Source organism: Gammaproteobacteria bacterium (assembly GCA_035279405.1).
Taxonomy (GTDB): domain Bacteria; phylum Pseudomonadota; class Gammaproteobacteria; order Natronospirales; family REEB76; genus REEB76.
On the sequence record DATEHU010000022.1, the window covers coordinates 1 to 56,566 of the forward strand.

Annotated in this window: 54 protein-coding genes and 1 tRNA gene; 23 read left to right on the plus strand and 32 right to left on the minus strand. The window is 62.4% G+C overall.

Annotation, left to right across the window (positions count from 1 at the left end; translation table 11 throughout):
- Positions 1-711, plus strand: a 711-nt coding sequence (locus VJR90_03175) for a TonB-dependent receptor (protein HKV96478.1), incomplete at its 5' end; no start/stop codon positions are given.
- A 122-nt stretch (positions 712-833) separates the two neighbouring features.
- Here VJR90_03175 and VJR90_03180 read toward each other — a convergent pair.
- The 12 genes from VJR90_03180 to VJR90_03235 all read right to left on the minus strand — a co-directional run bounded on the left by VJR90_03180 (position 834) and on the right by VJR90_03235 (position 13,884).
- A complete protein-coding gene (locus VJR90_03180) occupies positions 834-1,034 on the minus strand; it encodes a DUF1289 domain-containing protein (protein HKV96479.1) in 201 nt (66 codons plus the stop codon).
- A gap of 48 nt (positions 1,035-1,082) precedes the next feature.
- On the minus strand, positions 1,083-2,309 hold the full coding sequence (locus VJR90_03185; GenBank protein ID HKV96480.1) for an HD-GYP domain-containing protein: 1,227 nt from the start codon (positions 2,307-2,309) through the stop codon (positions 1,083-1,085).
- A gap of 130 nt (positions 2,310-2,439) precedes the next feature.
- Positions 2,440-3,456: a sodium:calcium antiporter gene (locus VJR90_03190; protein HKV96481.1), complete on the minus strand. Its 1,017-nt coding sequence runs from the start codon at positions 3,454-3,456 to the stop codon at positions 2,440-2,442.
- Between the two features lie 114 nt (positions 3,457-3,570).
- The gene (locus VJR90_03195) at positions 3,571-4,209 is read right to left on the minus strand and encodes a DsbA family oxidoreductase (GenBank protein HKV96482.1); all 639 of its coding nucleotides are present in this window, start codon (positions 4,207-4,209) and stop codon (positions 3,571-3,573) included.
- Positions 4,209-4,430: a hypothetical protein gene (locus VJR90_03200; GenBank protein ID HKV96483.1), complete on the minus strand. Its 222-nt coding sequence runs from the start codon at positions 4,428-4,430 to the stop codon at positions 4,209-4,211. The genes VJR90_03195 and VJR90_03200 overlap by 1 nt, the downstream gene beginning before the upstream one ends.
- A 78-nt stretch (positions 4,431-4,508) precedes the next feature.
- Positions 4,509-6,083, minus strand: a complete 1,575-nt coding sequence (gshA, locus tag VJR90_03205) for a glutamate--cysteine ligase (GenBank protein ID HKV96484.1) — start codon at positions 6,081-6,083, stop codon at positions 4,509-4,511.
- A 104-nt stretch (positions 6,084-6,187) separates the two neighbouring features.
- Positions 6,188-6,601, minus strand: a complete 414-nt coding sequence (locus VJR90_03210; GenBank protein ID HKV96485.1) for a type IV pilin protein — start codon at positions 6,599-6,601, stop codon at positions 6,188-6,190.
- A gap of 35 nt (positions 6,602-6,636) precedes the next feature.
- Positions 6,637-10,566 (minus strand): PilC/PilY family type IV pilus protein, encoded by a 3,930-nt coding sequence (locus VJR90_03215; protein ID HKV96486.1) that lies wholly within the window; start codon positions 10,564-10,566, stop codon positions 6,637-6,639.
- A 33-nt stretch (positions 10,567-10,599) separates the two neighbouring features.
- Positions 10,600-11,166: a pilus assembly protein gene (locus VJR90_03220; GenBank protein HKV96487.1), complete on the minus strand. Its 567-nt coding sequence runs from the start codon at positions 11,164-11,166 to the stop codon at positions 10,600-10,602.
- 424 nt (positions 11,167-11,590) lie between these two features.
- Positions 11,591-12,760 (minus strand): PilW family protein, encoded by a 1,170-nt coding sequence (locus tag VJR90_03225; GenBank protein ID HKV96488.1) that lies wholly within the window; start codon positions 12,758-12,760, stop codon positions 11,591-11,593.
- Positions 12,757-13,317, minus strand: coding sequence for a type IV pilus modification protein PilV (gene pilV, locus VJR90_03230; protein ID HKV96489.1), 561 nt, complete (start codon positions 13,315-13,317; stop codon positions 12,757-12,759). Before pilV ends, VJR90_03225 begins: the two co-directional genes overlap by 4 nt.
- 9 nt (positions 13,318-13,326) lie before the next feature.
- Complete coding sequence (locus VJR90_03235; GenBank protein HKV96490.1) at positions 13,327-13,884, minus strand: GspH/FimT family pseudopilin; 558 nt, start codon at positions 13,882-13,884, stop codon at positions 13,327-13,329.
- A gap of 519 nt (positions 13,885-14,403) precedes the next feature.
- On the opposite strand from VJR90_03235, the gene VJR90_03240 reads away from it, so the two are divergent.
- From VJR90_03240 to VJR90_03250, 3 genes are all read left to right on the plus strand, one after another.
- Entirely contained in the window at positions 14,404-16,011 is a 1,608-nt protein-coding gene (locus VJR90_03240; GenBank protein HKV96491.1) for an acyl-CoA dehydrogenase family protein, read from the plus strand.
- A 237-nt stretch (positions 16,012-16,248) separates the two neighbouring features.
- On the plus strand, positions 16,249-17,349 hold the full coding sequence (locus VJR90_03245; GenBank protein ID HKV96492.1) for an SLC13 family permease: 1,101 nt from the start codon (positions 16,249-16,251) through the stop codon (positions 17,347-17,349).
- A gap of 31 nt (positions 17,350-17,380) precedes the next feature.
- Positions 17,381-18,517 carry a homoserine O-acetyltransferase gene (locus VJR90_03250; protein HKV96493.1) on the plus strand — a complete coding sequence of 379 codons (1,137 nt, stop codon included), beginning with the start codon at positions 17,381-17,383 and terminating at the stop codon, positions 18,515-18,517.
- A 183-nt stretch (positions 18,518-18,700) separates the two neighbouring features.
- Here the strand turns inward: VJR90_03250 and VJR90_03255 are convergent, their stop codons facing one another.
- Positions 18,701-19,516, minus strand: coding sequence for a peptidoglycan DD-metalloendopeptidase family protein (locus tag VJR90_03255; protein HKV96494.1), 816 nt, complete (start codon positions 19,514-19,516; stop codon positions 18,701-18,703).
- Between the two features lie 473 nt (positions 19,517-19,989).
- Positions 19,990-21,372, minus strand: a complete 1,383-nt coding sequence (gene xseA, locus VJR90_03260) for an exodeoxyribonuclease VII large subunit (protein ID HKV96495.1) — start codon at positions 21,370-21,372, stop codon at positions 19,990-19,992.
- A gap of 113 nt (positions 21,373-21,485) precedes the next feature.
- Here xseA and guaB point away from each other — a divergent pair, with 113 nt between their 5' ends.
- From guaB to tadA, 3 genes are all read left to right on the plus strand, one after another.
- The gene (gene guaB, locus VJR90_03265) at positions 21,486-22,952 is read left to right on the plus strand and encodes an IMP dehydrogenase (protein ID HKV96496.1); all 1,467 of its coding nucleotides are present in this window, start codon (positions 21,486-21,488) and stop codon (positions 22,950-22,952) included.
- A gap of 162 nt (positions 22,953-23,114) precedes the next feature.
- Positions 23,115-24,677, plus strand: a complete 1,563-nt coding sequence (gene guaA, locus VJR90_03270; protein ID HKV96497.1) for a glutamine-hydrolyzing GMP synthase — start codon at positions 23,115-23,117, stop codon at positions 24,675-24,677.
- Between the two features lie 213 nt (positions 24,678-24,890).
- Entirely contained in the window at positions 24,891-25,352 is a 462-nt protein-coding gene (gene tadA, locus VJR90_03275) for a tRNA adenosine(34) deaminase TadA (protein ID HKV96498.1), read from the plus strand.
- Positions 25,353-25,639: 287 nt separating this feature from the next.
- Here the strand turns inward: tadA and VJR90_03280 are convergent.
- Positions 25,640-25,731: transfer RNA gene (locus VJR90_03280), tRNA-Ser, on the minus strand.
- Positions 25,732-25,837: 106 nt separating this feature from the next.
- Between VJR90_03280 and VJR90_03285 the strand changes: the two genes are divergently transcribed.
- The 6 genes from VJR90_03285 (at position 25,838) to VJR90_03310 (ending at position 32,973) form a co-directional block, all read left to right on the plus strand.
- Complete coding sequence (locus VJR90_03285; GenBank protein HKV96499.1) at positions 25,838-26,179, plus strand: DUF1820 family protein; 342 nt, start codon at positions 25,838-25,840, stop codon at positions 26,177-26,179.
- Positions 26,180-26,218: 39 nt separating this feature from the next.
- Positions 26,219-26,980 (plus strand): MBL fold metallo-hydrolase, encoded by a 762-nt coding sequence (locus VJR90_03290; GenBank protein HKV96500.1) that lies wholly within the window; start codon positions 26,219-26,221, stop codon positions 26,978-26,980.
- A 201-nt stretch (positions 26,981-27,181) separates the two neighbouring features.
- Complete coding sequence (gene purL, locus VJR90_03295; protein HKV96501.1) at positions 27,182-31,057, plus strand: phosphoribosylformylglycinamidine synthase; 3,876 nt, start codon at positions 27,182-27,184, stop codon at positions 31,055-31,057.
- 54 nt (positions 31,058-31,111) lie between these two features.
- On the plus strand, positions 31,112-31,576 hold the full coding sequence (locus VJR90_03300; protein ID HKV96502.1) for a hypothetical protein: 465 nt from the start codon (positions 31,112-31,114) through the stop codon (positions 31,574-31,576).
- 311 nt (positions 31,577-31,887) lie between these two features.
- Entirely contained in the window at positions 31,888-32,214 is a 327-nt protein-coding gene (locus tag VJR90_03305) for a helix-turn-helix domain-containing protein (protein ID HKV96503.1), read from the plus strand.
- Between the two features lie 3 nt (positions 32,215-32,217).
- Positions 32,218-32,973 carry a hypothetical protein gene (locus VJR90_03310; GenBank protein HKV96504.1) on the plus strand — a complete coding sequence of 252 codons (756 nt, stop codon included), beginning with the start codon at positions 32,218-32,220 and terminating at the stop codon, positions 32,971-32,973.
- Between the two features lie 67 nt (positions 32,974-33,040).
- On the opposite strand, the gene VJR90_03315 is transcribed toward VJR90_03310, so the two are convergent.
- The 11 genes from VJR90_03315 to metG all read right to left on the minus strand — a co-directional run bounded on the left by VJR90_03315 (position 33,041) and on the right by metG (position 43,679).
- On the minus strand, positions 33,041-34,876 hold the full coding sequence (locus tag VJR90_03315) for a M56 family metallopeptidase (protein HKV96505.1): 1,836 nt from the start codon (positions 34,874-34,876) through the stop codon (positions 33,041-33,043).
- Positions 34,877-34,878: 2 nt separating this feature from the next.
- Complete coding sequence (locus tag VJR90_03320) at positions 34,879-35,271, minus strand: BlaI/MecI/CopY family transcriptional regulator (GenBank protein ID HKV96506.1); 393 nt, start codon at positions 35,269-35,271, stop codon at positions 34,879-34,881.
- 138 nt (positions 35,272-35,409) lie between these two features.
- Entirely contained in the window at positions 35,410-36,696 is a 1,287-nt protein-coding gene (locus VJR90_03325) for a DEAD/DEAH box helicase (GenBank protein HKV96507.1), read from the minus strand.
- A 468-nt stretch (positions 36,697-37,164) separates the two neighbouring features.
- Positions 37,165-37,602, minus strand: a complete 438-nt coding sequence (locus VJR90_03330) for a DoxX family protein (protein HKV96508.1) — start codon at positions 37,600-37,602, stop codon at positions 37,165-37,167.
- Between the two features lie 88 nt (positions 37,603-37,690).
- The gene (locus VJR90_03335) at positions 37,691-38,467 is read right to left on the minus strand and encodes a DNA-binding domain-containing protein (protein ID HKV96509.1); all 777 of its coding nucleotides are present in this window, start codon (positions 38,465-38,467) and stop codon (positions 37,691-37,693) included.
- Positions 38,442-39,308: a DUF692 domain-containing protein gene (locus VJR90_03340; GenBank protein ID HKV96510.1), complete on the minus strand. Its 867-nt coding sequence runs from the start codon at positions 39,306-39,308 to the stop codon at positions 38,442-38,444. Before VJR90_03340 ends, VJR90_03335 begins: the two co-directional genes overlap by 26 nt.
- Positions 39,309-39,318: 10 nt before the next feature.
- The gene (locus VJR90_03345; protein HKV96511.1) at positions 39,319-39,621 is read right to left on the minus strand and encodes a DUF2282 domain-containing protein; all 303 of its coding nucleotides are present in this window, start codon (positions 39,619-39,621) and stop codon (positions 39,319-39,321) included.
- A gap of 96 nt (positions 39,622-39,717) precedes the next feature.
- A complete protein-coding gene (locus VJR90_03350) occupies positions 39,718-40,158 on the minus strand; it encodes a DUF1841 family protein (GenBank protein HKV96512.1) in 441 nt (146 codons plus the stop codon).
- Positions 40,159-40,161: 3 nt separating this feature from the next.
- The gene (gene nth, locus VJR90_03355) at positions 40,162-40,845 is read right to left on the minus strand and encodes an endonuclease III (protein ID HKV96513.1); all 684 of its coding nucleotides are present in this window, start codon (positions 40,843-40,845) and stop codon (positions 40,162-40,164) included.
- On the minus strand, positions 40,842-41,483 hold the full coding sequence (locus tag VJR90_03360) for an RnfABCDGE type electron transport complex subunit B (protein HKV96514.1): 642 nt from the start codon (positions 41,481-41,483) through the stop codon (positions 40,842-40,844). Before VJR90_03360 ends, nth begins: the two co-directional genes overlap by 4 nt.
- A gap of 135 nt (positions 41,484-41,618) precedes the next feature.
- Entirely contained in the window at positions 41,619-43,679 is a 2,061-nt protein-coding gene (gene metG / locus VJR90_03365) for a methionine--tRNA ligase (GenBank protein HKV96515.1), read from the minus strand.
- Between the two features lie 145 nt (positions 43,680-43,824).
- Here metG and apbC point away from each other — a divergent pair, with 145 nt between their 5' ends.
- The 3 genes from apbC (at position 43,825) to VJR90_03380 (ending at position 46,538) form a co-directional block, all read left to right on the plus strand.
- Positions 43,825-44,913 carry an iron-sulfur cluster carrier protein ApbC gene (gene apbC / locus VJR90_03370; protein ID HKV96516.1) on the plus strand — a complete coding sequence of 363 codons (1,089 nt, stop codon included), beginning with the start codon at positions 43,825-43,827 and terminating at the stop codon, positions 44,911-44,913.
- Between the two features lie 150 nt (positions 44,914-45,063).
- Entirely contained in the window at positions 45,064-45,630 is a 567-nt protein-coding gene (dcd, locus tag VJR90_03375) for a dCTP deaminase (protein HKV96517.1), read from the plus strand.
- Between the two features lie 512 nt (positions 45,631-46,142).
- On the plus strand, positions 46,143-46,538 hold the full coding sequence (locus tag VJR90_03380; GenBank protein HKV96518.1) for a hypothetical protein: 396 nt from the start codon (positions 46,143-46,145) through the stop codon (positions 46,536-46,538).
- An 88-nt stretch (positions 46,539-46,626) separates the two neighbouring features.
- On the opposite strand, the gene VJR90_03385 is transcribed toward VJR90_03380, so the two are convergent.
- The 3 genes from VJR90_03385 to purM all read right to left on the minus strand — a co-directional run bounded on the left by VJR90_03385 (position 46,627) and on the right by purM (position 49,303).
- Entirely contained in the window at positions 46,627-47,334 is a 708-nt protein-coding gene (locus tag VJR90_03385; protein HKV96519.1) for a DUF3108 domain-containing protein, read from the minus strand.
- Between the two features lie 266 nt (positions 47,335-47,600).
- Complete coding sequence (gene purN, locus VJR90_03390; protein HKV96520.1) at positions 47,601-48,278, minus strand: phosphoribosylglycinamide formyltransferase; 678 nt, start codon at positions 48,276-48,278, stop codon at positions 47,601-47,603.
- Positions 48,278-49,303: a phosphoribosylformylglycinamidine cyclo-ligase gene (gene purM, locus VJR90_03395; protein HKV96521.1), complete on the minus strand. Its 1,026-nt coding sequence runs from the start codon at positions 49,301-49,303 to the stop codon at positions 48,278-48,280. The genes purN and purM overlap by 1 nt, the downstream gene beginning before the upstream one ends.
- 183 nt (positions 49,304-49,486) lie before the next feature.
- On the opposite strand from purM, the gene VJR90_03400 reads away from it, so the two are divergent.
- From VJR90_03400 to hda, 4 genes are read left to right on the plus strand one after another with little or no spacing between them, the layout of a single operon-like run.
- Entirely contained in the window at positions 49,487-50,560 is a 1,074-nt protein-coding gene (locus VJR90_03400; protein HKV96522.1) for a DUF2066 domain-containing protein, read from the plus strand.
- Positions 50,557-51,117, plus strand: a complete 561-nt coding sequence (locus tag VJR90_03405) for a CDP-alcohol phosphatidyltransferase family protein (GenBank protein HKV96523.1) — start codon at positions 50,557-50,559, stop codon at positions 51,115-51,117. Before VJR90_03400 ends, VJR90_03405 begins: the two co-directional genes overlap by 4 nt.
- The gene (locus tag VJR90_03410) at positions 51,114-52,181 is read left to right on the plus strand and encodes an AI-2E family transporter (GenBank protein ID HKV96524.1); all 1,068 of its coding nucleotides are present in this window, start codon (positions 51,114-51,116) and stop codon (positions 52,179-52,181) included. The genes VJR90_03405 and VJR90_03410 overlap by 4 nt, the downstream gene beginning before the upstream one ends.
- Positions 52,178-52,888 carry a DnaA regulatory inactivator Hda gene (gene hda / locus VJR90_03415; GenBank protein ID HKV96525.1) on the plus strand — a complete coding sequence of 237 codons (711 nt, stop codon included), beginning with the start codon at positions 52,178-52,180 and terminating at the stop codon, positions 52,886-52,888. Before VJR90_03410 ends, hda begins: the two co-directional genes overlap by 4 nt.
- A 54-nt stretch (positions 52,889-52,942) precedes the next feature.
- Here the strand turns inward: hda and VJR90_03420 are convergent, their stop codons facing one another.
- The 3 genes from VJR90_03420 to arsC are packed head-to-tail and all read right to left on the minus strand — an operon-like array spanning position 52,943 to position 54,246.
- A complete protein-coding gene (locus VJR90_03420; protein ID HKV96526.1) occupies positions 52,943-53,305 on the minus strand; it encodes a DUF2069 domain-containing protein in 363 nt (120 codons plus the stop codon).
- A complete protein-coding gene (gene wrbA, locus VJR90_03425) occupies positions 53,302-53,895 on the minus strand; it encodes an NAD(P)H:quinone oxidoreductase (protein HKV96527.1) in 594 nt (197 codons plus the stop codon). The genes VJR90_03420 and wrbA overlap by 4 nt, the downstream gene beginning before the upstream one ends.
- Positions 53,896-54,246: an arsenate reductase (glutaredoxin) gene (gene arsC, locus VJR90_03430; GenBank protein ID HKV96528.1), complete on the minus strand. Its 351-nt coding sequence runs from the start codon at positions 54,244-54,246 to the stop codon at positions 53,896-53,898.
- Between the two features lie 165 nt (positions 54,247-54,411).
- Between arsC and VJR90_03435 the strand changes: the two genes are divergently transcribed.
- From VJR90_03435 to VJR90_03445, 3 genes are all read left to right on the plus strand, one after another.
- The gene (locus VJR90_03435; GenBank protein ID HKV96529.1) at positions 54,412-54,687 is read left to right on the plus strand and encodes a DUF4398 domain-containing protein; all 276 of its coding nucleotides are present in this window, start codon (positions 54,412-54,414) and stop codon (positions 54,685-54,687) included.
- A gap of 155 nt (positions 54,688-54,842) precedes the next feature.
- On the plus strand, positions 54,843-55,703 hold the full coding sequence (locus VJR90_03440; GenBank protein ID HKV96530.1) for a LysM peptidoglycan-binding domain-containing protein: 861 nt from the start codon (positions 54,843-54,845) through the stop codon (positions 55,701-55,703).
- 79 nt (positions 55,704-55,782) lie between these two features.
- Complete coding sequence (locus VJR90_03445; protein HKV96531.1) at positions 55,783-56,070, plus strand: acylphosphatase; 288 nt, start codon at positions 55,783-55,785, stop codon at positions 56,068-56,070.
- Positions 56,071-56,566: the final 496 nt, after the last annotated feature.

The window sequence follows — 56,566 nt, forward strand, 5'->3', positions numbered from 1 at the left end:
GCGGCGGCCGGCAATCCGAACCTCAGCCCCTACAAGTCGGTGAACTTCGACGAGTCGCTGGAGTGGTACTTTGCTCCCGGCTCGGTGCTGGCCGCGTCGCTGTTCTACAAGGATGTGAAGAACTACATCATCCAGCAGGCCACATTCCAGCAGCGCATCAACGGCTCCTGGACCTTGCCCGGTTATCTGAATTCGACCGGCAATGCGCAGATTGCCGCGGGCTTGTGCACGCCGGCGGGTGTCTGCCAATACAGCGTCACCCAGCCGGTGGATGGCGGTCACGCCACGGTGAACGGCTTTGCGGTCTCCTACCAGCAGCAGTTGCCGCAGGGCTTCGGGGTGCGTGCGAATTACACCTACTCCAACGCCACCACCAGCAGCGGTCAGCTGATGCCCTACAACTCGCTGCAGTCCTACAGCGTCAGTCCGTACTACGAGCAGGGACCATTCAGTGCCAGCATTTCCTACAACTGGCGCAGCGGGTATCTGGCCGGCGGCTACGTGGCGGGTGCGGCTCCGACCAATACGGCGTCCTTCAAGGAGCTGGATGCCTCGGCGGGCTATGCCATCAACGACAACTGGGCATTGAATTTCAGCGCCTTGAATCTGCTGAATTCGACCTACTACCAGTATCTGGCGAATCCCACGCAACTCGCGCAGGAATACAAGACCGGTCGCCAGTATCTGCTCACCATGAGCTACAAGTTCTGAGCCGTGCAGCGCCAGCGATGGCGCAGTCAGCCAGGAATATCGTGTGATGAGAACCGGCCTGACGGCGCATAAAAGCCGTCAGGCCGGTCGTGTATTTACGCGCGGCACGTTTGTGCCGGGAATCAACGCGGCCAGTCCTCGGGAAAACGTGCCAGGCGCTCGGCGCGGCGTTGCGCCGCGCGCGTCAATACGGCGTGCTTCTCAGTCTCGTTCATCTCCGACCAGCAGCGGATTTCCTCCAGCGTGCGTCCGCAGCCGAGACACACCTCATGCTCATCCAGACAGCAGTTGCGCACACAGGGAGACAGCGCGACATCGGTCATGAAGAACCAACTCCGCACCGGGCAGGCGGCTGCAAGCCTGCGAGGCGCTCAGTGCAGTTGCAGCTCCTGCAGCAGAATCTCGCGTACGTCAATCTGCACGCTTTCGGGTTCAATGATTTCGCTGATGCCGTACTTGGCGGTCAGGCGGCCTGACTCGATGTAGGCGAGATTCAGGGTGCGCCGCGGCATGAGCGTCTGGCCTGCAGCGTCTCTCACCAGCAGTACCGTGGGATGCAGGCGGCGCGTCTCGTCGGACGCCACGATGATGGCTAGGGCCCCGCTGCGCAGCCGGACCAGGGTGCCGAGCGGGTAAATGCCGATGAAGCGTATGAATTTCTCCACCAGGTTCCTGTCAAAGTGACCGGCCGAGCGCTGGGTGAGCCGGCGCATGGTGGCGGAAGAAGTCAGCTGCTTGCGGTAACTCTGGGGCGTGGTGTAGGAATCGTACACATCGCAGATGGACACCAATTGCACATAGGGCGGGATGTCGCCGTCCGCCAGGCCGTCCGGGTAACCGCTGCCGTCAAACCGTTCGTGATGGTGGCGCACAATTTCCAGAATACGTGGATCGAATGTGCCACTGTTCTCCATTTGTGTGGCGGCGTAGACCGGATGCAGCTTCACCAGGCCGAATTCCTCCGCGCTCAGTGCTCCGGGCTTGTTGCGGATCTTTTCGGGAATGCGCGCCATGCCGACGTCATGCAGCATGGCACCTTCGCCCACGATGCCCTGCAGCTCCTTGTTCCAGCCCAGCTCCGCCGCAAACGCCACCGCGAGCGTCGCGGTGTTCACCGCATGCCGCCCGATGCTGGCGTCCTGCTCCGACAGGATGCGCATCCACAGACCTGCCGTGGGGTCGGATGCGATGTCGTCAATCAGTCCGGTCACCGCATTGCGCGTCTTCTGCAGGTCTTCGTCCGGCCCGCCAACCGCACTCTCGGCGAGGCGTGTGAGACTGGTCACCACATCATCCCGTTTCTGCTCGATACGCTTGAGGGTGGCATGCAGCTTCTTGGCGCCCTCCCATTCGGTGAACACCACGGTGATCGTGCTGCCGCGCACGGCGGTATGCAGACGATCCTGGAGTGCCTGCTCGGTGCTGGATTTCAGGTCGTCCACCCACACCTGCCGGCAATGCTGCCGCAATGCGGCCAGGTCGTCATCGCTTGCGATGACAAAGCCCTGAAACAGGAACGGCGTGCCTTCCCAGGGCCGATCCAGCTCGGCCACATACATGCCCTTCTCGAGTTGCTCCACTGGAAGCTGGATTTTCATTCGGTGTTCGGAACGGTTTGCGGCTGATTCGGCCTGCCGCAATCCGGCTCTCCATGCGCCCCCGATACGAGAAGTATAGCCTGCGATTTCCCCGGCTGCGCGTGTGACCGGGTGAGTACCGGGATCCGGGTCACACCTGTGTCAGCAGCGCGCACATGAGCACATAGGCGAGACCGCAGGGCAACAGCCACAGCGGCTTCAAGCGCCGGCTCAAGCCCAGGAACAGGATCCACAGAACGGCGGCGAACGTGAGCGCCATGGCCAGCAGCATGTCGGAGCGTGCCTGCCAGGCGCCGAGCTGGATGCCGAAGGCGGGCAGCAACGTGCCCTGAAACACCAGCGCACCCGTGACGTTGCCGAACGCCAGCGTGTCCTTGCGGCGGCGGATCCACAGGATGCTGTTGAACTTTTCGGGCATTTCCGTGGCCACCGGGATGATCAACAGTGACAGCACCAGCACGCCGACCCCGGTAAGTTGTGCCAGCTGTTCCACACCGTGCACGAACAGTTTCGCGCCCACAATGATGAGTGCCAGACTCAGCACGAGTTGCGCGATTTCCAGCCCCAGCGTCTGCCGCAGGCGCAGGCGTGCCAGCAGCAGCGGCGCATCCGCCGTGGTGCCGTGGCCCTGCTCCACGAGAAAGCGCGAAGCGCGCACCGTGTTGCGCACGTAAATGACGTAGATGAATACCAGCGCCGCGGAGGCCAGCATGCGCGGCGCCGCCTGCTGCAAGGGGATGAACAGCGCCAGCAGCGTGATCAGGAATGCCACCAAAAAATACAGCAGGTCGCGGTACAAGCCGCTGCTTTCCGGCGTGAGGGCCTCGCGCCAGCCGCGCTTGGCGCCGGCGAACACTGCGATCAATGTCATGGCCACCGAGGCCAGCATCAGCGGAGCGCCGAGGATGGCACCGATGCCCACATGTTCGCGCACCACCGTGGTGCTGGCGCCGCCGAAAAACACCGCAACGATGGGTACTATGGTCTCGGGCAAAGCCGTAGCCACTGCGGCCAGCACCGAGCCCACCAGGCCCTGCGAGAGACGGTAGCGCTGACCCACGTGCTCGACCGCGTTGGTGAACAGCTCGGCGCCCGCAAGAATGACGAGCAGGGCCAGCAGCAGCGCGCCGGCATCAAACGCCAACATTCGCGGTCTCCCGATCCGGCACTGTGCGCCCGGTTACCCGCGCGCCTGTGCGCGGGTTATGGAACTCGAACGGATGGCGGCGTGTCCCTGTACCCGCCGCCAGTGCGCAGTCGGTCAATGCACGGCCCGCGATTTCTGGCGCGCGGCCTGCAATGCCTGAATGAACACCGCGACGGGCTGGGCGCCGGACAGCGCGTAACGTCCATCCAGGATGAAGAACGGCACGCCGCCGATCCCCAGGCGGTGTGCGGTGTGCAAATCCTCCAGGACCTCCGCGCGCTGCTCGTTCCCGGCGAGCCACGCGCGTAGGTCTCCGGTGAGACCCGACGCGCGCGCCAGCTCGACGAGCGTGTTGGTGTCTCCCAGGTCGCGACCCTCGACGAAGTAGCCCCGGAACAAGGTTTCCACCAGGTCCGCGGCGCGCTGTTGTGTATCCGCGAGGCGAATCAAGCGGTGCGCATTCAAGGTATTGGGGCTGCGGGCGATCTTGTCGAACTGGAATTCGATACCGGCGCCGCGCCCGGCTTCCTCGATGCGTGCGTGGATTGCGCGCACGGCGTCGGGACCGCCGAATTTTGCATCCAGGTATGTGTGCCGGTCGCGCCCCTCGGGCGGCAAATCCGGATTGAGTTGGAACGCGCGCCAATGAATGTCTGCGGGACCGAGATCAGCCTGCGCGAGTGCCTGTTCCAGGTGACGCTTGCCGATATAGCACCACGGACAAACGCAGTCGGAAAACACCTCGATGCGCATCAGCGATGCACTTTGGTATAGATGACGTTCGGCAGATCCCCGCGGCGCGAATACACGTGCTCACTGGCGTAATCGGCATAGAAGGCGTCGCGTTCCTCGGCGGTTTCGAACCAGCGGTAGGACTCCCAGGCCGGGCCGAGCAGATGCGGCGCCGTCATGGGGTTGTCGGGTGGCAGCGTGCAGCGGATGCCGAAACGTTTACGCGTGCGTTGGGAAAGCATGTCTGGACTCACGGCGCAGGAATGGAGGACTATTTTAACGCGCCGGCGGTGTTGATTCCCGCGCGCTTCCGCCAGGCCTCAACTCTGGGCAAAATAGTTTGCCAGATAATCGTCGAAGGACAGGCGATCGGCGGCTTCGATGCGCGCCTGCTTTGCCAGCGATTCCCGCGTCAGCTTTGCAAACAGCGCTTCGGTCTCGACCGGCAAGCTGCGTTGCTGGAAGTGCCGGGCATGTTCCTCCGACACGCGCTGCCCGAATTGGAAGAAGCTCTCGTGCCGAGCGCGCATGTCGGCGAGCACGCGCGCGGAGGGCAGGCGCTCGGGGTTGGCCAGTGCATCGCGCTGTGCCTGCAGCGCTGCGCTGTACGGCCTTTGCGGGTCGGCGGCATCCAGCACTGCGCAGATGCCCGGCATGCCCTCAAGTACATCCCTGGCCCAGGCGCGCAACCCGATTGCGCGACCGTCGCGTTGCAGCTCGAGGCCGGGATTGCGGCCGTCGCGTGCGGTTATGGTCTGGTTATGGTTGATCACCGCCTGTTCTTCCCGGGATACCGGGGGACTGTCGGTCAGCAGACACAGGACCAGCAAGGCTTCGATGAAACGCAGTGCGGCTGTGTCCACGCCCGCCGGGTGCCAGGCGTTCACGTCCAGCGCGCGCACTTCGGCGTACATCACGCCGCGCTCGCGCAGCGCGAGCGCGGCGCGCTCGCCGGGCTTGATGGGTTGCTTGGGGCGCACGAAGGTGTAGAACTCGTTTTCGATCTGCAGGATGTTGGCGTTCAACTGGCGGTACTCGCCGTCCACCTTGACGCCGATGGCCTCATATTCAGGCTCCGGTGTGCTGATGGCGTGGGTGAGCGTCGTCACGTAATCATTGAGGCTGTTCCAGCTCACACCGATGTGGGCCTGATTCTTGTTCTTGTAACCGATATCGCTCATGCGCAGCGAGGTGGCATAGGGCTCGAAATAGGTGTGGGCGTCGAACTCGCTGAACGGGGCAGGCTGGCCGTGGAAGAAGCTCTTGCACAACGCCGGCGAAGCGCCGAAGAAATACGGCACCAGCCAGCCGAGGCGCTGGAAATTGCGCAGCATGCCGAAGTAGCACTCGTCGGTGAACGCGCGCAAAGGCCGGTGGTCGCCGCGCAAATCCCGGAGCGCCGGCCACGATGCCGGCGGAAACGAGTAATTGAAATGCACGCCGGAAATCGTCTGCATGGTGCGTCCGTAGCGCCAGCCCAGGCCGCGCCGGTACACGTGCTTCATCATGCCGATGTTCGAGCCCCCGTAACGCGCGATGGGGATGCTGTGCTCGGATTCCAGTGTGCAGGGCATGCTGCTGGCCCAGAGCATTTCCCCGTCCAGATGCCGGTATACGAAGCTGTGGATGTCGGCGAGAAAATCCAGCGTGGCTTCCGGCGTGGCCAGCGGCGGGGTCACGAGTTCAATCAGCGCTTCGGAGTAGTCCGTGGTGATGTGCGGGTGCGTGAGCGGCGCGCCAAGCGCTGGCGGGTGCATTGTCTGCGCGATTCGGCCGCTGGCATCCACGCGCAGGCTTTCTTTTTCCAGGCCCTTGAGCCCGCCGCGCAGCAGCGGCGCGAGCGGACCGGCAAGCAGTTTTTCCAGTGAGGCGGCAGTATCTTTGTTGGCGGGCATGCATGCGCGTCCGGCCATGGGGCGCGTATGGTGACGCAGGCCACGGCCTGCGTGCAAGTCCGAAGCCGCTGCGCTGAATCCGAATCAACCCGGCGAGTGGATGCTTATTGGCCCCAACAGGTGGTGGAGTTGTCGGTGCCGCCTGAACTGAAAGCGGATTTCTTGCCGGTGTTGTCCAGCTTGAAAGTGAAGCAGCTCGTGTCCCTGGTTTGATTGCCCTGGGCGGTGGCCGTGAGCACGTATGCCGCAGCGGCAATCGTGCTCGCTAATGAATAATAGCCGTGTTCGCTGGTCGTTGTCAGCGACGGGCAGGCGTTGTTGGTGTAGCTGAAGTACTGCGTGTAGCAGCGCTCCAGTATCTGCGCGTCCTGCGTGAGCATGCTCTCGACATCCGCGCGGTGTGACTTGAGCACCGAGCGTTCATAGGAGGGGTAGGCGATGGCCGCGATGATGGCGACGATCGCCACCACGATCATCAGCTCGATGAGCGTAAAGCCGCGCGAGTTATTGCGTGTCATGGTCTGCTCCCGCGCGGCGGACTGGCGGCCGCGCTTCATTGCAATTGCACCCAGGATTGCCGCCCGGTACCCGCGGCCGCGGATTCGGTGACCGACAGTATCTGGCCGGTGCTGCCGCTCGCGAACTTGTACTCCAGGCTGGAGGCGGAGATGATCGCCGGGGTCTGGATGATGCCCACGCTGGATTGCAGGCCGCTCACCGGTACGGTGATGGTCTGTGTGCCGCCGCTGCCGTTCGGCACCGTGACGGTTACGTAATCGCCGCTGGTGAAGTGACCGTCGCCGTTCATGTCGAAGGGCGATTGCATGAGGCGCGAACCGGTGAAGGCGTTCAGCTCCATGAGGTAAGAGGTGCCGCCAAAGCCGCAGGAATTGGTGTTCGGGATCAGAGTAGTAAACACGATGCGGCCGTTGTCGAGTTCCGCGGGGCTGACCACCATCTCGTCTATGCCAGCGGCGCCGGGCTGGTTCAGCAGATCCATGTACCAGCCGGGCTGGGTCATGGCGCTCGGTCCGCCAGGCGGATTGCTGGTGGTCGGGTTGTTGGTGGTGACGCGGATGGTGTTGGTGACGCCGTTCACGGTCACCTGCTGGGTGGTGAGAATCTGCTGTTGCAGGAGCTGGCTGCGGGTAATGGCGCCGCTGCCGCCGTCAATGATGGAGTAGAAGGTCTGCACCTGCGGGCTGCTCGGCACCACGTTGTCGCCGGTCTCGAAGTACTTGCCGGTGCCGAAGTAAATCTGCGGGCTGCTGCTGTTATTGGCGAGGCCCACCACCGGACGCACGGTGATCGGCTGGGACTTGCCGCTCGCGTCCACGGCCTTGAACAGGGGCGTGGCCGAGGTGGCACTGGAGCTGATACAGCCGCCGCTGTTGTTGGACACGCACCAGTTGGCCGGATTGGTGCTGGTCACGTCGAACTTCCATAGATTGCCCTGCACGTCGCCGGCGTAAATATAGTTGGTCACTCGGTCGCCCGGCTGGTTGATGTCCACCGGAACCGCGGCCGCCAGGCCGTCGCTGGTCACGCCGGGAACCTTGATTTCGCGGATCAACTGGCCGTTGAAGAGGTTGATGATGAACAGCGCGGCCGCACCGGTGATGCTGTCAAAGCCGTTGGAGACAATGACCGCGTACTGGCCGTTGCTCATAAGCGCGATGCTGGCACGCGGGATGGTGTAGCCCAGGTCGCCGTAGCCCGTGGTGGAACTGTTGACTCCCCACATCACCCAGCTGGACGCATTGGCCTCGGTATTGGAGCCGGGGTTGGTGACGTTGAGCGCGAACACCCCAGTGCCGCCGGCGCCGGTGCTGCCCACCAGGTAAGTACCCCAACTGGTGCCGTTGAAGGCATCGCCCACGGTCGGAGTGCCGTCCACGTAGAATTGGTGGTTGGCCGAGTAATTGGGCGCCATCAGCTTGTTGAGTGCCGGTATCACGGCATTGGGCACGAAGGCGAACAGCTCCTTGCCGGTGTTGGCGTCAAACGCGTGCAGCATGCCGTCATTGGCGCCCACGTAAATCACCGGCTGGCGGCTGAGATTACTGACGAAGTACTGCGAATAGGTGCTCTGGCCCACGTTCACGCCGTTGACCAAGGTTGGCGCGTTGTTGTAGGCAAAGTTGTCATCCTGCACGAACAGCGGGTTGCTGTTCACAATGTCGCCGAGCGGGCTACTGCGGGTGCGGAAGCCGTCGGTGCTGGGCACCGAGCCGCCGCGCAACCAGGTGACGCGATCGGCGCCGAAGCCGTCGGCCGTGCCGGTGCCGGGATTGAGATTGAGCGCGGTCTGCTGCGCGCTGCTCAGGGTGCTCCATTCGAAGGCGGCCCCCGCGCCCGTGCCGCTGCCGCCGCTCGGGTTCCAGGTGGCGATGTTGCGGCTTGCCGCGCCGGGTATCTGCTGGGCCGCATCCCAGGTGGCGTTGGCGGCGATGCTGCCGTCCGGATTGACCTTGAAGGCCAGCAACTGGCCGGTCCAGTCGGTGGTCTGGAAGCGCGCCTGGTAGATGGAGGTGCTGGTATCGAGGCGCGTGGAGTTGGTGGCGATGGCCGCGGCCGAGCCGGTGCGGGAGGCGATGCCTTTCAACGCCTGCTGCAGTTGCTGGGCTATCAACTGCGGGGTCTGCGCGGCAAACATCTCGCCGCGGCTGTCGAGCGTGGCATGCCAGAGGTCGTCAACGCCGGTGGGGCTGCGGTTCTGGAAGGCGGAGCCTATGGGCCAGGGCGGCAGATTCTGGAACGGGTTCTGGGTTGCCGGCAGGTTCACGTTCCAGATCAAGCCCTGCTGCACCAGCGTGACGGCGTAGGTGTCCATGTGCAAATTGATGTTGCAGTCGAGGCCCGGGGGTGCAGTCGGCGTGCCGCAGGCGGAATCCGGGGTTACTTGCCCGGTCGGCAAATCCGGCCGCAGGTTGTTCGCATAGAAATAGGTCGCCAGATCCCCGAGCGTACCGCTCACACCGTCGAGGTACGGTGCTTTGCCGAAGCCCAAGCTGCCGTAAGGCGCACTGGTACTGGAATCCGTGTTCTTGGATCCGGAAAACGGCCAGGACGGATAAGGATAGCTGGCATAACCGTCCGTGAAGATGATGCCGAAATTCTTCTGGCAGGCCTGGGTGATGGGCGCGCCGGAATCGGTGCGCTGGTACTGCTTGCCGATGTATTCGAGCAGATCCCAGGTCGGCGTGCCGCCGCCGCCGGAGTTGTTGAAAAAATTGGTGAAGAAGGTGGCTTTATCAGAAGCCTTGTTCAGGTCGTACATGGTCAGATTGGTACCGGACCCCTGTTTCGGGCAACCGTTGCTGCTGTCGCTGTTCATGTAGGCGCAGGCCACGCGCATGTTAGAGAGACCCACGAAGGTTTGGCTCAAAGAGGCCCGCAGGGCCAGATGGCGCTTGCGGTAATAGCTGAACCAGTTGGCGAAGTTCTGGATCGCGGCGGTGTACTGCGCGCCGCTGGCGAAGTTTGCGGGTTTGATCTCATAGCCCAACATGGGTTCGCCCGCCGGGCCGGTGCCTATGAGCGGCGTGCCGATGTAGCCGTAGCTGGCGGGCAGGCTGTCGGTCGCTTTCAGCCAGAAGGTCGCCGGGAAGTAGGCGATCGCAAGGTACTGGTCGTTCGTCGAGCCGTCATTGTTGGTGTTCACGAAATAGGTGCTGTTCGCGAAATTATTGTCCGGAATCGGGTCTGGAACGGTGATCGTCTGCCATTGACCGGTGCCACTGTTGCCGTTCGGATTCCAGACCACGGTTCCGGCAGGCAGCGTCATGCCCTGCTGCAGCATGAACCATGGCGATTTCCAGGCGGGGGGCGTTGTGCTTCCGGACGCACCGCCTATCGCGCTCGTAAGATCCACGGTGGTACTGGTGTAAAGGAAAGGATCATCGGGCGCAGCGGCAGGGTTGATGTCGCCTTGAGCGTCGAAAGCGGTATAGACCGGCGCGCCGGTGGAATTCACCCAGGGGGTGTAGGCCACGCTGGGGTCGAAATAAGCGTTGTTGAAATCCGGGCTGCGCGCCCACGCATATTGGGGCAGCGGCGGGATGAAATAATGTCCCTGCGCCGACGGGCTGTTATTGCCGCCGTTGCGGATGTGTACTCCGTTGAACGGGAACAGATAGGCATATTTGAGCCACGGCCCGCTGTTGCCGAAGTCGCCCGCCTTGTTGAAATTGAAGGTGTCGCTTAAAGTTGTGTTGCTGCAGTTGTCGTTCAGGTCGCAGCCCACGAAACTCCGCCACTGGTCGTTCCACCATATCGCGCCGTCGTTGGTGGGGAACAGCACCTCGAAATCCATGCTGCCGGAGTTGTCTATGCCGAGGATGACGTTGGGCTCCGCCGCGGTGCTCAGGAACAGCGGCGTTTGCGACACCGTGCCGGCGTGCGCCGCATTCAGGTTGGCGAGCGTGAGCCCCGCCGTGGCCAGGGCGATCAGGAATTTTTTCGAATGCAGTCTGAGGTTCATGTGGCTTGTCCTTGGTCCGTTGCAGTGGACCCATCAACGCTTGTAGGTGGATTGCAGGATCACGACCGATTTGCCGTCCGGGCTCACGCCGCGCGCGGTGATCGCGTACAACTGCTGGCCGGGAACCGGCGCGCTCACGTCCAGCGACTGGCCGGGGGTGGCCACATACTGGAATGGCTCGACGTAATAGCTGGCCGTCGCGCCGGTATTGCCTCCGATGGCGAGCGTCCCGGTATAGGGAATGGATTTACCGGCCCAATTCCAGTTTTGCCAATCGGCTCCCGCCGTCAGGGGATAGCCACCGGAGTCGTTGGAAGTCGGGTAATAGCCGAGCACGCTGCCATCAAACGGCGGCAGCGAAGCCAGGCCGTTCAATGCCTGCTCGCCCTGGCGCAACGCGGCTTCCGCCGCCTCGAAGGCCAACTGGTGCGAGCGCTGATTGCCGGCCATGCGCTCTTCGAGCGAGGTGCTCTGGATCGCGGCGATGCCGAGAATGGTGAGCACCAGCAGCAGAATCAAGCTGACGACCAGCACTACGCCTTGCTGGCGCCGGGGCGGTGAAGAAAACCGGGGCGGTGCAGAAAAATCGTGTGGTTTCATGGCGAGTTCACCCCGAGGTCTTGCCCCCTCCTTTGAAAAAGGAGGGTGGGGGAGGATTTTCCTGTTTCATTACAGATGGCATTGCGTCTTGTAGGAGCGGCGATATTCGCCGCGATTCTGCAAGCGTGGAAATCGCGGCGGTGACCGCCGCTCCCACAAAATCCTGCTCCCTCCTTTGAAAACGGAGGGCGAGCTGCAAAGCAGCGAGCGGGTTGCCCGGGGCGCATTGCGACGCAATGTGCGGGTTGCCAGGGATGGCAACCCTGGACAGGAATACGAAGCATGGATTGCGCAGTATTCATGCAACCCTGGGCTTTCAGGCGAAGTCGGAATGCGCAGCCTGAAAGGGGAGGATTTTCTTGCAAAATCCCCCTTGATCCCCCTTTTGCCAAGGGGGATGGCAGCAGTGGCAACAGGATAGTGTTCATGGCACGTGGTTGCGCAGCGCGATGGTTTCGACGAACACCCGGTGCAGCCGCCGGGTGGTGGTGGCGCCGGGGTTTGGCGGCGGCGTGACCGCGACGCCGTCCACGTCAAGCGCGGTGAGCGTCGTGGCCGGCACCACGTTATTGTTGCTGCGGATCAGCAGGCCGAGACGCACGCTCACGATGTTGGCCGCCGCCCAGTTGCCAATGCCGCTCGCGGCCACGTACTGGTTGGCGATGCCGTCGCCGTCGGTGTCCACGCCATAGAGGACCTGCATGTTCTCGATATCGGGTACCAGTTCCTGGGGAGTAGCCAGCGCGCCGGTGTTGCTCAGGATGACTTGGTAGAGCGCCGGTCCCTGATCGGCTCCCCGGCCGATGTAATACAGATAAGTCTGAATCGTGTAGAGCTGGGCCGGAAGCCCAAAATTGCCGACCTTGCCGGCGGACACGTTTCCCGGAGACACGCCGCCGCCTGCGGAATGGACAACCGTTCCGCTGCTTTGGTTGACATTGGTTGCCTGGAATACGGCCGATTGCGAGCAATTGGTAACATACGCAATGGTGCCTATGACCAGACCGGCATTGGCCAGCGACACGTTGTTGTAAACCTTCACGTTGGCGGAATTGCCGCCGCCCGGGAAACTCGATATGGCAATGCCGCCGGGGGTGACGGCGTGGATCATGATGATGTCGCTGCCGGGGATGACGGTGTTGCTAATCGCGCTCCAGATGGTCGCGGGCAGGGCCGGCGACCAGTCGCTCGCGGAGGTATCAAGCGCCGGCGTTTCCGATGCGACGGCGTATTTTCCGCCCACGTTGGTCGCGGGACTGTTGTAGTCATAGCCCTGCACGGCTTGCGTAAAGTTGTAAAAATCAGTCTGAACGTTCAGCAGGTTGACGCTGGGAGCCTGCCAGAGACTCTGGCCGCCGCAGCCGGTGTAGCCGGCGAGGCGCAGTACCGGTCGCATGAAATCCAGTGCGAAGCGGCCGTTTTCCTGCAAGCGCGCCACGGCGCTGCCAAGCGTGTAGCTTTGCCGGCTGGCCAGGAACATCGAAATCACGCCGGCCATGAACACCAGGCCGACCACCAGCGCAATCATCAGCTCCACCAGTGACAAACCCTGCTGGCGGGCCGGAACGAACGGATGCGGGTGCCGGCGGTTCATAAGCCGCTCACGATGGTGAAGTTGGTGGTGCCGGCGGCCGGCACGGTGGTGAACTTGGCGAGCGCCTGGGCGGCGCGCGCGGCGTTCCACTGGATGACGATGGTGACGTCAATCACGCCGTTCGCATCAAGCGCCGTGCTGACGCTGCCGTCGCCCGCGGGCAAATCCGTGGCCAGATCTTGTTTCCACATGCTGAGGTCCGCCTGGGCCATGGCGTTGGGTGTACAGGTGTTTGCCGCTCCCAGGCACAGGGCCGCCAGTTGGGTGGTCGAGCAGTTGCTGGTTTGCAGACAGGCAGTGCTCACCGGCGCGAGCGTGCCCATCGCGATGTTGTAACCGCCTTGCGTGGCGCTTTGGCGGTTGGCGCGCATGCGGTCCAGGATGCTGTACGCCAGGCTGTTGGCGGTGCTGCGCAGGTAGGCGCTGTCGTTGGCCTTGAGCGAGCTTGTCACCATGCCGGCGATGCCGAGCAGGCCGACCGACATGACCAACAGCGCAATCAGCACTTCCAGCAGGCTGAAACCGGCTGCGGATGATTTGGCGGAAATCACTTGCATGGCTTCACCTTAGCAACTTGAAATGGCAGTGGTGCCATTTACCTGATAGCCGGTCTTTTGCGCGGCCTGCAAGCTGCCCGTGGGCAGCAGCGTGAGCGAGCGCCCGTAGCTCGGGCCGCGTCCGTCGCAGAGCGTGAATACGGTCGCGCTCGCGGGCGGCGCATTGGTCAGGGAGTAAGGCAGGCCGTTGGGATAGAAGGTAAAGCTGTACCCGCCGTTGCTGGTAAACGTGTTGCTGCCGCTAATCGGCGGGAATGCGCGGATCACGGTGGCGGCGCCCGGCGGCGGGGTCGCGTAGAACACCACCCAGCCGGCGGCCCAAGTGGCGCCGCCGCACGCGGTAGTGGTACCGGCGCAGATCGTGACCTTGGAACTGCCGTTTTTGACGGCTGCGCTGCGCGCGGTCGTGAACCCGGTGATCAGGGCGTTGACCTGCGAGACGTCGCGCGCATTCTTGATGGTGGCACTGAAATTCGGCACGGCCATGGCGGTCACGATGCCGAGCACCGCGACCAGCACCACGAGTTCGATCAGCGTGAAGCCGCGCGTGAATCTGATGGTTTCCATGGGCAACAACTATAGCGGCTGCGCAATCATTTTACAGAAGTCACAGACCGGCGAGATAAAACCCGCGATAAGTGGGTGCGGGCCCGAATCCCGCGCCGGCGCGTCATTTTGCGCTTGCAACAAGATTCTACGGCTGTCGGTTCCGGCGGACCGCTGGTCGTTTCCCGTTGCACTCGCTCCGAGTGGCAGGACAGAGGGCAAGACAAGGATCACCAGCCTGTGGGGTGCCGTCGGATCCTGCAGGATCGTGCGCGCGGGCGCCGCAGCCGGGCGCAACATGCGCAATGAAAATACTGTAGCGGCATCAGAGCGCCGTTGTCTTGGACGCTGCCCTCCGACATACGCTTGCGCCGCGCGCCTGAAATCAGGCGATGTTCACAGGGCCGGCTCCGGTTGGTCCGGGGTAAAATGCGGGTGCTGGCCCTTCTTTATATATAGAACCTGTATCAGTGGTAGGCATTGGCCGATGAATGGCGGATAGCACAAAATGGAATCTCGCCTCGAAGATTTGTACACACCATGAACGACGCCGGTGAATTCTTTCAGGATGCGCCCGTGCTGGGTAACCAGTACCAGGGCGACGCGGCATTACAGGCTTGGCTCAAGGCTTACCTGCCCACAGACGTCCTGAAGCAAATCACCCCGGGCCTGGAGCGTCTGGGGGAACGCGCAGCCGGCGACATGCTCGCGATGGCTGCGGATGCCGAAGCCCATCCGCCGCGGCATGTGCCCTATGATCCCTGGGGCCGGCGGATTGATCGCATCGAAACCACTTGGGGCTGGCAGGCTCTGCGGCGGGTGGCCGCCGAAGAAGGCATCGTAGCGACGGCGTATGAACGCCGGGAGGCCGCGTGGTCCCGGCTGCATCAATTCGTGCGTCTGTACCTGTATCACCCCTCTTCGGCGATGGCTTCTTGTCCATTGGCCATGACCGATGGTGCGGCCCGTGTCTTGGAAGTATACGGCGACAAATTGCTGCAGGAGCGCTACCTGCCGCACCTCCTGAGCCGGGATCCCGAACGGTTCTGGACTTCCGGCCAATGGATGACCGAGCGCAGTGGCGGCTCCGATGTGAGCGGCACGTCTACGGTGGCGCGCATCGAATCCGGCGCATATCGGCTGCACGGTACCAAGTGGTTTACCTCGGCGACCGATTCGCAGCTCGCGGTCACACTGGCGCGTGACCCCGATGCCGGCGACAAGCTCAGCATGTTTCTGCTGGAGTTGCGCGATGCCGGCGGTTGGCTCAACGGCATTCAGGTGCATCGCCTCAAGGACAAGCTCGGCACCCGCGCCCTGCCCACGGCCGAACTCACGCTCGCGGGCACGCCCGCGCAGCGCATCGGCGCGCCCGGTCACGGCGTACGCAACATCGCCACCGTGCTCAACATCACGCGGCTGTACAACTCAGTGTGCGCAGTGAGCTATATGCGTCGCGGACTGGCGCTCGCGGAAGATTACGCCCGCAAGCGGCGCGCATTTGGCAAGTTGCTTTCGGAACACCCGCTGCACCGCGAGACTTTGGCGGACCTGCACACGGAATTCATCGGCGCGCTGCATCTGGTGCTGCACCTCGGCGTGTTGTTGGGACGCGATGAAACCGGCGCCGCCGGCGATGCGGATAAAACCTTGTTGCGCCTGCTGACACCCGTGGCCAAACTATTTACCGGCAAGCAGTCCATCGCCGTGGTCAGCGAAGTGCTGGAGTGCTTCGGTGGCCAGGGCTACATCGAGGACACCGGTCTGCCGGTGCTGCTGCGCGACTGCCAGGTACTCTCCATCTGGGAAGGGACGACCAATGTGTTGAGCCTGGACGTGCTGCGCGTGCTCGATCACCCGCAGGCCCTTGAGGTGTTTGCGGCGGACGTTGAGAACCGGCTAGCGCGTGCGCAGCATCCAGACCTCGAGCGTGCCTGCCACGCCATACGTCATGCCGTGCAGGACATCCGGAACTGGTTCGAGGCAACCGCCGGCTCACCCACCGAGCGCGAGACCTTTGCGCGGCGTTTTGCCTTCAGTCTGGCGCGCAGCTATACGGCTGCTCTGCTTGCCGGTGCCGTGCAGGATGGCTGGCTGGACCGCGACATCCTGCAGCGCTGGTGCCGTGTGCCGTTGACGCTGGTTTGACTGCGGGGCGACCCGGTATGGCCGGCTCCTTGTGGGAGCGAGCTGCGTTGTGGGAGCGGCGGTCCCCGCCGCGAAAGCATTTCGGCCGGCTCTTTGTGGGAGCGGCGATATTCGCCGCGATTCCAAATGATGATCTCGCGGCGGGGACCGCCACTCCCACAATAGAATGGCGAGCTTACGCGGAGCGTCAACATTAACGACAAAAACAATCGGCCTCCTGCCACCGGCGACGATTGCATGCACGAGTTACATCCGCCGTATTCCCTGAAACGGGACTATCTGCTGTGGACTCTGGTCGCCGCGCTGATTGTGTTCAGCGTACTCGAGCCGCACAAGATTCCGGATTATCCCCAACTGGTGAACTGGCCGACCATTGCGACGCTGCTTGGCCTGATGATCCTCACCAAGGGAGTGGAGCAGAGCGGCTGGCTGCACCGTGTGGGCCGGAACGTGATCGCGCGGGTGTCCAGCCAGCGTGTGCTGGCGCTCGTGCTGGTATGCGGGTCCGCGCTGCTCGCGATGCTGCTGACCAACGACATTGCGCTGTTCGTGGTCGTGCCGCTGACGTTGCAATTGGGCACGCTCGCCGCGTTGCCGCTGCGGCGCCTGGTGATATTCGAAGCCCTGGCGGTGAACGCCGGTGCCATGCTCACGCCCATCGGCAATCCCCAGAACATTTTTCTCTGGCGGCTTTCGGGCGTGGACTTTGTTCACTTCGTGTGGCACATGGTGCCGCCGTTCATGATTGCCATGGCGTGCCTGCTGTTGCTTACCGCCTGGGCATTCCCCGGCGCACGCATCCGGGTGCAGCCGCGCGCGCCGATCCCGGCTGTGCAGCAGCGGCTGCTGCTGACCTCGGCACTCTTATATATACCGTTCCTTGTACTGGCGGACCTGCAGCTCACCGCGCTAGCCCTGGTACTGGTCGTGGCGGTGTTCCTGGCCGGGTTTCCGCGGCTGTTGCGCCGCATTGATTGGCCGCTGATCGTGGTCTTCGTGCTGATGTTCATTGATCTCGGCCGGCTGGCCGAGTATCCGGTGCTGGCGTACGTGAATCTCGCCGAGCGCAGCTCGCTGTACCTGGCGGGCGCGTTGAGTTCGCAGGTCATCAGCAACGTGCCGGCCGCGATCCTGCTGTCGCGCTACTCACATGATTGGGGCACCATCGCCTGGGCGGTGGACGTAGGCGGCTTTGGCGTGTGCATTGCCTCGCTCGCCAACCTGATTGCGCTGCGCCTCGGCCGCCAGCGCGGCATGCTGCCGGCGTTCCACGCCTGGTCACTGCCGTTCTTCGTGGTAGTGGGCGTGTTGGTGTGGCTGTGGCTGCGTCTGGCGTGACCCGGCTGCGCGGCTCAGGCAGAATACGTGCATGCAACCCAAGCTGACCGTGCACAGTGCTGAGGCCGCACCTGCGGGTGACGCCGCACGCCGCTTGCTGCCTCTGCCGGGAACGTTTGCCATGCATCTCGGCGGCGAGCTGCGCGACGTGCAGATCGCATATGAAACCTGGGGCAAGCTCGCGCCTGCCAAGGACAACGTGCTGCTGTTGTTCACCGGGCTTTCGCCCTCGGCGCATGCGGCGTCCTCGCCGGCCGATCCCACTCCCGGCTGGTGGGAGGAAATGCTCGGGCCCGGCAAGCCGCTCGACACGCAGCGCTTTCACGTCGTGTGCGTGAATTCGCTCGGCAGTTGCTTCGGCTCCACGGGCCCGTCCACCCTCAATCCCGCTACCGGCAAACCCTACGCGCTGGATTTCCCCACGCTCACGGTCGAGGACATTGCGGCAGCGGCGCACGCCACACTGCGGGCACTCGGCATCCGACGCGTGCGCGCGGTGATCGGCGCCTCGCTCGGCGGCATGAGCGCACTTGCCTATGCACTGCTGTTTCCAACCGCGGCCGAAGTGCTGGTGAGCCTGTCCTCCGCCACCCATTCGGAACCCTTTGCCATCGCGGTGCGTTCCCTGCAGCGCGAACTCATCCGCAACGACGGCGCCTGGCAGGGCGGCAACTATCCACCGGGCGGCGGGCCGCGCGAGGGCATGCGGCTCGCCCGCAAGCTCGGCATGATGTCTTACCGCTCGGCCAGCGAATGGCTGGAGCGCTTCGGCCGCGAGCGTGCGGACAGCGCCGAGCATGAGCCGTTCGGCATAGAATTTGAGGTCGAGTCGTATCTGGAATCGCGGGCGCGCGCGTTCGTCGGCGGCTTCGATGCCAATTCCTACCTGTATCTGTCGCGCGCCATGGATTTGTTCGACGCCGCCGAGCACGGCGGCACCGTGGACAAGGCCTTCAAGCGCCTGAAACTGCAGCAGGCGCTGGTGGTGGGCGTGGAAACCGACATCCTGTTTCCGCTCCACCAGCAGCGCGCCCTTGCCGATGCCCTGCGACGTGCCGGCATCGAGACCCAATATCTGTCGCTGGCATCAAGGCAGGGCCACGATTCCTTCCTCGTGGACATGGACCACTTCCGGCCCGCGGTCGGCGATTTTCTCGCGGGCCTGTGATCTTGCTTGTGTAGGAGCGGCGAGCGGACCCATGGGTCCGCGCCGCGATTCCAATATCGGTCCCGGCCACGATTCTAGTGCCGGCTTCTCTGATTGTGGGAGCGGCAATATTGTGGGAGCGACGGTCCCCGTCGCGATTCCAAAGATCATCGTGGCCGGGACGACCACTCCCACAATATAGTTTTATTGTTTTGCCGGCGTGGATGGCATTGCCGCCGCCGGAATGAAAGCGTGCGGATCCACGGGCGTGCCGTTCAGGCTCACGGTCCAATGGAGATTCGGCCCGGTGGTGCGGCCGGTGGCGCCGATGTTGCCGACGATTTGTCCCTGTTGGACGCGCTCACCGCGCTGCACGCTGATTCTGCTCAGATGGCAGTACACGCTGTACAACCCCTGACCGAGATCAATGGTCAAGGTGTTTCCGCAGAAATAGTAATCGCCCGCATCCGCCACCACGCCGTCCGCCGGCGCGCGCACCGGCGAACCTTCAGGTGCGCCGATGTCTATGCCGGTGTGCCGGCTGCGCTCCTCGCCGTTGTAGAAGCGCCGCAGGCCGAAGCCGCTGGTTTGCGGACCGTCCGCAGGCCAGATGAAGCTCAGCCCGGGCGCGGCGTCCGCGGTCCAAGTGTTGAGCACGTGTTCGAGATGCGCCTGTTCGTGCTCGATGCGGTCGAGAGCGCTCGCCGGCGGATTCACGAGCTCCGGATTCTTGATGATGAGCTGCTGCTCGGGGTACTGCTTGGGCGCGATGGTGAAATCCAGTTGCCTGCGCGGCTGGTCGGCAAGCCGGACGCTCAGGGTTTTTTGTCCCGGTGCCGTGGCCAGCGGAATGCCGACCACCGCGTACCAGCGCCCGTCATGTTTGACGACCATGATGCGCCGGCCATCGAACTGCACGCGCGGCGCCCGGCCGGCCTGCGGCAATTCCATGACCACCACGCCGCCCGGCACCGGTTCGTTCTGCGGCAACGGCGTAGCGAAGGCGCTGAGTGGAAACATTCCGCCCGCGAAAATTCCAGCAAGCACCCACAAGAAACATCTGCGGAAAATCCCCCCGCGCGTAGCGCGCGCGCGCCCTTTTGCAAAGGGGGCGAGGGGCGAAGCCCCGAGCGGGCAGCCACGGAAGGCTGCCCTGGACTTTCGGGCGAAGCAGGAGTGCGCAGCCCGAAAGAGGGGCGAAGCCCCGAGCGGGCAGCCACGGAAGGCTGCCCTGGACTTTCGGGCGAAGCAGGAGTGCGCAGCCGGAAAGAGGGGCGAAGCCCCGAGCGGGCAGCCACGGGCACATCGCGAAGCGATGTGCGGGAGACCAGGGACGGTCTCTCTGGACCTGTACGCGATGCAGGACGGCAGCGTGTACAGGGCTGCCCCGGACTTTCGGACGAAACAGGATTGCGCAGTGCGAAAGAGGGGGGATTTCAGACGCCGGCTGACAACGGTTACCGAGCATTTATTTACATACGTCGAGGCGCAATTCATTTTGTGTTGTCTTTGTTGACGGTTGCAACATTAGCCGAAAGATGTCCGTCGGCAAGTCGCGCCAGAATTTCCTGGCCTTTGTGCGCCTGGCGTACCGATGCAATCACCGTGCCGCTCATCGCATCGCTCACGATGGCATAGCCGCGCTCCAGCGTGGCCAGCGGGCTGACGCTGTTGAGCGTATGCACGGCGATGTCCAGCCGGCTGCGCACTTCCGCCAAATGCCGCAGGATCGCGAAGTGCAGGCGCTGCGTCAGAGCTTCGCCGCGGCTGCGCAATGCAGCGAGTGCCTGCGCGGGACTGTGCTGGTGCAGGCGGGCGCGCAGGCCGGTGAACAATGCACCGCGTGCCTGCAACCCGCTGCGCAACGATTGCTTGAGGCGCAGTTCCAGCTCATCCAGCCGTTGGGCGCGCTCGCGCAGCATGCGTGCCGGGTGCAGTTGCTGCAGGCGTTCCTCACACCATGCAGCGCGCTCGCGCAAAGCGTCGAGTTGTTCGCGCACGACGCGCAGCAAACGCCGGCCACTGTCATTCAGGGTGCGCCGCCAGGCGTCGGCATCGGGCGTAACCAGTTCCGCAGCGCCGGTCGGCGTGGGCGCACGCAGGTCCGCGACAAAATCCGCGATGGTGAAATCAATCTCGTGACCTACGCCGCTTACCAGCGGGATCGTGCAAGCGTAGATGGCGCGCGCCACGACCTCCTCGTTGAACGCCCACAGGTCTTCGAGCGAACCGCCGCCGCGCGCCAGGATCAACACGTCGCACTCGGCACGCGCGGCCGCGGTGCGGATCATGTTGACGATTTTCTGGGCGGCACCTTCGCCCTGCACCGGCACCGGATAGACGATGATGCGCGCCAGCGCATAGCGGCGGCTGATCACGCTCAGCACGTCGCGCAATGCGGCGCCCGCGGGCGAAGTGATGACGCCGATGACGCGCGGCAACGCCGGCAACGGCTGTTTGTGCGCGGCGTCGAACAGGCCCTCTTTGGCGAGCTTTTGCTTGAGTTCCTCGAAGGCGCGCTGCAAGGCTCCGTGGCCGGCCTCTTCCATGTGCTCGACGATCAACTGGAAATCGCCGCGCGCCTCGTAGAGACTCACGCGCGCGCGTACCAGCACCTGCAGGCCATCGCCGGCCTGGAAGCGCAGCAGGCCCGCGCGCGCGCGGAACATGGCGCAGCGCACCTGCGCCGCGGAGTCCTTGAGGGAGAAATACACGTGGCCGGAAGGCGGGCGCGAGAGGTTGGAAATCTCGCCCTCCACCCAGATGAGCGGCAAGCCGCCTTCGATCAGCAGCCGGGCCTCACGGTTGAGTTGCGAGACCGTGAGAATCCGCTTTTGCGGAGCTTCCAGCTCCAGGCTGCCCTGCGTCGTGACCATGACGCATGATAGCTGCGGCGTCGGCGGCGTGAAAGCGGCGAGCGGGTGTCTCGGTTTACCCGTGCAGCCACAAACGACTATAATTGCGCGCTTCCTACCGGCCGGGAACCGCCATGCGCATTCTCCAGGAAGCTCTCACCTTCGACGACGTTTTGCTGGTGCCAGCGTATTCCGAAGTCCTGCCGCGCGACGTCGAACTCAAAACCCACCTCACCCGTCACATCACGCTCAATATTCCGCTGGTTTCAGCCGCCATGGACTCGGTTACCGAGGCGCGGCTGGCCATCGCCATGGCCCAGGAAGGCGGCATCGGCATCATCCACAAGAACATGACGCCCGAAGAGCAGGCGCGCCAGGTGCGCGCAGTGAAGAAATTCGAAAGCGGCGTGATCAAGGATCCGATTACGGTCACGCCCGACATGAGCGTGGGCGAGGTGCTGAAGCTCACCCACGCGCACAACATCTCCGGAGTGCCGGTGGTCGAGGGCGAACGCCTCGTGGGCATCGTCACCAGCCGCGATCTGCGCTTCGAGACGCGCTACAACGAAGTTATCGGCAGGATCATGACCGGCAAGGAACGCCTGGTGACCGTCAAAGAAGGTGCGGACAAGGAAGAGATTCTGGAAAAACTGCACAAACACCGCATCGAAAAGGTGCTGGTGGTGAACGACAAATACCAGCTGCGCGGCATGATCACCGTCAAGGATATCCAGAAGGCCCGTGATTATCCCAGCGCCTGCAAGGACGAGCATGGCCGGCTGCGCGTGGGCGCGGCGGTTGGCACCGGCGGCGACACGGACGTGCGCGTCGCGGCCCTGGTGGAGGCCGGCGTGGACGTGTTGGTGGTGGACACCTCGCACGGCCACAGCGTGGGTGTACTCAAGCGCGTGCGCGACATCAAGAAACGCCACAAGGACGTGCCGGTGATTGGCGGCAACATCGTCACCGCCGCGGCCGCCAAGGCGCTGGTGGATGCGGGTGCAGACGGCGTGAAGGTCGGCATCGGACCGGGCTCGATCTGCACCACGCGCATCGTCGCGGGCGTGGGCGTACCGCAGATCAGCGCGGTCGACAACGTGGCCAAGGCGCTCGCGAAGTCCGGCGTGCCGCTGATTGCCGACGGCGGCATCCGCTATTCGGGCGACGTCGCCAAGGCGCTCGCAGCCGGCGCCTACTCTGTGATGATCGGCGGGCTGTTTGCCGGCACCGAGGAGGCGCCGGGCGAAGTCGAGTTGTATCAGGGCCGTTCCTACAAGTCCTACCGCGGCATGGGCTCGCTCGGCGCCATGGCGCAGAAGCAGGGCTCGGCCGACCGCTACTTCCAGGACCCGACCGAGGAAATCGAAAAGCTGGTGCCCGAGGGCATCGAGGGGCGCGTGCCGTACAAGGGCCCGGTCACGGCCATCATTCACCAGCTCGTGGGCGGGCTGCGTTCGAGCATGGGTTATACCGGATGTCGCAACATTGATGAGATGCGCACCGCGCCGGAATTCGTACGCATTACCGGTGCCGGCATGCGCGAGAGCCACGTGCATGACGTGACCATTACCAAGGAAGCGCCCAATTATCGAACAGAGTGAGGAGTGAGGAAATGAAGCACATGCTGTCGTATTGAACAGATTTTTAGCTTGGTTGCTCTCAAATTAGAGCATCATTAACGCAGAGTTGAAATTTTGAAAATAGACGAACCCCTCACCCCTCACCCCTCACCCCTCACTTCTCGCGCGGCGGAACCGCGCGGGATTCATTCCGACCGCATCCTGATCCTGGATTTCGGTTCGCAGTGGACGCAGTTGGTTGCGCGCCGCGTGCGCGAGATCGGCGTGTACTGCGAAATCCGCGCACCGGACCTGGGCGCGCAGGCGCTGCGGGAATTTGCGCCGCGCGGTGTGATTCTCTCGGGCGGCCCGGAATCGGTGGTGGGCGAGGCGACGCCCAGGACTCCGCGTGCGGTGTTTGAGCTGGGCGTACCGGTGCTCGGCATCTGCTACGGCATGCAGGACATGGCGGCGCAGCTCGGCGGCAAAGTGCAGTCCGAAGCTCACCGCGAGTTCGGCGTGGAATTCATGACCGTCACCGCGCCCTCGCGCCTGCTGGATGGAATTGAAGACGAGCGTGACGGCCAGGGCCGCGCACGGCTGGAAGTGATGATGAATCACGGCGATTCCGTGACTGCGTTGCCAAAGGGCTTTGTGCGCACCGGTAATTCTCAGGACCAGGCCTGCGCCGCCATGGCCGACGATGCGCGCCATTTCTACGGCGTGCAGTTCCACCCGGAAGTCACGCAGACGCGCCAGGGCCTGGCGGTGCTGCAGCGTTTTGTACTCGAGCTGTGCGGCTGCCAGCCGCTGTGGAATCCCGCGCGCATCATCGAGGACAGCCTGCGCAGCGTGCGGGAGCAAGTCAGCAGCGACAGGGTATTGCTGGCGCTCTCCGGCGGCGTGGACTCCGCGGTGGTGGCGGCGTTGTTGCACCGGGCCATCGGTAAGCAGTTGACCTGCGTGTTCGTGGATACCGGCTTGTTGCGCGCCCACGAGGGCGACCAGGTGATGGACACCTTCGCGTGCCACCTGGGTGTGCGCGTGATCCGCGTGGACGCCGAGGCCCGTTTTCTGGCCGCACTGAAGGGCATTGCCGATCCGGAACAAAAGCGCAAGATTATTGGCAGACTGTTCATCGAAGTGTTCGAGGAGCAGGCCGCGAAGCTGAAAGACGTACGCTGGCTGGCTCAGGGCACCATTTATCCGGATGTCATCGAGTCGGCGGCCGCGAGTGGCAAGGCGCACGTCATCAAGTCCCACCACAATGTCGGCGGCCTGCCGGAGCGCATGCATCTCAAGCTGGTCGAGCCGCTGCGCGAACTTTTCAAGGACGAAGTGCGCAACATCGGCCTGGAGCTGGGGCTGCCGCGCGAGATGGTGCATCGCCACCCGTTTCCCGGTCCGGGCCTCGGCGTGCGTATCCTCGGCGAAGTCAAAAAGGAATATGCCGAACTCCTGCGGCGTGCGGATGCCATATATATGGAGGAGCTGCGCACGGCCGGGCTGTACGACTCAGTGAGCCAGGCGTTCGCGGTATTCCTGCCGGTGCGTTCGGTGGGCGTCATGGGCGATGGCCGGCGCTACGATTACGTGGTGGCGCTGCGCGCGGTGGAAACCGTGGATTTCATGTCGGCGCGCTGGGCACGGCTGCCCTACGATTTCCTGGAGCGCGTGTCGCGCCGCATCGTGAATGAAGTCAACGGAATTTCACGCGTGGTGTACGATGTCACCGGCAAACCACCGGCGACGATTGAGTGGGAATAGCCGTGCAACTGCCAGCGAGGAGATGTCTATGCACTTTGAATATAAGGTCATGCGTTTTGCGGGAAGAACTGCCAACCGACAGTTGGACACCGACAGCTTGGAACAGGATCTTAACAAGCTGGGTAATGAGGGCTGGGACCTCGTGAATGTGAGCATAATTGGAGCCGACACGCCGATTGCGGCCTACGCGGTACTCAAAAGGCCCAGGAACTGATGTCCGAAGCGGGTGACGCCGACCCTGCGCGGATGCGGGTGGCGTTGGAACTTGCGCGCCAGGCGCAACAGGCCGGCGAAGTGCCGGTCGGTGCGGTAGTCGTCAAGGATGGCGTGGTCATAGGCCGCGGCTGGAACCACCCCATCGGGGCACACGATCCCACGGCCCACGCTGAAATCGTGGCGCTGCGTGATGCGGCGCAGGCGCTCGGTAACTATCGGCTTGCGGACACCACGCTGTACGTGACGCTGGAACCCTGCGCCATGTGCGCCGGCGCCATGGTGCACGCCCGCGTGCAGCGACTGGTGTTCGGCGCCGCGGATCCGCGCGCGGGCGCCGCCGGCAGCGTATTCGACATCGCGCGTGCGCCGCCACTCAATCATCAGCTGCAAGTGACCGGCGGCGTATTGGCCGAGGAGTGCGGTGTACTGTTGAAACAATTTTTCGCGGGGCGGCGCTGAGCGCGCCGTTGCAGCGCGCAGGTCTTTTGTGGGAGCGGTGATATTCACCGCGATTATTGCGATCAGGATCGCGACGGGCCCGTCGCTCCCGTCATGGAATCAAACTGGCGGAGGGGGTGGGATTGCTCGCCCCATCCTTGGGGCTCGCCCTTCGGGCCCCGCTACGCGGGTCCAACAGTTCCATACAAATTTGTCGAACCCGGATGTTTGATTTCACGTGGGTTCGAATCCCGCGGTATTCCTATGTAGGCGCTTGATTTATAAAGTTGCAGCATCTCGCGAAAACATGGCGGAGGGGGTGGGATTCGAACCCACGTGGGGCGTTTAGCCCCCAACCGATTTCGAGTCGGTGCCGTTGTGACCGCTTCGGTACCCCTCCATAGGGGTGCGCATTTTACCTCAGACGGGACGCATTAATCCCGAATGGCGGCACACCGGACGCTCCGGTAGAATCAACCGTCGGCATTGCTCGCAGTAAGGTCAGCATGTCATCTGTACGCCACATTTACAAAGTTACGTTCATGAACCAGGGCAAGATCTACGAGATCTATGCCCGCAAGGTCAGCCAGGAAGGTTTCTGGGGATTCGTCGAGATCGAGCAACTGGTGTTCGGCGAGCGCGGCGGGGTGGTGCTGGACCCGGGCGAGGAAAAACTCAAGGACGAATTCGCCGGCGTGAAACGTACCTACGTTCCCATGCATGCGGTAGTGCGCATTGACGAAGTCGCGCGGGAAGGTACCGCCAAGATCATCGCCATCGAAGGCGGCTCCAACGTGACGCCGTTTCCGATGCCGGTGTACACCCCAGGAAGCACGCACAAGAAATGAGCCGACAGCGCTGCTACCAACGGTCGAGGCTGCATTAAGGTGCGCTTCGCACTGCTCGGCAGTGGCAGCCGCGGCAACGCCACGCTGGTCGAGGCGGACGGCACGCTCGTCATGGTGGATTGTGGATTTCCGCTCGTGGAAACCGAGGCGCGCCTGGCGCGTCTTGGCATTGCCGCGGACCGGATTGCGGCGTTGCTGATTACCCATGAACACGGCGATCACGCCAGCGGCGTGGCGCTGTTCGCGGCGCGCTATCAGGTGCCGGTCTGGTGTACGGCCGGCACGCGCGCGGCCTGCGGCAAGTTCGGTTTGCACCGTGCCGAGCTGTTCAGCCCGCAAACCTCATTTGCGCTCGGAGCATTGGAAGTGACGCCGATCACCGTGCCGCACGACGCCTGCGAGCCCACGCAATTCGTGTTCAGCGACGGCCGCCAGCGCCTGGGGCTGCTGACCGACACCGGCAGCATTACGCCGCACATCCGCGAGCGGCTTGCGGATTGTGCGGCGCTGATTCTGGAGTGCAACCACGACCGCGACATGCTGGAGCAGGGCCCGTATCCGGCCAAGCTGAAGCAGCGTGTGGGCGGGCGCTTTGGTCACTTGAGCAATGTGCAGGCCGCGGAGCTGCTGGCGCAACTGGAATGCGGGAATCTGCAGCACCTGGTGGCCGCGCACCTGAGCGAGAAGAACAACACGCCGCAACTGGCGCGTGCCGCGCTCGCAGATGTCCTCGACTGCGAGGCCGACTGGGTGCAGGTGGCAACCCAGGACGGCGGACTCGATTGGCGCGAATTGCACTAGGGAAATCTTGGTATTTCGTCACACCGGCGAAAGCCGGTGTCCAGGTTCTTGAAAAGACTGGATTCCGGCTCCCCGCCTGCGCGAGGACAGGTTTCGCCGGAATGACGGCAAACGGTTTATTCAGGGCCTTCTCAAATTGAAACTGGAGAGCTCGGCGTTCATCCGGTAAAATACGCACCCGTACCTGTCCCAGGACCAAGCATGCTGCAGTTCCGTGGTGGCCCGGCGCTTTCCGAGTTCCGCCTCCAGAAACTGCTTGTCAACCTGCGCACGCATCTCCCGGCGCTGAACGCGCTCGCGGCGGAATTCCACTACTTTATTGATGTCAGCCGTGCGCTCGAAGCCAAGGACGAGCGCACGCTGCGCGCGCTGCTGGCCGATGGATTGGCAATCGCGGCCGAGCTGCCACCGGGCTCGCCGCTGGTCTGCGTGCCGCGCTTCGGCACGGTCTCGCCCTGGTCCAGCAAGGCCACCGACATCGCGCACAACTGCGGACTCAACCACGTGCGGCGCATCGAGCGCGGCGTGGTGTTTTACCTTCAGCACTCCGGCAATGGCTTGCGACCTGCGGATATAGTGCAGGCGGCGCACTTGTTGCACGATCGCATGACGCAGACGCTGGTCATGCACCCGGACGAGGCTGAGGGATTGTTTCGTGCGGCGACACCCGCCGTGCTCAAGAACGTGGACATTCTGCGCGGCGGCCGCCAAGCCCTGGAAGAGGCAAATCGCGCGGCCGGCTTCGCGCTTTCGGACGATGAGCTTGATTATCTCGTCGAGAATTTCCGCAAGCTCAAGCGCAATCCCACGGATGCGGAGCTCATGATGTTCGCGCAGGTGAATTCCGAGCATTGCCGCCACAAAATTTTCCGCGGCGAGTGGATCATTGACGGCCAGGCCCAGCCGTACTCACTTTTCGACCTGATCCGCGCCACGCACACGCACAATCCAGCAGGCGTGCTTTCCGCTTACCGCGACAATTCCGCGGTCATCGCCGGTGGCCCGGGCGGTCGTTGGTTCCCGCGTCCGGCGGACAAGGTGTACGCGCGCCATGTGGAGCCGGTGCACATCCTCATGAAAGTCGAGACCCACAATCACCCGACCGCGATCTCGCCGTTCCCGGGAGCGGCCACCGGCGCGGGCGGTGAAATCCGCGACGAGGGCGCCACTGGGCGTGGCGCCAAACCCAAGGCCGGGCTCACCGGTTTCTCGGTTTCCAATTTGCACATTCACGGATACGCACAGCCGTGGGAAGAAGATCACGGCAAGCCGGCGCACATGGCATCGGCGCTCGACATCATGCTCGATGGACCGATCGGTGCGGCGTCGTTCAACAATGAATTCGGCCGGCCGGCGCTGCTCGGATATTTCCGCACCTACGAGCAGCAGGTTGCCGGGCAACTGCGCGGCTATCACAAACCCATCATGATCGCAGGTGGCGTAGGCAACGTGCGTGCGATGCACGTGGACAAGGCCGAATTGCCGGCGGGCGCGAAAATCATCGTGCTCGGCGGGCCGGCCATGAAGATCGGCCTGGGCGGAGGCGCGGCCTCGAGTCTCGCCGGCGGCGCGGGTCTCGAGGAACTGGATTTCGCCTCGGTGCAGCGCGGCAATCCCGAAATCCAGCGGCGCGCACAGGAAGTCATTGACGCCTGCTGGGCGCTCGGCGATGCCAATCCCCTGCTCTCCATCCACGACGTCGGTGCCGGCGGCCTGTCGAATGCCGTGCCGGAAATCCTGGATGCCAGCTGCCGCGGCGGTGCCCTGGAATTGCGCCAGGTGCCGAACGACGATCCCGGCATGTCGCCCATGGAAATCTGGTGCAACGAAGCGCAGGAGCGTTACGTGCTGGCGGTTGCGCCGGAGCGGTTAGCGGAATTCGAGGCGCTGTGTGAGCGCGAACGCTGTCCGTTTGCGGTGATTGGCGCAGCCACCGGCGATGGCCGCCTGCAGGTGACGGATGCGCATTTCCACAATCATCCGGTGGACATGCCCATGGAGTTATTGCTTGGCAAGCCTCCCAAGATGCAGCGCGACGTAACGCGCGTTGCTGCCGTCTCGGATTCATTCGACACATCGAATATTGATTTACACGAAGCCGCGTTGCGTGTGCTGCGCCTGCCGGCCGTAGCCGACAAGGGATTCCTCGTCACCATCGGCGACCGCAGTGTCGGCGGTCTGGTGTGCCGCGATCCGATGGTCGGTCCCTGGCAGGTGCCGGTGAGCGACGTGGCGGTGACCGCCGCAGGTTATGACGGCTATCGCGGCGAGGCCATGGCCATGGGCGAGCGCACGCCGGCGGCGGTGCTCAACGCACCCGCTTCGGGACGCATGGCGGTGACCGAAGCGCTCACCAACATCGCGGCTGCGGATGTCGGCGAACTACGGCGGGTGCGCCTGTCCGCGAACTGGATGGCCGCCTGCGGACAGCCGGGTGAGGACGCCGCGCTCTACGACACCGTCAAAGCGGTGAGCGAGCTGTGCGTCGCGCTAAATATCGCAATTCCGGTGGGCAAGGATTCGCTGTCCATGCAAGTGCAATGGGAGCAGGGCGGCGAGCGCCGCAGAGTGATTTCGCCGGTGTCGCTCATCGTATCGGCGTTCGCACCGGCCAACGATGTGCGCCGCACGCTCACGCCGCAGCTGCTCCTGGATACCGGCGACACGCGCCTGTTGCTGGTGGATCTGCGCAGCGGCCGCTATCGTCTCGGCGGCTCCTGTCTGGCCCAGGTTTACGGGAAGACGGGCGGGGCGGTGCCTGACCTGGACAGCGTGAAAGTATTGCAGGGGTTCTTTGCCGCCATCCAGGAACTGAATACTGCCGGGCGGCTGTTGGCGTATCACGACCGCTCTGACGGCGGCCTGTTCGTGACGCTCTGCGAAATGGCGTTTGCGGCGCATTGCGGATTCGAGGTGGAAATTCCCGCCGGCGACAACACCGCTTTGGAATTCATGTTTGCCGAAGAAGCCGGTGCGGTTGTGCAAGTGCGCGCGGAGGATGTTGTATTGGCGCAGCGCACTCTGGCCGCGCAGGGCGTGGTCAACACTTTGGTGCTTGGCGCACCGCGATCCGACAACCACCTGCGGTTCAAGCGCGACGGTCAGGTACTGCTGGAAGGCGAACGCCAGGGTTTCCAGCGTGCCTGGAGTGAAACCAGTTTTCACATGCAGCAGTTGCGCGACAATCCGCAGGGCGCGCATCAGGAATTCGATGCCAAGCTCCACGATGATCCCGGACTGCATGCGCGCCTGGGTTTCGATGCGGACGAGGATGTGGCCGCGCCCTTTATCTCCAAGGGATTACGCCCGCGGGTCGCGGTGCTGCGCGAGCAGGGCGTCAACGGTCAGGCTGAAATGGCCGCGGCATTCGATCGCGCGGGATTTGCCGCGGTGGACGTGCACATGACCGACATCATTGCCGGGCGCGTGAGCCTCAGGGATTACAGTGGCATCGTCGCCTGCGGCGGCTTTTCCTACGGCGACGTGCTGGGCGCCGGTCAGGGCTGGGCCAAGACCATCCAGTTCAACCCGCGCGCACGCGCAGAGTTCGCGGAGTTTTTCGCCCGCAACGACAGCTTCGGTCTGGGCGTGTGCAACGGCTGCCAGATGATGGCCGCGCTCGGCGACCTGATTCCCGGCACCGCGGGCTGGCCGCGCTTCGTGCGCAACGCTTCGGAGCAATTCGAGGGACGCCTGAGCCTGGTGGAAATCCCGCCGTCTTTGTCGCTGTTCTTCAAGGGCATGGAGGGTTCCGTGCTGCCGATCGTGGTGGCCCACGGCGAAGGCCGCGCGCAGTTCAACCGGTCAGACGGGGCGCAGCAGTTGCTTGCCAGCGGCCGCGTGGCGCTGCGTTTCGTGGACAATCACGAGCGCGTCACGGAAAACTATCCGGCCAATCCCAACGGCTCGCCGCTCGGCATCGCCGGCATCATCAACACCGACGGGCGTTTCACCCTGCTGATGCCGCATCCGGAACGCGTGGTGCGCAGCGTACAGCTGTCCTGGCATCCGCGTGAGTGGAACGAGCACTCACCTTGGCTGCGCATGTTCCGCAACGCACGCGCCTGGGTGGGCTAGATCAGAAGAAGAATCGTGACCTGTTACCTATAAGGTGGGCGTGGGATCGCAACTATGAAAAAAAAGCTTAACTTGTTGCTTTATGCCAGTCTTATTTTGTTGGCTACACGAATCTGCTTTGCAGACTCACTGATAAGCACTGAACCCCAAACGCTCAGCTTTATTCTGAATAATCTTGTACCCGTAGGGACGTATGTAAACGATATGCCTTGGGGTGTAACAATTTATAAAGTTGGAGAGTCGGGCGACTGTTACGGTTTTAATACAGCTTGTCCTAAGGAATGGCTGTACATCGGCATATCAGAGATATTACTCGGTCCGCGTCAAAACTTGTATAAGCTCGCGGGGTCATACGGCTGGCAAGTAAAATCAGTTCATTACAGATCGGACATGGATAAACCGGATGGCTGCATTGATATAAAACTAGTGGAGAAGGATGCTGATAGAAAATTCAAGAAATGGTCTTATTTGCCTAGAGAAATTTGTATCAACCTGTACCATGCAACCGTTCTACGTTGACAATAACTCAAGGAATAATAGTGGAGAGACTGAACGCCCCCTATCCGTTGGATCACCATGAACCGCCGGCCGGGATGAACCCCTGCGAGAGCATGCGGAACTCATCCCGGATGCGCTGTTCGGGCCTCCGTTCCGGCCGGCTTCCAAGAGATAGGTCATTCCCCAAGACCGGGGGAGGGGTTGTCCCGATTCCACCTCCACCACCAATATCCCCATATAAAGCAAGGGGGTTACGGGTGTGAAAGTCCAATATGTTGGACATTACGATATGATTCGATTAGGCTTATATATCGGCTAGCGGGGGTACCGTCATGGCAGTCCATTCCCAGAGCATGTTGATTCAGGGCCCCTCGATTCAAGAGGTGGGCAGGCTGGTCCGCGAGCGTCGTCAGGCGCTGGGTCTGCGGCAGGTTGATGTTGCTGATCGCGCGGGACTGAGCCGTTCGAGGCTCCTGGATCTCGAGAACGACAAGCCGGTTGAGGGCTTGAGTTTTTACAACCTCAGTGCTCTGTTGGCGGTACTGGGTCTGCAGTTGGCAATCATGGCCCCGCACGATGCCTCTGAGGTGGCGGCGCACAATCGTAATGCTATCCGCGTGTCCGTGGGTATGAAGCTCAGCGTACCCTCCATTGGGTAACCGGTGAACGAACGGACTTCCTTGGGGCTTCCCGAGGTCGCGGACCTCCTCGACCAATCTCCCCGCACACGCAAAGCCATTTTGGTGGGTGGTCAAGCACTCAATGTGCTTGCAGTTCACTACGGCCTGGATGCGATCGCCACGGCGGTCAGCAACGATATCGACTTCTTCGGGAACGCGGCCCTGGCACGCGAAGCGGGCAAGGCCTGGGGTGGCCGTACCCGCAAAGCGGCTATGGACGATCACACGCCCAATTCCGCCTTGATACTGGTCAACATTCACGGGCAGACCCATCAGATAGATTTCATGTCGCAGATACTTGGCGTGCAAGCGAACGAGCTGGAACGCTGGGCCGCCACTGTAGAAGCGGCTGGAAAGAATTTCCTTGTCATGCATCCGCTGCATGTATTGCAGTCGCAGTTGGAAAACGTGTACGGAGTCCTGAATCGTCGTCGTATGGGTCCGCGAGCAGTCCGTCGTACCGGACTCGCCATCAGAGTGGCCGAACGCAGCATACGGGAATACCTCGAGGGCGGTGACCTCCGCGCTGCATTGAAAGCCGCCGAACGTGTGGGCGAAATCGCTGCGACCAAGGCAGGATTGCACGCTTGGCATGCCGACAGACTGGATCTGTTGGCGGCCATACCGTCACACAGGAAATGGCCGGAGGAATTCCTGGAAAAACGCTTGCCGCAGATTCGAGATATGCTGTCAAAGCTGCGCGAAGATTACGCGCGCAGGCGGATACGCAAATCGTAGCAGACTAATTTCCGAAGCGGGCTGCGACGACATTAGCCACTGTGGACTGACCCTGTTATCCCCCGGCTCAAAAAGAACCACCCGCCGGGATGAACCCCTGCGAGAGCATGCGGAACTCATCCCGGATGCGCTGTTCGTGATTACGACCCGGGCGGCTGGCGGCAAAGAAACAACTGTCCTGCGGGCGGCAAAATGTGCCTTGCGCATTCTCCACAACCGCGAGTTTCACCCGCTGGCTTTGTTCGCCCATAACCTCGGAGCCGCCATCCGGTACCCCGGGCGTGACATTCCGCAGGCTGATCCGGAATGAATGACAGACATGGCTGCCGGTCACCATTGAGCAGTTGCCGGCCGCTTTCGAGTCGGGATCCGCGCTGAATACAAATTCGAGATTGACCTGCGGCATGACGATTTTGCCGTTGATCCGCACCGGTTGGAATTGCCAGTTCTCGAGAGCCGCGCGCGCGGTGGAGGCCAGGATCGCCGGGCCGGAAATCATTTGCGTGCGGATATCGGCGACTTGGCCGCTGGCGCCGACACGGAACGAAACCTGTACCGTGCCGCCGAGACCGTCGCGCAGCGCTGCATACGGATACTCCGGTTGCGGCAGTGGATGTGGCGCCACTACGGTAATGGCGGGAGCGGCCGGCACAGAAACCGCCGCAAGCTGCATTGGCAGCGCGGTGGCCAGCGGCGTGACCGATTGCGACGACAGCGCTATGGCTGACGCAAAAGCAAATTGAACGCCTGACGCAGATGGTGCGATCCGTGTGGGGGGAAGTACCACGCGCAGTGCTGAATCCTTGAGAGCGACGACTTGCAGATTCCTGACGACAGGTACGGGTGCACCCGCAACCGCCATTGGACGAGCCACAGCGGATGTGTGCATGACAATGTGCTCGGCTGTGCGCTGCGGATGGACCAGTAACGCGGTGGCTGACACTGCAGCGAGCAGCGCCAGCAGCGCCGTCCACACCGGCAGCCGACCGATAGGTTCGATGCGGTACGCGATCCGGTAGGCGCGATGCCACAGCGCACCGCCGCTCGCGGCCAGCGCGGCCGAAGCGTGCAGGCGGTGCTGCGCAAGTTCCGCCAGCGCTTTGATGTAGCTCAGGCGATCGCCGCAGGTCTGCATGACGGCGTCATCGCAGCAGAACTCACGCTCGTTGCGTGCGTCCCGGGAAATCCAGTGCACCACCGGATGATAGAACAGCAGGGCTTCCACCATGATCTGCAGCAGATTGAAAAGATAATCGTGACGGCGGATGTGCGCGAGCTCATGCGCGAGAATCATTTCCGCCTGCCGCCAATCCAGCCCGATTACAGCGCTGGGTGGAATCAGGATCACCGGCTTGAGCCAGCCGATGACCAACGGCGCCTGAACGCGCGCGGAGGCGAGCAACTGAATTGCCCGCTGCATCCGCATTTTCTCCTGCAGTGCATTGAGTAACGCCTGCCAGGGGTGTGGCGCTGAAATCATCACGGGACGCAGCTTTGCCGCTTGCGTCCAGCCCCAGCACGCACGTGCGCCCATGCACGCTACGCCGGCAAGCCAAAACCAAACCACCCACGACAAATACGGGATTGCCTGTTGAACCGGCGGTACTGCCAGTCCTAAGGGCGCGCTGGCAGCAGACATCACGAGCACCTGGGTTGGCAGCGCCAGGCGGGCACCGGTGTTGTCCACATGCGAGCCGCCCAGCCACAAGAATGTGCACAGAGGCAACAGCATCAGCACCAGCAGGGTTCCGAGCGCCAGCAGATAGCGCGTCTGCGGTGTCGCGTTACGCAGCGCGCACCGCACGCCCAGATACACCAACCCTACGAGTGCGCCCTGCCACAGAAAGTGGATCAGGCTCCAGGCAATATGCGCAAGCACCACGGATTCCGCCGGCGCGCCCATGCTTATGCCTTCTCCAGTTCGTCAATCAGTTCGCGGATGCGCGCCAGCTCCGCGGGGTTCGCGTGCCGACCCGAGCCCAGCGCCTGCACCACGAGATCTGCGACCGAGCCGCCGAAGGCACGCTGCGTGAGCTTGCTCAGCAGTTGCCGCTGGGTGTGCTCGCGGCTGGCGGTGGGTTGGTAAACATGCGCGCGCGCGGAGTCGTCGCGTTCCAGCAGACCCTTGGCGTGCATGATCTGCATGAGTTTGAGTACGGTGGTGTAGCCCACGCGGTTATGTTCCAGAATCCGGGCGTGCACATCGCCGACCGTACTCGGGCCGCGTTTCCAGAGCACATTGAGGATTTCAAGTTCGGCATCCGTGGGGTGATTGGGCCGGGCACGGCGCGGGGACATGAGCTTCTCCTCTCCGGAGTGTATGGCCACGGGCGGTCGCGCCGTGGACTGAGTCCAAGTATAGCCCGGAATCCGATGCTTTTCGTAGTACTTGCCGGTTGATATCGCAGCCGGCCAAGATCGTGACGTTTGCGCGTATCAGCGTGAGCGGCCGGTGTTGTGTCGCCGGGCGGAATGCTGACCGTGGCTGCGCGAGCCGGGTCGGCTGTGCCAGCCGGATTCATGGTTGCGTGCGGGCTGCGGACGGTGTTTGTGCTGTGCGGTGCGGTTGTCCGGTTCCGGCTTGGCGGTAGCCGGGTTCGGTTTGAAACCTTCGGCGGTGGCGCGCGGCAGTTCCTGCTTCAACAGGCGCTCGATGTCCTTGAGCAAGCCGCGTTCATCGGACGACACCAGCGAAATAGCCTCACCGGAATTGCCGGCGCGGGCGGTACGGCCGATACGGTGCACGTAATCCTCGGGCACGTTCGGTAGCTCGTAGTTCACCACATGCGGTAACTGGTCAATGTCCAGACCGCGGGCGGCGATGTCGGTGGCTACCAGCGTGCGCACGCGTCCCTGTTTGAAATCCGCCAGCGCGCGAGTGCGCGCGGCTTGACTCTTGTTACCGTGGATGGCGACGGCCTCGATGCCGTCCTGCTGCAACTGTATGCACAGGCGGTTGGCGCCGTGTTTGGTGCGAGTGAATACCAGCACCTGCCGCCAGTTGCCGGAGCCGATCAGCCAGGAGAGCAACGCGCGCTTCGCGCCCTTGTCGCAGACATACACCCGTTGGGTGACGCGCTCGACGGTGCTGTTGCGCGGCGCCACATCAATAATCTCCGGGTTCTTGAGAAGTCCGGCGGCGAGTTTGCGGATGTCATCGGAAAAAGTGGCGGAGAACAGCAGGTTCTGGCGCTGCCTCGGCAAGAGCGCGAGGATGCGACGGATATCGCGGATGAAGCCCATGTCCAGCATACGGTCGGCTTCGTCCAGCACCAGGATCTCCACGCACGAGAGGTCAATGGTTTTCTGTTGCGCGTGGTCCAGCAGCCGGCCGGGTGTGGCCACCACGATGTCGGCGCCGCGGCGCAGCTTTTCGATCTGCGGATTGATATTGACGCCGCCAAAAATGACCGCGGTGGTGAACGGCAGGTACTTGCCGTAAGTCTGCACGCTCTCGCCCACTTGGGCGGCGAGTTCGCGGGTGGGCGTGAGCACCAGCACGCGCGGCGTGCGGGAACGCTGCGGATGTTTCTGGAGGTGCTGCAATAGCGGCAGGGTAAAACCGGCGGTTTTGCCAGTGCCGGTCTGGGCGGCGGCCTGAAGATCACGGCCCGCCAGCACCACGGGGATGGCGCGAGCCTGCACAGGCGTGGGTTCGGCGTAGCCCTGATCGCTCACGGCACGCAATAACTCGGCCGACAGGCCGAGGGAAGAAAATGACATAGATACTCCTGGAGCCGCCTGCTGGCGCATAAGCGCCATGCCGGTCCAGGCAGTGAATTGTTTTAAGGGGATCGGGGAATACGCTGTAAAGGTAGGCCGCGATGGGCTTGCGGGACAGCAGACCGGAGCGCGTCACCTCAAACTCGGGGCGCATTGTACAGGAGCCGCGGCGATTTACCTAAGAGCGTCTAACAAAATGTGCGATGGTTATCACCCGGCACAGTTTAAATCCCCCCGCTTTCGAACTTCGCAATCCTGCTTTGTCCGAAAGTCCAGGGCCGCCGTCCGTGGCGGCCCGCTCGGAGCTTCGCTCCTCGCCCCCTTTGCAAAGGGGGGAGCGCGCTTTGCGCGCGGGGGGATTTGTCACGAATGGCCATTTTGTTAAGTGTTCCAAGGAAGCGCTACTGATTTATTCCGTTTTCGTCATGCCGGCAGATCCCGGCTTTCGTTGGGAGGCATCCGGTGAGTTCAGCCAGCCGATGCCGTTCTGGTCCGAAACAGTGGCCATATCCACTTTTGAAGTACGTGATCCAGCGACAACTTGCCGGGGCCAAAGCACACGATAGCAAGCAGCATCAGGCCCCAGACCTTGTGGTCGGTGAAGTCACTGCCCCAGAAACCATGCCACAGTCCGTGTGGCCAGAGTGCCGGATAGGAAATCACCGCAATGATGTTGTACACGAACAGGAACAGCGCAGTGAGTCGGCCGAGCAGGCCGAAACCCAGGAACCAGGGCGTGATCAATTCGATGGCGGTACCGAGATAAGCCGCGGCGACTGCGGGTAGCAAGGGTACGTGATAGACATATTGGAACAGCGAGATGGTGCTCTGCATGTCACTCACTTTCGCGACCCCGGCGCGCCAGAAATCCACCGCCACCCACAGGCGGAACAGGAGCAGGCTCACGGGCGCGAGCCATTCAAGGCCGCGGACGGTTTTCGAATAACCGCGGCAAATGCGTTTGCAGGCGTTCTGCATGTTGGTCCCCAAGTGGTTAGTGGTTTGAAAGGCCGGTGATGAGTCCGGTCTGCACCAGCCAGCGCAGGCCGGTGATGAGATCGAAACCCGGTTCGGCGGTCAGCGCATCGGCATGAGCGCTGGCCAGGGTTTCGCCGGTCAGAAGCGCGCCGATGAATTCGCTTTGTCCATGAACCAGCGGCTGCATGGCAAGTTGGCACTCCTCGCGCCATATCAACGCCGTCTGACCCGTACCGGACAGGTTCAGGCGCTCGGGTGCGGTCTGTTGGCAGAACAGCCAGATATCAAAGATGGGGTGAGCGGACACGACCAGCCGCACGCTCGGATGCAGCGTAGTCTTCAATTCCGCAAAGCCGGCTTCCGGCAGGTCCGCGAGTGCCGCGGGATTCAGCGGTTCGGCGTCGGCGGCCAGATAACTTTCCTGCCGCGCCCACTCCAGCCGCGCCACATCCGGCAGGTACGCGAGGCCTGCGGCCTCCGGCATGTGTGCCAGAAAGGCAGGAAAAGCGCCGCCGTAATCCTGCAGATTGCCGCTGGCAGAGCCGTTAGCGTGCAGATAACGCGCCGCCGCGGTCTCGAAGAAATCCTCGCCCACGAGTTTCAGAACCGCGGGATAAGCCGTGCGCAGCGCCGCCGCGTGATTGTTGCGCACCAGGTTGCGGTAAATCTGCACGCGGGCGTCCGCCCCGAGGCCGTTGCCGGCGATCCAATCAGCGGGCACGGCATCCGCGCTGCCCAGCAGGGCGTCGGCGAAGCGTCGTTGCAGTTCAGGCAGCGAGGGCGCGGCGTTCACGCATCAATCCTTCCGCTTTCGCGGCTTCGGCCTGCAAGACTTCCAGCTCCGGGATGTCCTGGTCCCATTCGATGAGCGTCGCCACCGCCCCCACGTGGGCGAGCGCCTCACGGTACAGCGCCCACACCTCGTCAGACACCGGCCGGCTGTGAGTGTCAATCAACAAGGGTGCGCCCAGTCCCGGCTTGGCGGTGAAACCGGCCAGATGGATTTCCCTGACAGCCGCCGCGGGAATGGCGTGAATGTACGCGTGCGGATCAAAACCGTGATTCACGCTGTTCACGTGAATATTGTTCACGTCAAGCAATAAACCGCAGCCGGAACGCCGGCTCAGTCCGGCCACGAATTCACATTCCGGAATCGTGGAATGCGTGAAACTCAGATAAGTGGAAACATTCTCCATGAGCAATTCGCGGCCGAGATATTCCTGGGCGCGGGACACGTGTTCCACCATGAGGTCCAGGGCTTCCTCGGTGTACGGCAGCGGCAGGAGATCATTGAGATGGCGCGGGCCGACGGCTCCCCAGCACAGATGCTCGGATACCAGCGCCGGTTGCACGTGCTGCACCAGGGTTTTGAGTTTCGCCAAGTGTTCTTGGTGCAAGCGGTCACTGCTGCCGAGCGACAAGCCCACACCGTGCAGGCTCAGCGGGTAGTCGCGGCGCACATCTTGCAACATGTGCAGCATTTCGCCGCCGGCGCAGAAGAAATTCTCGCTGTGGACTTCGAACCAGGGCACGGGCGGACGCTCGGCGAGCACCCGCCGGAAATGCGGAGGGCGAAGACCGATCCCGGCCTGCGTCGGGACCGGTCTTGCCTGAAACGCCGGTTGGTTGGACACCGGCAAACTCTTATCCGGCCTTGGTCTGGCCGCCGTCAATCTTCGAGCACAGACCGGCGGGCACCAGTACGAAGGCGCCCGGGTCGCGGGCCTTGGAATCTTGACCGGCACAGGAATGGCCTGGGGACTGGCAGTCGTTCTTGTACGCGGCGTTGATGCCGTAACAGGGCTGCATGCCCTCGGCCATCATCTTTTTGGTGTGGGCGACGGGATTGCTCATGTCGCCTGCGAAGGCACTCTGGGCCAGACCGGCCACGCCGAGCGCCAGGGCACCGGCCAGAGCGGACTTGAGGATCAGGTTGGAACTCTTCATGACAATAATCTCCCTAGGGGGTAGTGAATGATTGGAACGAACTCTTAGACCCGGGGAGCAGATGGGTTATTTCAGCCGAAAGGGAAATTATTTAAATCACTTTTGAGTGCGGGCTTTGAGACAGGCGAGATAGGCTTGGTCATCCGGCAGCCGGCCTTCCCGTTGGCCGCGCCACAAGGTTTCGGCCAGGCACTCCAACATGATGTGTTCCGCGGCATGCGGATCGCGGGTGCGCTCCAGCAGCGCCCTGTAGGCGGCCTTGACTCCGGGCGGCCGGTCTATGGACAACTGCTCGCGGATGGCGATGTGCAGGCCCATGTGCAGGAACGGATTGGTTTCGCCGCCTTCCGGTAACCAGTCGTGGTCCAGCGTCTTGTCGAGATCGCTGGCAAGCAGCGCGTGATATTCGGGGTGCAGGCGTATGACCTCGGCCACGATGGTTTCCAGCGCCGACAGCGGCTTGCCCGCCTGCTGTTTGCGCCAGACCTCGAGAAACATGCGGCGCGTATCGGTGCGGCTGTCGGGTTGAATGGGCATGCATCAGTCCCGGGTGCGCGTGTGGCGCGATTGACGGTTTGGCTTCGCCCCCGGCGCCGGAGTCTTGTGCGGATACTCGCAGAGATCACGGATCAGACAACGCCAGCACTCGGGTATGCGCGCCTTGCACACGTAGCGGCCGTGCAGGATCAGCCAGTGATGGGCGTCCTTCCTGTATTCGTCCGGGGTGAATTTCAGCAGCTTGTCCTCCACCTCGCGCACGGTCTTGCCCGGAGCCAGGCCGGTGCGGTTGGCGACGCGGAAGATGTGCGTGTCCACGGCGATAGTGGGCTCGCCGAATGCAACGTTGAGAATCACGTTCGCAGTCTTGCGGCCCACGCCGGGAAGCGCCTCGAGTGCGGCGCGCTCACGCGGCACCTGGCCGCCGTGCTGCTCGATCAAGATTTTTGTCGCGGCGACGATATTTTTGGCCTTGGTGTTGTACAGGCCGATGGTCTTGATGTATGGCTTGAGTCCGGCTTCGCCGAGCGCCACCATGGCCGCGGACGTGTTGGCGATGGGGAACAGCTTGGCCGTGGCCTGGTTGACGCCTATATCGGTGGATTGGGCCGACAACACCACCGACACCAAGAGTTCGTAAGGCGTGCGGTATTTGAGTTCCGTGACGGGCTTGGGATTGGCCTTTTTGAGCCGCGCGAAAATCGCGGCGCGTTTGGCGGGGTTCATGTGCGCTGCCGTTCACGCTGCGCGCGCCGGGCGCGCACCCGCGCCACGGCGGCGGCGATTTCCGCCTTGCGCTGGGCGATGATCTCGTCGGCGGTTGCGGCCTTGTTGCGCAAGGGTGCCTCGCGTTCGGTTTGGTCGCGTGCCAGCCGCGCGTTGTGTGCCTGGTAGCGCGAATGAAAGTATTCCGCGCGTGCCGGCCCGGCGGCTGGCACGTCAATGCCCTCGGTCGTGCCGCGCGCGGGCTGCATATAAATGCAGTCCACCGGACAGGGCGCCACGCATAACTCGCAGCCGGTGCACAACGCCTCGATGACGGTATGCATCTGCTTCGGCGCCCCCACGATGGCGTCCACCGGACAGGCCTGGATGCACTTGGTACAGCCGATGCACAAGGCTTCGTCAATGAAGGCCACCGTGCCCAGCGTGAATACACCGACGGCGGGATCGAGGGGTGCGAAGCGCTGCCCGGCGATTTCCGCCAGTGCTTGAATGGTTTCGTTGCCGCCGGGCGGACAGCGGTTGATGGCGGCTTCGCCGGCTGCGATGGCTTCCGCGTACGCGCGGCAGTCCCGGTAGCCGCAACGCCGGCACTGGGTCTGCGGCAGAAGCGCGTCAATGTGGTCGGCGGGCGTGTTCATTTGTAGCTAGTTTACTTCTCAACGGCGCGCTCCCGTCTTGTCCGGCAAGCGGAGAACTGATCGGCAGGGAAAGCAGGAGCGACTTCAGTCGCGGCGCAAGTAATATCGCGGCTGAAGCCGCTCCCACAAGCAGGATTACTTCACACGCATGCCCGGCTGGGCGCCCTTGTGCGGCTCGAGGATCCACAAGTCCTTGCCGCCCGGGCCGGCGGCCAGCACCATGCCTTCGGACACGCCGAATTTCATCTTGCGCGGCGCGAGGTTCGCCACCATCACCGTGAGCTTGCCCTCGAGCTGCTCGGGCGTGTAGGCGGCCTTGAGGCCGGCAAATACGTTGCGGGTCTCACCGCCGAGATCCAGCGTCAGGCGCAGAAGTTTGTCGGCGCCATCCACCTGCTCGGCCTTGGCGATGCGCGCGATGCGCAAGTCCAGTTTCGCGAAATCTTCGTAGCTGATTTCCGGGAAGATGGGTTCCATGTTTGCTGCAACCTTGGAGGATGAAATTTCAAGATTTTCCTTGGAAGCCTCCACCATAGCTTTGGTTTTGGCGGGATCAACGCGCGTCATGAGCGGCTTGTATTCATGGATCGGGTTTGTCGGATATTCCGCTAGATGGTTCCAGGTCAATTTTCCTTCCGCGTTAAGGAACTTTTCTGCTTCTACAGCAAAAGATGGGAGGACTGGAGCCAGATAGATCGTGAGTATGCGAAAGGCATTGATGGCAGCGCTGCAAATCCGGTGTAGTATTTCCTTGTTTTCTTTCTGTTTTGCCAATTCCCACGGTTTGTATTTGTCGATGAATTGATTGACCAGGTCGGATAATCGCATGATTTCCCGGATGGCCGCAGCGTATTCGCGTTTTTCGTAATATTCCGCGATCGTATCATCGGAGCCAAGCAATACCATCTCTATTCCAAGATCGGCGTCAATGGACGTTCCACTGATTGTTTTCCATTCTTCCTGAGTGCTGAACAATCTGCCTTGAAAATTCTTTGTAAGGAATCCCGCGCAGCGGCTCGCGATGTTCACCAGCTTGCCCACGAGGTCGGAATTCACGCGCTGTGCGAAATCGTCGAGGTTGAGGTCAATGTCGTCCACGCCGGGACCGAGCTTGGCGGCGAAGTAATAGCGCAGGTATTCCGGGCTCAGATGCTCGAGATAAGTGCGCGCCTTGATGAAGGTGCCGCGGGACTTGGACATCTTCTGGCCGTTCACGGTGAGGAAGCCGTGCGCGTACACCGCCGTGGGCGTGCGGAAACCGGCACCGTGGAGCATGGCCGGCCAGAACAGGGTATGGAAATAGGTGATGTCTTTGCCGATGAAGTGGTAAAGCTCGTGCTTGCTATCCTTGCCCCAGTAATCGTCGAATTTCAGGTCCTTGCGGCGAGCACACAGGTTCTTGAAACTCGCCATGTAGCCGATGGGCGCGTCCAACCACACGTAGAAATACTTGCCCGGCGCATCTGGAATCTCGAAGCCGAAGTAGGGCGCGTCGCGCGAAATATCCCAGTCCTGCAGCCCCGCTTTGAACCACTCGTCCAGCTTGGCGCGCACCGCGGGGTGCAGCCGGCTTTCCGCGATCCAGCGCTTGAGGAAATCGCCGAACTCGCCGAGCTTGAAAAAGTAATGCTCGGATTCCCGTTCCACCGGCCGGGTGCCGGAAATCACCGATACCGGGTTTTTCAGGTCGGCGGGCGTGTAGGTGGCGCCGCAGTTCTCGCAGGCGTCGCCGTACTGGTCCGGCGTGCCGCAGCGGGGACAGGTGCCCTTGATGAAGCGGTCCGGCAGGAACATCTTGGCCTGCTCGTCGTAGAACTGGCGGATGCTGCGCCGCGCGATATAGCCGCCGCTCTTCAGGCGCTTATATATAAGAGTGGACAGCTCGCGATTTTCGGGCGAGTGGGTGGTATGGAAATTGTCCAGACTGATGCGGAAGTCCTGGAAGTCGCGGCGGTGTTGCTCGCCGACGGCCGCGACCAGTTCCTCCGGCGCGATGCCGAGCTCGCGTGCCTTGAGCATGATAGGTGTGCCGTGGGCGTCGTCGGCGCACACGTAGATGCAATCGTGACCACGCAGCCGCTGGAAGCGCACCCAGATGTCGGTCTGGATGTATTCCAGCATGTGCCCGAGGTGCAGCGGGCCGTTGGCGTAGGGCAGCGCGCTGGTGACCAGGATGCGGCGTGGGGAGCTGTTCATCGGCTTGCGGGTTCTTTGGAATTATGCGGCAGCGGCGCATTTTACGAAGCGCAAGTATGCCACAGACGCCAAGTCGGCGGCCGCGCGTGCGTCGGCTTGATGCACGTCAATGCTAGAATGCCGCGATTTTTGCGATGGTGCGAACGTGAGTGACGTTTCCCGCGAACAGATCGAAGCCGCGCTGCGTGGCTGGCGCGAGCCTTATTTCGGCACGGACCTGGTAAGCGCCAATGCGGTGCGCGGCATCCAAGTGCAGGACGGTCGCGTATCCGTCGAAGTGGAACTGGGGTTCCCGTCCGGGAGCTACCCCACGGAACTTGCCGCCACGCTGCGGGAACAACTTCAGAAGCATTCCGGCGTGCGTACGGCGGAGATCCGCGTGGAAACGCGGATTCTCTCGCACGCCGTGCAGCGCAATCTCAAGCCGTTGCCGGGCGTGAAGAACATCATCGCCGTGGCTTCCGGCAAGGGCGGCGTAGGCAAATCCACGGTAGCCGTGAATCTCGCGCTCGCACTCAAGGCCGAGGGCGCCAACGCCGGCATCCTCGATGCCGACATTTACGGCCCCAGCCAGCCGCGCATGCTGGGCTTGCGCGGCACGCCCTCAACGAAAGAAGGCAAGCGCATCGTGCCGATGGTGGGGCACGGCATCCAGTGCATGTCCGCGGGTTTCCTGGTGGACGAGGAAACGCCGATGGTGTGGCGCGGGCCGATGGTCACGCAGGCGCTCATGCAGTTGATCGGCAATACCGACTGGCAGGATCTGGACTATCTCATCGTGGACATGCCACCCGGCACCGGCGACATCCAGTTGACGCTCTCGCAGCGCGTACCGGTCTCGGGCGCGGTGATCGTTACCACGCCGCAGGAAATCGCGCTGCTGGATGCGCGCAAGGGCCTCAAGATGTTCCAGAAGGTAAATGTGGAAATCCTCGGCATCGTCGAGAACATGGGCACGCACGTGTGCTCGCACTGCGGCCATGAGGAAGCCATTTTCGCCTCGGGAGGCGGCGAGCGCATGGCGGCGCAGTACGGCGTGCCGTTTCTCGGCAGCCTGCCGCTCGACATCACGATCCGCGAGCAGACCGACAGCGGTAACCCGAGCGTGGCCGCCGATCCGCATGGCAAGATCGCCCTGCGTTACCGCGAAATCGCGCGCCGCACCGCGGCGCAACTGGCGCTGGCTGGCAAGGATTATGCCGGCGCGTTTCCGAAGATTGTGATAGAAGAGTGAGGGGTGAGGTCGGCCGCTGCACGGCCTGGTGAGGATTGAGGGAAAGAGTGCATTTGGTTTTTCCTCACCCCTCACCTCTCACACCTCACTATGTGAGGCAGCGATAGCTGAGCAATAGGTAACTGTAAAAAGTACTGTAAGGTTAAAAGAATGAGCATCAAATCCGACAAATGGATCCGCCGCATGGCGGAACAACACAAGATGATTGAGCCCTTCGAGCCGGGTCAGGTGCGCCAGAACGGCGGCGGCAAGATCGTGTCCTACGGCACCTCCAGCTATGGCTACGACGTGCGCTGCGCCGACGATTTCAAGATTTTCACCAACATCAACAGCACCATCGTGGACCCCAAGGCCTTCGACGCGCGCAGCTTCGTGGATTTCAAGGGTCCGTGCTGCGTGATTCCGCCCAATTCCTTCGCGCTCGCGCGCACCGTGGAATACTTCCGCATCCCGCGCAACGTGCTCGTAGTGTGTCTCGGCAAGTCCACTTATGCGCGCTGCGGCATCATCGTGAACGTCACTCCGCTGGAGCCGGAATGGGAAGGCCATGTAACACTGGAGTTCTCCAACACGACGCCGCTGCCTGCAAAAATCTACGCCAATGAGGGCGTGGCCCAGATGCTGTTCTTCGAATCCGATGAAGTCTGCGAAACCAGCTATAAAGATCGCGGCGGGAAATATCAGGGGCAGAAAGGCGTGACGTTGCCGAAGACTTGATGTTTATGTTAGTCATATGAGCAGACGGGGAGGAATATATGCGTGCCTATTGGTGGGAATGCGAAAAGTGTGGTGAGAAATCTGATTTTCGAAGTGCAGTCGGCGTTTCAAGTATGTCTAGCTTTATATGGGATAAGCTGATCCCTTCAGATTGGGATCAATCCATTCTCGTGAAGAACTGTTCGAATTGTGATGCTCCAACTTGACGGATTACCTATGAGTTTCCTCGCAAGGATAAGGTCACGCTTCGCGTTGTGCACATTATTGGTCTCCGACACGACGATTATGTCCCCATGATGTGGGAAACTTATTCTTCAGTTTCTCCGGAGGAGCGTTGGTTCGATTTCAAATATCAGAAAAGCCGAAATTCATGGGGGCTCAATAAACCTGCGGTATTTTCCCGTCAAGACTTGCATGAGATTTTTGCGTTGTACCGCCAGAAGACTGGGAGCGGTCAAGGAAATCTGGGAAACGTTTCAATTTAACGTGATCCTCAATTGGAGAAGCCCGGTATGAAGACATTTATTCTTTGTTTATCGCTCATTGCTTGTTCAGTTTCAGTCGCAGGAGCGGCCATCCCATCTCATAACTGGGTTCTAATTCACATGAGCATGGCTGATATGAATGCTCCCACTGTGTACCTCGATACTAATTCAGTTAAACGAGAAGCAGGGGGTGTAATGGCTTTATTACTTTTCTCTGACTCTAGCAGTGGAAGTAATGAATACGCTATGTACGAGGTAAATTGTAAAACTGGGAAATCTGCCATAATGTTTGGCGACATTGACCCAGACACCGGTGAATTTACTGGGATTATGCCCCCCGCACCTGGTAACGGTTCTGCGACTCCACTAGCGCAGGCCGTATCTTCGTATTTATGCAAAAAAATTTACAAAAGAAAAAAATAAAAGCACACGTAGGTTGGGGTGAGTCTTCGAACCCCAACATGATTGAATTGTTGGGCTTCCCCCGGATCAAGTCCGGCGTCAGCCCAACCTACCTGGAAGCTGTGTCGAATTTGATTTCCGTCAGTACCAGGCTGATGGTGGCCTTACCGGGCTCAGTCTGGCGCATCTGCACCGGCAAGTAATCGAGTTTCGGCGCGAGCCAGAAGCTGGTGATGCGGTTTTTCTTGCTGTCTTTGCGGGAAACTTCGATGGTATCGAATGTTCCCGCCCCAGTGTCAACTCTGGCCTTTGCACCCTCTCGCAGGTCGTAGGTCTGCATCTCGGCATGATCCAGAACCGCAAAATCGTTGTTGAAACGGCCCTCCATTGCACTGAGCGAGATGCGCAATTGCGCGAGCATGACGTCACAGGTGCCGGGTTTCAGGGGCAAAGCCTGTTTGTCGTTGTTGCGATCGCTGTAAGCCAGGCCTTTGTTCCAGTCGAAGCGGATAAGCTCGGATTTGCCGCTGCTGCCCGTTTCCTGGTAGCTGTAGAACAAGGAGCGTGGCTGGCCGTTGGTCATAGTGAAGTGGCTGGTTTCGGTGATGACCGTGTGCAGGAACAGCGACAACAGTCCGGAGGCTTGGGTCACGGACTGGTAGGTGTAGGTGCCGTTGGCGTTGCGGGTCACGGCGAATTCCGCATTTCCAATATGCAGGTCATTGCGCTCGAGGGAATAGGTGGCGTGGTAAAGAGGAATCGCGGGTGCGGCGGCGTAGGTGGCAGCGCTGGCCGTCGCAAGCAGCAGAATCGTCATTCCCGCGAAGGCGGGAATCCAGTTGTTGAAATACCTGGACCCCCGCTTCCGCGAGGGCGACGAATCCCTGCCACTGCCAATGAAACAATCGTCGCTATCTACTGGAGGATTGGAGAAATCCCCCCTCGCCCCCCTTTTGCAAAGGGGGGATATACCTCGGTCGGCGTCGCAATTGGCGGAAGATTGTCCTCTCACCCCCCTTTGAAAAAGGGGGAAAGCGCTGCGCGCGGGGGGATTTTGTAATAAAGCGCTCATTCGACCGATGCTCACGCAATTTCCTCGTCGATTTCAAAAACCCGCGGACTGGCAAGTGGTTGACCATCGAATGATACGCGGTCTTCATTCAGTTTGACTCGGCCTTCGACCAGCCAGCGCACGACCAGCGGGTAGAGTGCATGTTCGCGCTGGCGCACGCGCGCGGCGAGCGTTTGTTCAGTGTCGCTGGTTTTCACCGCGACTTTCGCGCGTGCAATGATCGGGCCGCCGTCCAGCTCTTCGGTGACGAAATGCACGCTGCAGCCGTGTTCCTTTTCGCCCGCTTCCAGAACGCGCCGGTGGGTGTGCAGGCCACGAAATTTGGGCAACAAGGCCGGATGGATGTTGAGCAGCCGGCCGCGGAAGTGGCGCACGAATTCGTCGCTCAGCACGCGCATGAATCCGGCGAGCAGGACCAACTCGGGCGCGTGACGCTCGATGAGCATGCGCAGCGTCGCATCGTAATCTTCACGCGCGGTTCCACTGGCGGCAAGAATCGCGTGTATCGGCACCTGCGCGGTTGCGGCACGCCGCAGGCCACGTGCGCAAGCACGATTGCTGATTACCGTGGACACATCGGCGGGCAAGGTGCCGCTGGCACAGGCGTCGAGAAGCGCCTGAAGATTGCTGCCTTCGCCGGAAATCAGCACCGCAAGTTTCGTGCGCTGCACGGACTCGGTCGCGGCCATCAGCTGATAGCGACGCCTGTGCGGCCGGCACGCACTTCACCGATGCGCCAGGCCGGTTCGTCGGCGCGCTTCAGCCGGGCGAGGATGCGTTCCGCATCCGCGGGTGCAACACACAGCACCATGCCCAGCCCCATGTTGAAGGTGCGGTACATCTCGCGCTCGGCGATGTTGCCCTCGCGCGCCAGCCAATCGAAGATCGGCGGCCGCGGCCAGGATTTGGAATTCAGCTCCACGCCCAAGCCTGCGGGAAGCACGCGCGGAATGTTTTCCAGCAGGCCGCCGCCGGTGATGTGCGCGAGCGCGTGCAGCGGAATTTCCTTCATCAGGGCCAATAGGGTTTTCACGTAAATGCGCGTGGGCGCCAGCAACACCTCGATCAACGCGCGTCCATCAATGCGCTGCTCAAGTTTGGCGCCGCTCTGCTGCAGGACTTTGCGGATCAGCGAATAGCCGTTGGCATGCGGGCCGGAGGAGGCGAGGCCGATCACCGCATCACCGGCTTTGACCGCGCGGCCATCAAGGATGCGGCTTTTCTCCACTACGCCGACTGCGAAGCCCGCAAGGTCGTAATCTTTGCCTTGATACATGCCGGGCAGTTCCGCGGTTTCGCCGCCGACTAGCGCGCAGCCGGCCAGTTCGCAGCCGCGCGCGATGCCCGTAATCACGGATTGTGCAATATCCACGTCGAGCTTGCCGCTCGCGTAATAATCCAGGAAAAACAGCGGCTCGGCGCCCGCCACCACGATGTCGTTGACACACATCGCGACCAAGTCAATGCCGATGCCGTCATGGCGGCTGGATTCAACGGCGAGCTTGAGTTTGGTGCCGACGCCGTCGGTGCCCGACACCAGCACCGGATGGTGGTAACCGGCGGGGATTTCCACCAGCGCGCCGAAGCCGCCGATGCCACCCAGCACCTCGGGCCTGTGGGTGCGTGCCGCGGCCGGTGCGATGCGCTCCACCAGCGTGTCGCCGGCGTCGATGTCCACGCCCGCATCGCGGTAAGTCAGCGGCTTTTTTGACATCCCGGAAGCTTCCCGCTTGCTGGGGCGAGCGCGGCTCGCCGGACAATGGTGTAAGCCTGTATATTCTACACGTGGAAGGCCACTGCTCCGGGTGGGGCGGACGATTCCAAGATGGAGAAGCCGGTGCATCGCACGCTTGCGCGGATTAGCGCTTTGCTGATGGGAATGTTGTTGTGTGCAGGCATGAGCGCGCACGCGATGGTGGTCACGGGTTTGTATGAAGCGAGCGTGCCGGTGGCGGATCAGTCGGCGGCCGCGCGGCGTGTCGCATTGCAACAGGCGCTGGCTGCCGTGCTGGTCAAAGTCACCGGCGAACGCAGTGCGGGCGGTGTGCCGGCGCTGGCGAACCTGGTTCAGGATCCGTCACGTTTTTTGCAGCAATACCGTTATGACCAGGTGCCTGCTGCGAGTGGCGCCGCGGCACTGACCTATTACGATTTGACGCGCACCGGCATGCCGGCCATCCCGCCCACGGGTTTGCTGCTGTCCGCGCGCTTCGACCCCGAGGTGGTGGACCAGGCGGTGCGTGCCGCGCATGAACCGCTCTGGGGCCGGGAACGGCCGGCGACGCTGGTGTGGATTGCGCTGCAGGACGGCGCCAATGTAAGCATCGTGTCCGCGTCCAACAATCCCGCGATTGCACAGGCGATGAACAGCGCCGCGCAGCAGCGCGGCATGCCGCTGATTTTCCCCAGCATGGATGCAGTGGATCAGCAGGCCATCGGCATTCCCGACATCACCCAGGACAACAGCGCGCGCATCCAACAGGCATCGCTGCGCTATAAACCCGACGCCACGCTGGTCGGCAGCATTTACATGACCACGCCCGGCCAGTATGCGGCGCGCTGGCAGCTCACGGTCGGCGCTCAGGTGCAGAGCTGGACTACGCCGCCCGCCGACCTTGCCAGCGTGGCCGCTGACGGCGTGCAGACCGCCGCAGACGATTACATCAAATGGTTTGCACTGGCTCCGGATGCCGTGGGCGTGAACGGCGTGACGCTCAGTGTTACTGGCATCAGCGGCGTGGATGCCTACGCCAAGGTGCTGGCCTATCTCGGCCAGCTCACACCGGTGAAGTCGGTGCAGGTAACGCGCGTGGACAACCACACCGTGTATTTCAGTCTCGACACCCGCGGGAATCTTGCCAACCTGCAGCAAGCCGTGCTGCTCGGCGATTTGCTCAAGACTGCGGCGCCGGCTGCGGCCAGTGGCAATCCGCCGTCCGCGTCCCTGCTGCAATTCCAGTATGCGCCGTGAACGCCCGCTGGATACCCAATGCCATCAGTGTTACGCGCATGCTGCTGGTATTGCCCGCGGCCTGGAGCATCGTGCGTCGCCAGGATGAAGCCGCATTGACCTTGATCATTGTTGCCGGCGTGAGCGATGCGCTGGACGGTTTGCTGGCCAAACGCTTTGGCTGGGTGACGCGCGCCGGCGCGATTCTGGACCCGCTCGCCGACAAGCTGTTCGTGGCCGGGAGTTTCCTCGCCGCCACCTGGGCGGGGCTGGTGCCGGCGTGGATTACGGTGATCGTGATTGCGCGCGATGTCGTGATCGTCGCCGGTGCGATGTTGTATCGCTGGCAGGTGGGTGAATTCCGCCCGCAACCCAGCGTGCTCAGCAAGGTGAATACCTTTCTGCAGTTGCTGTTGGTGCTGACGGCGGTGATCCAGCATTTCCTGCACATCGTGCCACGCGGCATGTTGCCGGCGCTGGTGGTGGCGGTGGCCCTGAGCACGCTCACCAGCGGCGTGGATTATTTCTTCCGCTGGGGATCGCGCCTGACACGTGCCTCCGGCAGGAAAGCGGTATGAGCGCGGCGCAGAAACTCTGGACGCTGGCGATCCTTGTACTCGCAGGGGTGCTGTTGCACTTCCTGCGGCCGGTGCTGGTGCCGTTTTTCGCAAGTTTCATCCTCGCCTACCTCGGCTATCCGCTGGTGGACCGGTTGCAGCGCTGGAAACTCCCACGCAGCGTGGCCGTGCTCGCGGTGTTCCTGCTGACCTTCATCGTGCTCGGGCTGATCCTGGTGCTGGTGATTCCCATGGGCATCCGCGAAATCGCGGTGCTGTTTGCGCACGCACCGGAAGCCGTGGCCTGGTTCCAGGTGCACGCGCTGCCGTGGCTGACCGCGCATTTCGGCATCCAGCCCGGTGCGCTGCAACCCTCGAAGCTCATGGATCTGGTGAGTTCCAATTTCGAGTCCGCAGGAAAACTGGCCGGTCAGGTGCTGGTGACGGTGTCGAGCTCCGCGGCCGCGGTATTCGAATTCTTCATCAATCTGGTTCTGATTCCGGTGGTGACTTTTTATCTGCTGCGCGACTGGCACGTGCTCATGCAGCGCATCGTGGAACTGGCGCCGCAGAAGGCTGCGCCCACCGTGGTGCGGCTGGCGCGCGAGTGCGACAAGGTCCTCGGCGCGTTCCTGCGCGGCCAGTTGCTGGTGATGGTGGCGCTCGCGATTTTCTACAGCGTGGTGCTGTTCATCATCGGCCTCGACAATCCCATTGCCATCGGCGTGGTCGCCGGGTTGCTGAGTTTCGTGCCCTATCTGGGCGTCATCACCGGCGTCGGCCTGGCGCTGCTCACGGCGTTGCTGCAGGGCGGAGGCTGGCTGCTGCTCTCGGTGGTGGCGGTGTTCATTGCCGGGCAGTTGCTGTCCGATTTGGTGCTTACGCCGCGGCTGGTGGGTGAGCGCATCGGACTGCATCCGGCATTGGTGATTTTTGCCATCCTCGTGGGCGGGGCGCTGTTCGGATTTGCCGGCATCCTGCTGGCGCTGCCGGTGGCCGCCGCCGGCACGGTATTGGTCCGCTATGCCCGCGAACGCTATGTGCAGAGCCGCCTGTACCAGGGAAATGACGGCGACACGACATGATGGTTGAGAACTTTGGCAGCCAGTTGCCGTTGCCCATCAGCCTCGATGAGGGCGCCACATTCGAGAATTTCCACGCGGCGGGCAATCAGGCGGCGGTAGATGCGCTCAAGCAGTTGGCGCAATCCGGCGGACAACGCGCGCTGTTCATCTGGGGTGGCGATGGACGCGGCAAGTCACACCTGCTGCAGGCCGCCTGCCGGCTGGCGACCGCCAGCGGACGGCGTGCCATTTACCTGCCCATGGATCAGGCGGTGCTGCTCGATCCGCAGGTGACGGACAATCTGGACAGTTACGCGCTGGTGTGCGTGGACGACGTGCAGCGTGTCGCCGGCATCGAGCCCTGGCAACTGGCGCTGTTTGCCCTGTTCAATGCGCTTGCGGATCGGGGCGGCAGCTTCGTGGCGAGCGCGCGCACCGCTCCGAATGCCATCAAACGCCTGCTGCCGGACCTGGCTTCGCGGCTCGCCTGGGGACCGGTGTTCCAGCTGGAGCCCTTGAGTGACGAGGACAAGATTCGGGCGCTGCAGCAGCGCGCCGCACGCCGCGGCTTCGAGTTGCCGGACGATACCGCAAAATTCCTGCTCAAGCGCCAGCAGCGCGACATGCGCAGCCTGTGCGCGACGCTGGATGCCCTGGATACGGCTTCACTGATCGCGCAGCGCCGTCTGACGCTGGCATTCGTGAAATCCTTTCTCGACAAGCGCTGACTGAAGATTCGGCTGTGGGAGCGACTTCAGTCGCGATTTACTTTCCAATAACGGCTATGACTGCTCGTGCGCTTGCCTCCGGCGCGCACGCAAAGTGGCGCTCGCCGCCGTGAACAGCAACAGACTCAGGAAAATTTCCACTGCGCCGTAGATGGCATCGCTGCGGCTCGTGAGCGTGACGGTAATACCTTGGGCGAAATAGCCGAGCGATAAAAAGCCGCACCACACGAATCCGCTTTTGACGTCACGTACGACAAAAAATGACACGATGACCAGTGGCGCGAGCGCCAATATCAGCCAGAGCACGCGCTCGCTTGCAGTTGCGTGCGTCCGCCAGCCGAGCCACAGTACCAGCCAAATGCCAAGCGCAACCAATGCACCCAGCGTCAGGCCGCGCCCGGAAAAACGCAGATTCATTTTGCTTGCAGGCGTTTTGCCACGTCCGCGACGCGCGCGCCGAGCGCCTGGCAGAGCTGCTTTTCCGCGTCTGCAAGCTTGCGGTCGCTGTTGATGCCGGCATGGTGACTCGGTCCGTAAGGCGTGCCTCCCGCTGTGGTTTCCATCAGGCCGTGCTCGGTGTAGGGCAGGCCCACGATCAACATGCCGTGATGCAGCAACGGCAACATCATGGACCAGAGCGTGGTTTCCTGACCGCCGTGCAGCGAGCTGGTGGACGTGAACACGCCCGCGGGTTTGCCGGCCAGCACGCCCGACAGCCACAGGCCGCCGGTACCGTCGAAGAAATACTTGAGCGCTGCAGCCATGTTGCCAAAGCGCGTGGGACTGCCGAGCACCAGTCCGGCGCATTCCTTGAGATCCTCGTGCGTGGCGTAAGGCGGACCGGACGCGGGAATGTCGCTCTCGGTGGCTTCGACAAGCGTGGATACGGCCGGCACGGTGCGCAAGCGTGCGCTCATGCCGTGCACGCTCTCCACGCCGCGGCACACGTGGCGCGCCATCTCGGCGGTGGCGCCGTAACGGCTGTAGTACAGAACCAGGATGTCCATTCAGAGAATTTCCAGCACGCTTTCCGGGGGCCGGCCGATGCGTGCCTGACCGTTGGCGAACACTACCGGGCGCTGTATCAGGATGGGATGTGCGTGCATGGTTTCGATCAACTGTGCACGGCCAAGCGCCGGGTTGTCGAGTTGGTGCGTGCGGTATTCCGCTTCGTTGCTGCGCATCAGGGCGCGCGGCTGAATGCGCAAAAGCTCCAGGGCGTTCTGGATTTCCGCCGTGGACGGCGGGTGCTTGAGGTATTCGATTACCTGGATTTCATTGTCGCGCGCCTGCAACAACGCGAGCGTCTCGCGTGATTTCGTGCAGCGCGGGTTGTGCCAGATTGTGACTTTTGCCATACACCGGAACTCAAATCCGCGCACGAACAATGCGCCAAATATACCCCACGTGGCGTGCTTGACGGGTAAAGAGGCGGTTGGTAGCTTGGCGTCCCGCTGATTTTCCCTCGCGGAACCTGGCAAGTGCGCGTTCGTATTCCAATAGTCGGGCAATTTGCATTTTTGATGCTGGTGCTGGCGATGGTGGCCTGTGCCGGAGCGCCCGTGCAGGAAATGAGCAATGCCCGACAAGCGGTAGCGGCGGCCCGCCAAATGGGCGCAGCGCAATCTGCGACCAGGGAAATGTCCGAGGCGGAACGTCTTTTGCAAGCCGCTCAATCCGCGCTGGACCGAGGGGATTACGGTACAGCGCGCGCCAACGCCAATCGCGCCCGTGATCACGCCGTCAAGGCGCTGCGCATTGCCCAGCAACAAGGTCCCGGCGGACCTTCACCGCCTTGAATTTACACGGGATTCCGGACGTTATGGCGTTGGGATTGCTTGACCCCAAGCCGGCACCGCGCTACCCTTGTGCCACCTTTTTTTCCCAACCCGGCTAACGGGTTCCCCCGATTTTTTAAACCATTGTCAAAACAACAAGGTTGGAGACGATTGCCATGATGAAGAATTACGCCAAACAGCTCGCTATCGTGTTATTGACCGCCGGCATTGCCGTCGGTTGTGCGACCCACAAAGTGCAACCACAAGCGGCACCGCCGCCTCCGGGACCGAATGCAGCGACCACGCAGGCGATTGCTGACGCCCAGGCGGTGATCAACGGTGCGCAAGCGCCGTGCACCGACACTGGCGACGCATCGCAACTGCTGACGCAGGCGCAAGCGGCCGGTCAGGCCGGCGACAACGCCAAGGCCCAGCAGCTCGCTGCTCAAGCCAAGCAGGATGCGGAAACCGCAATCAACGGCTGCTATCTGAATCACGCCAAGGATCTGCTGACTCAGGCGCAGGGCTACACCAACCTGAATGCGGATGAGCAGAACAGCCTGAATCAGTGTCAGACCGACATCACCAACAACCAGGGCAAGCAGGCGTATGACACCTGCTCGGCGCTGGTGGCGCAGTTGCAGGCCGCCAAGAGCACCTACACCGTGGTGCGCGGCGACAGCCTGTGGCGCATTGCCGGCAAGTCCGATGTGTATGGCAATTCGATGGAATGGCCGCTGATCTTCAAGGCCAATTCGGATTCCATCAAGCATGCGGATCTGATCTATCCGAAGCAGAACCTCAATGTGGTCAGCAATCCGCTCAAGACCGATGCGGATTCCGCCACTTGGTATGCGCAGCACCGCGGTGCGTGGAAGAACCACCGGGCCGACAAGCGCGATCAGGAATGGCTGAACGGCACACTCACACCGCCGTCCGCCGCTCCGGCTGCCAGCCCCGCGCCCGCGCCCGCGCCTGCACCAGCACCGTCTTCCGCTCCGGCCGCTACCAGTGCGCCTGCAGCCACGACCCACTGAGTCGAGCGCAGCCGCTGTGGCTGAACAATAGTTCGGGTTTTATTTTTGAAGGGCCCTGCGGGGCCCTTTCCTTTTGGGCATGAGCAAAGGGTCTGTCACAGTCTGCAAGCATTGCTTTGTGTCCGGCCGCGTGCAGGGGGTGTTCTACCGTGCGAGCGCGGGGCAACGCGCCCGCGAACTCAAGGTCACGGGCTACGCCAGGAATCTGGCCGATGGCCGCGTGGAAGTGCTCGCCTGCGGCGCACCCGCGGCCGTGGATGCACTCTGCGATTGGCTGTGGCACGGGCCGCCGGCCGCGAAGGTAAGTGAGGTGGTGGTGCGGGAAGTGCAGTGCACGGAGATCCCGCGCGAATTTGCCACGCGATAATTTTTGTGCGGCTGTAACGCAGCCGCCACCTAGTCCCATTTCCCCCTTCGGGGGAAAAGCAGGATGAGGGGGCTTGTGTGCGCCCGCATGCTGTTCCCCGTTATTCCGGCGCACGCCGGAATCCAGATCTGAATAGTACGGCCTGCGGCCGCGCGCGTATTTTGGAGCGGGTACCCGCACCCGCGGGCGGGGCACTTTCGTTTCGGCGAAAGTGCCCAAAGCCATTCCCCCGGAGCGCGGGTCGCGGAAACCGCGACTGCCCTGCGCGCTTCCTTCGCTGTGGAGTCCCGCCGACAGGCCATCCCTGGCCTGACGGCGGGAGCGCGAACATCCTGTTCGTGCCCCTTCGGGCTAACCTTGCTCAGTCCAGTGCTCGGCTCGCGCTACGGGTACAAGAATCAACGCATCGACATCCAGTGCCTCTTGCTCTTCAGGCCCCCGTGGATTGCGCCGAGCGCGCAGCGCCCGCAGGGAAGAGCCTGCGAAGCAGGTCGGG

What these genes read in the sequence shown, in the direction of transcription:
- arsC (HKV96528.1), bottom strand. Translation starts at nt 54,246, where the DNA reads ATGGCAAAAGTCACAATCTGGCACAACCCGCGCTGCACGAAATCACGC.
- VJR90_03185 (HKV96480.1), bottom strand. Translation starts at nt 2,309, where the DNA reads ATGAAAATCCAGCTTCCAGTGGAGCAACTCGAGAAGGGCATGTATGTG.
- VJR90_03225 (HKV96488.1), bottom strand. Translation starts at nt 12,760, where the DNA reads ATGAACCGCCGGCACCCGCATCCGTTCGTTCCGGCCCGCCAGCAGGGT.
- dcd (HKV96517.1), top strand. Translation starts at nt 45,064, where the DNA reads ATGAGCATCAAATCCGACAAATGGATCCGCCGCATGGCGGAACAACAC.
- gshA (HKV96484.1), bottom strand. Translation starts at nt 6,083, where the DNA reads ATGCCCGCCAACAAAGATACTGCCGCCTCACTGGAAAAACTGCTTGCC.
- VJR90_03255 (HKV96494.1), bottom strand. Translation starts at nt 19,516, where the DNA reads ATGTTTCCACTCAGCGCCTTCGCTACGCCGTTGCCGCAGAACGAACCG.
- VJR90_03440 (HKV96530.1), top strand. Translation starts at nt 54,843, where the DNA reads ATGATGAAGAATTACGCCAAACAGCTCGCTATCGTGTTATTGACCGCC.
- hda (HKV96525.1), top strand. Translation starts at nt 52,178, where the DNA reads ATGATGGTTGAGAACTTTGGCAGCCAGTTGCCGTTGCCCATCAGCCTC.
- VJR90_03350 (HKV96512.1), bottom strand. Translation starts at nt 40,158, where the DNA reads ATGCCCATTCAACCCGACAGCCGCACCGATACGCGCCGCATGTTTCTC.
- tadA (HKV96498.1), top strand. Translation starts at nt 24,891, where the DNA reads ATGTCCGAAGCGGGTGACGCCGACCCTGCGCGGATGCGGGTGGCGTTG.
- VJR90_03420 (HKV96526.1), bottom strand. Translation starts at nt 53,305, where the DNA reads ATGAATCTGCGTTTTTCCGGGCGCGGCCTGACGCTGGGTGCATTGGTT.
- VJR90_03285 (HKV96499.1), top strand. Translation starts at nt 25,838, where the DNA reads ATGTCATCTGTACGCCACATTTACAAAGTTACGTTCATGAACCAGGGC.
- VJR90_03360 (HKV96514.1), bottom strand. Translation starts at nt 41,483, where the DNA reads ATGAACACGCCCGCCGACCACATTGACGCGCTTCTGCCGCAGACCCAG.
- VJR90_03385 (HKV96519.1), bottom strand. Translation starts at nt 47,334, where the DNA reads ATGACGATTCTGCTGCTTGCGACGGCCAGCGCTGCCACCTACGCCGCC.
- VJR90_03325 (HKV96507.1), bottom strand. Translation starts at nt 36,696, where the DNA reads ATGTCATTTTCTTCCCTCGGCCTGTCGGCCGAGTTATTGCGTGCCGTG.
- wrbA (HKV96527.1), bottom strand. Translation starts at nt 53,895, where the DNA reads ATGGACATCCTGGTTCTGTACTACAGCCGTTACGGCGCCACCGCCGAG.
- VJR90_03240 (HKV96491.1), top strand. Translation starts at nt 14,404, where the DNA reads ATGAACGACGCCGGTGAATTCTTTCAGGATGCGCCCGTGCTGGGTAAC.
- VJR90_03235 (HKV96490.1), bottom strand. Translation starts at nt 13,884, where the DNA reads ATGGAAACCATCAGATTCACGCGCGGCTTCACGCTGATCGAACTCGTG.
- VJR90_03190 (HKV96481.1), bottom strand. Translation starts at nt 3,456, where the DNA reads ATGTTGGCGTTTGATGCCGGCGCGCTGCTGCTGGCCCTGCTCGTCATT.
- VJR90_03300 (HKV96502.1), top strand. Translation starts at nt 31,112, where the DNA reads ATGAAAAAAAAGCTTAACTTGTTGCTTTATGCCAGTCTTATTTTGTTG.
- purM (HKV96521.1), bottom strand. Translation starts at nt 49,303, where the DNA reads ATGTCAAAAAAGCCGCTGACTTACCGCGATGCGGGCGTGGACATCGAC.
- VJR90_03400 (HKV96522.1), top strand. Translation starts at nt 49,487, where the DNA reads ATGAGCGCGCACGCGATGGTGGTCACGGGTTTGTATGAAGCGAGCGTG.
- pilV (HKV96489.1), bottom strand. Translation starts at nt 13,317, where the DNA reads ATGCAAGTGATTTCCGCCAAATCATCCGCAGCCGGTTTCAGCCTGCTG.
- VJR90_03210 (HKV96485.1), bottom strand. Translation starts at nt 6,601, where the DNA reads ATGACACGCAATAACTCGCGCGGCTTTACGCTCATCGAGCTGATGATC.
- xseA (HKV96495.1), bottom strand. Translation starts at nt 21,372, where the DNA reads ATGGTCACGACGCAGGGCAGCCTGGAGCTGGAAGCTCCGCAAAAGCGG.
- purN (HKV96520.1), bottom strand. Translation starts at nt 48,278, where the DNA reads ATGGCCGCGACCGAGTCCGTGCAGCGCACGAAACTTGCGGTGCTGATT.
- metG (HKV96515.1), bottom strand. Translation starts at nt 43,679, where the DNA reads ATGAACAGCTCCCCACGCCGCATCCTGGTCACCAGCGCGCTGCCCTAC.
- purL (HKV96501.1), top strand. Translation starts at nt 27,182, where the DNA reads ATGCTGCAGTTCCGTGGTGGCCCGGCGCTTTCCGAGTTCCGCCTCCAG.
- VJR90_03245 (HKV96492.1), top strand. Translation starts at nt 16,249, where the DNA reads ATGCACGAGTTACATCCGCCGTATTCCCTGAAACGGGACTATCTGCTG.
- VJR90_03305 (HKV96503.1), top strand. Translation starts at nt 31,888, where the DNA reads ATGGCAGTCCATTCCCAGAGCATGTTGATTCAGGGCCCCTCGATTCAA.
- VJR90_03345 (HKV96511.1), bottom strand. Translation starts at nt 39,621, where the DNA reads ATGAAGAGTTCCAACCTGATCCTCAAGTCCGCTCTGGCCGGTGCCCTG.
- VJR90_03220 (HKV96487.1), bottom strand. Translation starts at nt 11,166, where the DNA reads ATGAAACCACACGATTTTTCTGCACCGCCCCGGTTTTCTTCACCGCCC.
- VJR90_03215 (HKV96486.1), bottom strand. Translation starts at nt 10,566, where the DNA reads ATGAACCTCAGACTGCATTCGAAAAAATTCCTGATCGCCCTGGCCACG.
- VJR90_03180 (HKV96479.1), bottom strand. Translation starts at nt 1,034, where the DNA reads ATGACCGATGTCGCGCTGTCTCCCTGTGTGCGCAACTGCTGTCTGGAT.
- VJR90_03320 (HKV96506.1), bottom strand. Translation starts at nt 35,271, where the DNA reads ATGTCCCCGCGCCGTGCCCGGCCCAATCACCCCACGGATGCCGAACTT.
- VJR90_03200 (HKV96483.1), bottom strand. Translation starts at nt 4,430, where the DNA reads ATGCTTTCCCAACGCACGCGTAAACGTTTCGGCATCCGCTGCACGCTG.
- VJR90_03410 (HKV96524.1), top strand. Translation starts at nt 51,114, where the DNA reads ATGAGCGCGGCGCAGAAACTCTGGACGCTGGCGATCCTTGTACTCGCA.
- VJR90_03445 (HKV96531.1), top strand. Translation starts at nt 55,783, where the DNA reads ATGAGCAAAGGGTCTGTCACAGTCTGCAAGCATTGCTTTGTGTCCGGC.
- VJR90_03250 (HKV96493.1), top strand. Translation starts at nt 17,381, where the DNA reads ATGCAACCCAAGCTGACCGTGCACAGTGCTGAGGCCGCACCTGCGGGT.
- VJR90_03435 (HKV96529.1), top strand. Translation starts at nt 54,412, where the DNA reads ATGCTGGTGCTGGCGATGGTGGCCTGTGCCGGAGCGCCCGTGCAGGAA.
- VJR90_03195 (HKV96482.1), bottom strand. Translation starts at nt 4,209, where the DNA reads ATGCGCATCGAGGTGTTTTCCGACTGCGTTTGTCCGTGGTGCTATATC.
- guaB (HKV96496.1), top strand. Translation starts at nt 21,486, where the DNA reads ATGCGCATTCTCCAGGAAGCTCTCACCTTCGACGACGTTTTGCTGGTG.
- VJR90_03380 (HKV96518.1), top strand. Translation starts at nt 46,143, where the DNA reads ATGAAGACATTTATTCTTTGTTTATCGCTCATTGCTTGTTCAGTTTCA.
- VJR90_03315 (HKV96505.1), bottom strand. Translation starts at nt 34,876, where the DNA reads ATGGGCGCGCCGGCGGAATCCGTGGTGCTTGCGCATATTGCCTGGAGC.
- nth (HKV96513.1), bottom strand. Translation starts at nt 40,845, where the DNA reads ATGAACCCCGCCAAACGCGCCGCGATTTTCGCGCGGCTCAAAAAGGCC.